The organism is Longimicrobium sp., from assembly GCF_036388275.1.
GTDB lineage: Bacteria > Gemmatimonadota > Gemmatimonadetes > Longimicrobiales > Longimicrobiaceae > Longimicrobium.
In genome coordinates this window covers 1-54,007 of the sequence record NZ_DASVSF010000098.1, presented here as the reverse complement: position 1 = coordinate 54,007, position 54,007 = coordinate 1, and the positions used below count along the sequence as shown (strand labels likewise).

58 protein-coding genes (1 of these 58 cut by a window edge) are annotated in these 54,007 nt (G+C 69.7%); 34 read left to right on the top strand and 24 right to left on the bottom strand.

What is annotated here, in order from left to right; all coding sequences use genetic code 11:
• From VF632_RS20585 to VF632_RS20555, 8 genes are all read left to right on the top strand, one after another.
• A protein-coding gene (locus tag VF632_RS20585; protein WP_331024798.1) for a putative toxin-antitoxin system toxin component, PIN family crosses the window boundary here: on the top strand, positions 1-271 show its 3' portion. It extends 170 nt beyond the left edge of the window; the window shows 271 of its 441 coding nt (coding positions 171-441); its start codon lies off the left edge, out of view; it ends in the stop codon at positions 269-271.
• Positions 268-558, top strand: a complete 291-nt coding sequence (locus tag VF632_RS28305) for a type II toxin-antitoxin system Phd/YefM family antitoxin (RefSeq protein WP_414682908.1) — start codon at positions 268-270, stop codon at positions 556-558. Before VF632_RS20585 ends, VF632_RS28305 begins: the two co-directional genes overlap by 4 nt.
• Before the next feature lie 71 nt (positions 559-629).
• The gene (locus VF632_RS20580; RefSeq protein WP_331024797.1) at positions 630-2,078 is read left to right on the top strand and encodes an RNB domain-containing ribonuclease; all 1,449 of its coding nucleotides are present in this window, start codon (positions 630-632) and stop codon (positions 2,076-2,078) included.
• A 598-nt stretch (positions 2,079-2,676) separates the two neighbouring features.
• On the top strand, positions 2,677-4,761 hold the full coding sequence (locus tag VF632_RS20575) for an alpha-1,4-glucan--maltose-1-phosphate maltosyltransferase (RefSeq protein ID WP_331024796.1): 2,085 nt from the start codon (positions 2,677-2,679) through the stop codon (positions 4,759-4,761).
• Between the two features lie 420 nt (positions 4,762-5,181).
• Positions 5,182-5,838, top strand: a complete 657-nt coding sequence (locus VF632_RS20570; RefSeq protein ID WP_331024795.1) for a hypothetical protein — start codon at positions 5,182-5,184, stop codon at positions 5,836-5,838.
• A gap of 121 nt (positions 5,839-5,959) precedes the next feature.
• Positions 5,960-6,148: a hypothetical protein gene (locus VF632_RS20565; RefSeq protein WP_331024794.1), complete on the top strand. Its 189-nt coding sequence runs from the start codon at positions 5,960-5,962 to the stop codon at positions 6,146-6,148.
• Positions 6,149-6,345: 197 nt separating this feature from the next.
• Positions 6,346-8,016 (top strand): electron-transfer flavoprotein:ubiquinone oxidoreductase, encoded by a 1,671-nt coding sequence (locus tag VF632_RS20560; RefSeq protein ID WP_331024793.1) that lies wholly within the window; start codon positions 6,346-6,348, stop codon positions 8,014-8,016.
• A 222-nt stretch (positions 8,017-8,238) separates the two neighbouring features.
• A complete protein-coding gene (locus VF632_RS20555) occupies positions 8,239-8,880 on the top strand; it encodes a class I SAM-dependent methyltransferase (RefSeq protein ID WP_331024792.1) in 642 nt (213 codons plus the stop codon).
• A gap of 19 nt (positions 8,881-8,899) precedes the next feature.
• Here the strand turns inward: VF632_RS20555 and VF632_RS20550 are convergent, their stop codons facing one another.
• The 3 genes from VF632_RS20550 to VF632_RS20540 form a co-directional block, all read right to left on the bottom strand.
• Positions 8,900-9,097: a hypothetical protein gene (locus VF632_RS20550; protein WP_331024791.1), complete on the bottom strand. Its 198-nt coding sequence runs from the start codon at positions 9,095-9,097 to the stop codon at positions 8,900-8,902.
• Between the two features lie 127 nt (positions 9,098-9,224).
• On the bottom strand, positions 9,225-9,437 hold the full coding sequence (locus tag VF632_RS20545; RefSeq protein WP_331024790.1) for a hypothetical protein: 213 nt from the start codon (positions 9,435-9,437) through the stop codon (positions 9,225-9,227).
• A complete protein-coding gene (locus VF632_RS20540; RefSeq protein ID WP_331024789.1) occupies positions 9,430-9,915 on the bottom strand; it encodes a type II toxin-antitoxin system VapC family toxin in 486 nt (161 codons plus the stop codon). The genes VF632_RS20545 and VF632_RS20540 overlap by 8 nt, the downstream gene beginning before the upstream one ends.
• 234 nt (positions 9,916-10,149) lie before the next feature.
• Here VF632_RS20540 and VF632_RS20535 point away from each other — a divergent pair, with 234 nt between their 5' ends.
• A complete protein-coding gene (locus tag VF632_RS20535) occupies positions 10,150-11,595 on the top strand; it encodes a DEAD/DEAH box helicase (protein WP_331024788.1) in 1,446 nt (481 codons plus the stop codon).
• Between the two features lie 143 nt (positions 11,596-11,738).
• Here VF632_RS20535 and VF632_RS20530 read toward each other — a convergent pair whose 3' ends face one another.
• A complete protein-coding gene (locus tag VF632_RS20530) occupies positions 11,739-12,737 on the bottom strand; it encodes a rod shape-determining protein (RefSeq protein WP_331024787.1) in 999 nt (332 codons plus the stop codon).
• Positions 12,738-12,937: 200 nt separating this feature from the next.
• On the opposite strand from VF632_RS20530, the gene VF632_RS20525 reads away from it, so the two are divergent.
• From VF632_RS20525 to VF632_RS20480, 10 genes are all read left to right on the top strand, one after another.
• Positions 12,938-13,969: an MBL fold metallo-hydrolase gene (locus VF632_RS20525; protein WP_331024786.1), complete on the top strand. Its 1,032-nt coding sequence runs from the start codon at positions 12,938-12,940 to the stop codon at positions 13,967-13,969.
• 121 nt (positions 13,970-14,090) lie between these two features.
• Positions 14,091-15,455: an allantoinase AllB gene (allB, locus tag VF632_RS20520; protein ID WP_331024785.1), complete on the top strand. Its 1,365-nt coding sequence runs from the start codon at positions 14,091-14,093 to the stop codon at positions 15,453-15,455.
• A complete protein-coding gene (gene alc / locus VF632_RS20515) occupies positions 15,452-16,453 on the top strand; it encodes an allantoicase (RefSeq protein ID WP_331024784.1) in 1,002 nt (333 codons plus the stop codon). The genes allB and alc overlap by 4 nt, the downstream gene beginning before the upstream one ends.
• Positions 16,450-16,959 carry a 2-oxo-4-hydroxy-4-carboxy-5-ureidoimidazoline decarboxylase gene (uraD, locus tag VF632_RS20510; protein ID WP_331024783.1) on the top strand — a complete coding sequence of 170 codons (510 nt, stop codon included), beginning with the start codon at positions 16,450-16,452 and terminating at the stop codon, positions 16,957-16,959. Before alc ends, uraD begins: the two co-directional genes overlap by 4 nt.
• A 37-nt stretch (positions 16,960-16,996) precedes the next feature.
• Entirely contained in the window at positions 16,997-17,425 is a 429-nt protein-coding gene (locus tag VF632_RS20505) for a hypothetical protein (RefSeq protein WP_331024782.1), read from the top strand.
• Positions 17,422-17,751 carry a hydroxyisourate hydrolase gene (gene uraH, locus VF632_RS20500; protein WP_331024781.1) on the top strand — a complete coding sequence of 110 codons (330 nt, stop codon included), beginning with the start codon at positions 17,422-17,424 and terminating at the stop codon, positions 17,749-17,751. The genes VF632_RS20505 and uraH overlap by 4 nt, the downstream gene beginning before the upstream one ends.
• Positions 17,752-17,764: 13 nt before the next feature.
• Positions 17,765-18,961: a urate hydroxylase PuuD gene (locus VF632_RS20495; protein ID WP_331024780.1), complete on the top strand. Its 1,197-nt coding sequence runs from the start codon at positions 17,765-17,767 to the stop codon at positions 18,959-18,961.
• A gap of 50 nt (positions 18,962-19,011) precedes the next feature.
• Positions 19,012-19,518 carry a hypothetical protein gene (locus tag VF632_RS20490; protein WP_331024779.1) on the top strand — a complete coding sequence of 169 codons (507 nt, stop codon included), beginning with the start codon at positions 19,012-19,014 and terminating at the stop codon, positions 19,516-19,518.
• A gap of 2 nt (positions 19,519-19,520) precedes the next feature.
• On the top strand, positions 19,521-20,366 hold the full coding sequence (locus VF632_RS20485; protein WP_331024778.1) for a hypothetical protein: 846 nt from the start codon (positions 19,521-19,523) through the stop codon (positions 20,364-20,366).
• Positions 20,366-20,950: a GNAT family N-acetyltransferase gene (locus VF632_RS20480; RefSeq protein ID WP_331024777.1), complete on the top strand. Its 585-nt coding sequence runs from the start codon at positions 20,366-20,368 to the stop codon at positions 20,948-20,950. The genes VF632_RS20485 and VF632_RS20480 overlap by 1 nt, the downstream gene beginning before the upstream one ends.
• 73 nt (positions 20,951-21,023) lie before the next feature.
• On the opposite strand, the gene VF632_RS20475 is transcribed toward VF632_RS20480, so the two are convergent.
• Positions 21,024-22,349 carry a DUF6986 family protein gene (locus VF632_RS20475; protein WP_331024776.1) on the bottom strand — a complete coding sequence of 442 codons (1,326 nt, stop codon included), beginning with the start codon at positions 22,347-22,349 and terminating at the stop codon, positions 21,024-21,026.
• 32 nt (positions 22,350-22,381) lie between these two features.
• Positions 22,382-22,951 (bottom strand): nucleoside deaminase, encoded by a 570-nt coding sequence (locus tag VF632_RS20470; RefSeq protein ID WP_331024775.1) that lies wholly within the window; start codon positions 22,949-22,951, stop codon positions 22,382-22,384.
• Positions 22,952-23,314: 363 nt separating this feature from the next.
• On the opposite strand from VF632_RS20470, the gene VF632_RS20465 reads away from it, so the two are divergent.
• The 4 genes from VF632_RS20465 to VF632_RS20450 all read left to right on the top strand — a co-directional run bounded on the left by VF632_RS20465 (position 23,315) and on the right by VF632_RS20450 (position 27,169).
• Positions 23,315-25,390, top strand: coding sequence for a xanthine dehydrogenase family protein molybdopterin-binding subunit (locus VF632_RS20465; RefSeq protein WP_331024774.1), 2,076 nt, complete (start codon positions 23,315-23,317; stop codon positions 25,388-25,390).
• Positions 25,375-25,797 (top strand): (2Fe-2S)-binding protein, encoded by a 423-nt coding sequence (locus VF632_RS20460; protein ID WP_331024773.1) that lies wholly within the window; start codon positions 25,375-25,377, stop codon positions 25,795-25,797. Before VF632_RS20465 ends, VF632_RS20460 begins: the two co-directional genes overlap by 16 nt.
• Positions 25,794-26,615 carry an FAD binding domain-containing protein gene (locus tag VF632_RS20455; RefSeq protein ID WP_331024772.1) on the top strand — a complete coding sequence of 274 codons (822 nt, stop codon included), beginning with the start codon at positions 25,794-25,796 and terminating at the stop codon, positions 26,613-26,615. The genes VF632_RS20460 and VF632_RS20455 overlap by 4 nt, the downstream gene beginning before the upstream one ends.
• A gap of 77 nt (positions 26,616-26,692) precedes the next feature.
• The gene (locus VF632_RS20450) at positions 26,693-27,169 is read left to right on the top strand and encodes a hypothetical protein (RefSeq protein ID WP_331024771.1); all 477 of its coding nucleotides are present in this window, start codon (positions 26,693-26,695) and stop codon (positions 27,167-27,169) included.
• Between the two features lie 156 nt (positions 27,170-27,325).
• Here VF632_RS20450 and VF632_RS20445 read toward each other — a convergent pair whose 3' ends face one another.
• From VF632_RS20445 to VF632_RS20420, 6 genes are all read right to left on the bottom strand, one after another.
• Positions 27,326-27,934 carry a hypothetical protein gene (locus VF632_RS20445; RefSeq protein ID WP_331024770.1) on the bottom strand — a complete coding sequence of 203 codons (609 nt, stop codon included), beginning with the start codon at positions 27,932-27,934 and terminating at the stop codon, positions 27,326-27,328.
• 62 nt (positions 27,935-27,996) lie between these two features.
• On the bottom strand, positions 27,997-28,773 hold the full coding sequence (locus VF632_RS20440; RefSeq protein WP_331024769.1) for a hypothetical protein: 777 nt from the start codon (positions 28,771-28,773) through the stop codon (positions 27,997-27,999).
• The gene (locus VF632_RS20435; protein ID WP_331024768.1) at positions 28,774-29,925 is read right to left on the bottom strand and encodes a L,D-transpeptidase; all 1,152 of its coding nucleotides are present in this window, start codon (positions 29,923-29,925) and stop codon (positions 28,774-28,776) included. It abuts the gene before it with no gap.
• Positions 29,926-30,218: 293 nt separating this feature from the next.
• Complete coding sequence (locus tag VF632_RS20430) at positions 30,219-30,842, bottom strand: LemA family protein (RefSeq protein WP_331024767.1); 624 nt, start codon at positions 30,840-30,842, stop codon at positions 30,219-30,221.
• 40 nt (positions 30,843-30,882) lie between these two features.
• Positions 30,883-31,641: a nucleotidyltransferase domain-containing protein gene (locus tag VF632_RS20425; protein ID WP_331024766.1), complete on the bottom strand. Its 759-nt coding sequence runs from the start codon at positions 31,639-31,641 to the stop codon at positions 30,883-30,885.
• Entirely contained in the window at positions 31,638-32,531 is an 894-nt protein-coding gene (locus VF632_RS20420) for a TPM domain-containing protein (protein ID WP_331024765.1), read from the bottom strand. Before VF632_RS20420 ends, VF632_RS20425 begins: the two co-directional genes overlap by 4 nt.
• An 18-nt stretch (positions 32,532-32,549) precedes the next feature.
• Between VF632_RS20420 and VF632_RS20415 the strand changes: the two genes are divergently transcribed.
• From VF632_RS20415 to VF632_RS20400, 4 genes are all read left to right on the top strand, one after another.
• On the top strand, positions 32,550-33,140 hold the full coding sequence (locus tag VF632_RS20415; protein WP_331024764.1) for a hypothetical protein: 591 nt from the start codon (positions 32,550-32,552) through the stop codon (positions 33,138-33,140).
• A gap of 768 nt (positions 33,141-33,908) precedes the next feature.
• Positions 33,909-35,354, top strand: a complete 1,446-nt coding sequence (locus VF632_RS20410) for a trypsin-like peptidase domain-containing protein (RefSeq protein ID WP_331024763.1) — start codon at positions 33,909-33,911, stop codon at positions 35,352-35,354.
• Positions 35,355-35,635: 281 nt separating this feature from the next.
• Positions 35,636-36,982 carry a DUF2254 domain-containing protein gene (locus VF632_RS20405; RefSeq protein ID WP_331024762.1) on the top strand — a complete coding sequence of 449 codons (1,347 nt, stop codon included), beginning with the start codon at positions 35,636-35,638 and terminating at the stop codon, positions 36,980-36,982.
• 77 nt (positions 36,983-37,059) lie between these two features.
• A complete protein-coding gene (locus VF632_RS20400) occupies positions 37,060-37,440 on the top strand; it encodes a hypothetical protein (protein WP_331024761.1) in 381 nt (126 codons plus the stop codon).
• A gap of 119 nt (positions 37,441-37,559) precedes the next feature.
• On the opposite strand, the gene VF632_RS20395 is transcribed toward VF632_RS20400, so the two are convergent.
• The 4 genes from VF632_RS20395 to VF632_RS20380 all read right to left on the bottom strand — a co-directional run bounded on the left by VF632_RS20395 (position 37,560) and on the right by VF632_RS20380 (position 40,032).
• Positions 37,560-38,324, bottom strand: a complete 765-nt coding sequence (locus VF632_RS20395; RefSeq protein ID WP_331024760.1) for a hypothetical protein — start codon at positions 38,322-38,324, stop codon at positions 37,560-37,562.
• 22 nt (positions 38,325-38,346) lie between these two features.
• Positions 38,347-38,715: a hypothetical protein gene (locus tag VF632_RS20390; RefSeq protein ID WP_331024759.1), complete on the bottom strand. Its 369-nt coding sequence runs from the start codon at positions 38,713-38,715 to the stop codon at positions 38,347-38,349.
• Positions 38,716-38,833: 118 nt separating this feature from the next.
• The gene (locus VF632_RS20385) at positions 38,834-39,598 is read right to left on the bottom strand and encodes a hypothetical protein (RefSeq protein ID WP_331024758.1); all 765 of its coding nucleotides are present in this window, start codon (positions 39,596-39,598) and stop codon (positions 38,834-38,836) included.
• Entirely contained in the window at positions 39,595-40,032 is a 438-nt protein-coding gene (locus VF632_RS20380) for a hypothetical protein (protein ID WP_331024757.1), read from the bottom strand. The genes VF632_RS20385 and VF632_RS20380 overlap by 4 nt, the downstream gene beginning before the upstream one ends.
• 211 nt (positions 40,033-40,243) lie before the next feature.
• Between VF632_RS20380 and VF632_RS20375 the strand changes: the two genes are divergently transcribed.
• From VF632_RS20375 to VF632_RS20365, 3 genes are all read left to right on the top strand, one after another.
• The gene (locus tag VF632_RS20375; protein WP_331024756.1) at positions 40,244-41,815 is read left to right on the top strand and encodes a bifunctional UDP-sugar hydrolase/5'-nucleotidase; all 1,572 of its coding nucleotides are present in this window, start codon (positions 40,244-40,246) and stop codon (positions 41,813-41,815) included.
• A 134-nt stretch (positions 41,816-41,949) separates the two neighbouring features.
• Positions 41,950-42,210 carry a hypothetical protein gene (locus VF632_RS20370; RefSeq protein WP_331024755.1) on the top strand — a complete coding sequence of 87 codons (261 nt, stop codon included), beginning with the start codon at positions 41,950-41,952 and terminating at the stop codon, positions 42,208-42,210.
• A gap of 141 nt (positions 42,211-42,351) precedes the next feature.
• A complete protein-coding gene (locus VF632_RS20365; RefSeq protein ID WP_331024754.1) occupies positions 42,352-42,687 on the top strand; it encodes a hypothetical protein in 336 nt (111 codons plus the stop codon).
• On the opposite strand, the gene VF632_RS20360 is transcribed toward VF632_RS20365, so the two are convergent.
• Positions 42,684-43,451 (bottom strand): NRDE family protein, encoded by a 768-nt coding sequence (locus VF632_RS20360; RefSeq protein WP_331024753.1) that lies wholly within the window; start codon positions 43,449-43,451, stop codon positions 42,684-42,686. The two genes, VF632_RS20365 and VF632_RS20360, sit on opposite strands and share 4 nt — an antisense overlap.
• A 111-nt stretch (positions 43,452-43,562) precedes the next feature.
• Here VF632_RS20360 and VF632_RS20355 point away from each other — a divergent pair, with 111 nt between their 5' ends.
• Together VF632_RS20355 and VF632_RS20350 are read left to right on the top strand one after the other, a co-directional pair.
• Positions 43,563-44,363, top strand: a complete 801-nt coding sequence (locus tag VF632_RS20355; RefSeq protein ID WP_349264024.1) for an alpha/beta hydrolase — start codon at positions 43,563-43,565, stop codon at positions 44,361-44,363.
• Entirely contained in the window at positions 44,363-45,247 is an 885-nt protein-coding gene (locus VF632_RS20350) for a metallophosphoesterase family protein (protein ID WP_331024751.1), read from the top strand. Before VF632_RS20355 ends, VF632_RS20350 begins: the two co-directional genes overlap by 1 nt.
• A gap of 28 nt (positions 45,248-45,275) precedes the next feature.
• Here VF632_RS20350 and VF632_RS20345 read toward each other — a convergent pair whose 3' ends face one another.
• Positions 45,276-45,677 carry a type II toxin-antitoxin system VapC family toxin gene (locus VF632_RS20345; RefSeq protein WP_331024750.1) on the bottom strand — a complete coding sequence of 134 codons (402 nt, stop codon included), beginning with the start codon at positions 45,675-45,677 and terminating at the stop codon, positions 45,276-45,278.
• Positions 45,674-45,916, bottom strand: a complete 243-nt coding sequence (locus tag VF632_RS20340; RefSeq protein ID WP_331024749.1) for a FitA-like ribbon-helix-helix domain-containing protein — start codon at positions 45,914-45,916, stop codon at positions 45,674-45,676. The genes VF632_RS20345 and VF632_RS20340 overlap by 4 nt, the downstream gene beginning before the upstream one ends.
• Positions 45,917-46,120: 204 nt before the next feature.
• Here VF632_RS20340 and VF632_RS20335 point away from each other — a divergent pair, with 204 nt between their 5' ends.
• Positions 46,121-46,729, top strand: a complete 609-nt coding sequence (locus VF632_RS20335; protein WP_331024748.1) for a hypothetical protein — start codon at positions 46,121-46,123, stop codon at positions 46,727-46,729.
• Between the two features lie 84 nt (positions 46,730-46,813).
• On the opposite strand, the gene VF632_RS20330 is transcribed toward VF632_RS20335, so the two are convergent.
• The 5 genes from VF632_RS20330 to VF632_RS20310 all read right to left on the bottom strand — a co-directional run bounded on the left by VF632_RS20330 (position 46,814) and on the right by VF632_RS20310 (position 52,638).
• On the bottom strand, positions 46,814-47,893 hold the full coding sequence (locus VF632_RS20330) for an Ig-like domain-containing protein (RefSeq protein WP_331024747.1): 1,080 nt from the start codon (positions 47,891-47,893) through the stop codon (positions 46,814-46,816).
• Between the two features lie 163 nt (positions 47,894-48,056).
• Positions 48,057-48,554, bottom strand: coding sequence for an outer membrane beta-barrel protein (locus tag VF632_RS20325; protein ID WP_331024746.1), 498 nt, complete (start codon positions 48,552-48,554; stop codon positions 48,057-48,059).
• 164 nt (positions 48,555-48,718) lie between these two features.
• Positions 48,719-50,176 (bottom strand): M20/M25/M40 family metallo-hydrolase, encoded by a 1,458-nt coding sequence (locus VF632_RS20320; RefSeq protein WP_331024745.1) that lies wholly within the window; start codon positions 50,174-50,176, stop codon positions 48,719-48,721.
• A 31-nt stretch (positions 50,177-50,207) separates the two neighbouring features.
• Entirely contained in the window at positions 50,208-52,187 is a 1,980-nt protein-coding gene (locus VF632_RS20315; protein WP_331024744.1) for a S9 family peptidase, read from the bottom strand.
• A gap of 19 nt (positions 52,188-52,206) precedes the next feature.
• Positions 52,207-52,638, bottom strand: coding sequence for a hypothetical protein (locus VF632_RS20310; RefSeq protein ID WP_331024743.1), 432 nt, complete (start codon positions 52,636-52,638; stop codon positions 52,207-52,209).
• A gap of 121 nt (positions 52,639-52,759) precedes the next feature.
• On the opposite strand from VF632_RS20310, the gene VF632_RS20305 reads away from it, so the two are divergent.
• The gene (locus VF632_RS20305) at positions 52,760-53,527 is read left to right on the top strand and encodes an alpha/beta hydrolase family protein (RefSeq protein ID WP_331024742.1); all 768 of its coding nucleotides are present in this window, start codon (positions 52,760-52,762) and stop codon (positions 53,525-53,527) included.
• Positions 53,528-54,007: the final 480 nt, after the last annotated feature.

The following is a 54,007-nucleotide window of genomic DNA, read 5'->3' as shown; positions in this document are numbered from 1 at the left end:
GAAGTACGACTGCAAGCTGAGGGTTTCCATCCTCCTCGCCGAACTCTCCGAGGAGGCCGGCAGGGTGCCCGGGACTGCTCCGGTGGACGTCTACGTCCGCGATCCCAAGGACTACATCATCCTCTCCGCCGTCGCCGATGCTGCCGCGGACGTACTCGTATCGAGCGATCAGGACCTGCTGACCCTGGGTGACTATCGCAGCGCGTTGATCCTGACGCCGCGGCAGTTCCTGTCGTGGCTGGACGAAACGGAACCGGAGAGCGAGAGATGAAAACGGAACGCATGCAAGTACCAGAAGCGCGAGAGCAGTTTGGGAGGGTGGTAGCCCGTGTTCGCGACAACCGCGTTCCGGTGGTGCTGGAAGAAGGCGGGCGAGAGGCCGGGGCCATCATTCCAATGTCCATGTACCGCACGTGGGCCGAACTCGAATGCAGGTGGGAAGGGTTCGCCCGTGCGGGCGCGCGGATGCCCGGCTGTACCGAAGAGGAGTTGGAGGACATCATCCACGCAGCGATGCTTGACGCTCGGGGCACTCGGCGGGGCCCCGGGCGTGCGTGAGCGCCAGGTGCCCGCAGCCTTCGGACCGTTGCTTGCGCGTAGGCGGTCCGAACCGTGGACTGGAGACGACAATGGCGGGTGGCGACGGGTTGGTGGAGCAAGCGCTGAACGCGGCTCGTGAAAAGTTCGGGGTGCGCCCGGAGTTTCCGCGGGAGGTGACGGAGGCCGCAGCCGAGGCTGCCAGGCGAGTCGTGTCCCCCGGCAACGGCCGCGAGGACCAACGCGACCTGCCGCTGGTGACCATCGACCCGCCGGGCAGCCGCGACCTGGACCAGGCTGTCGGGATCAGAGCGGAGCCGGACGGCGGATTCCGCCTGTGGTACGCCATCGCCGACGTCGGCTTCTTCGTGGACCGCGGCGGCCCCATCGAGGCCGAGGCGTTCAAGCGCGGCGTGACGTTCTACGCGCCCGACCACAAGGTGTCGCTGTATCCCCCCGCCATCAGCGAGAACGCGGGCAGCCTCCTTCCCGACGTGGACCGCCCCTGCATTCTCTTCGACTTTGCGCTCGACGACCGCGCGGAAGTCAGGGAGCTCACCGTCACCCCTGCGGTGGTCCGCAGCCGCGCGCAACTGACGTACGCGCAGGTGGTGGAGCACGTGTGCGAGGGCGGAACGGCGTTCCGCGGCAAGGAGTGGGTGGGAACGCTGGACGGCATGCGCCGGTTCGGCGAGCTGCGCGAGAAGATCGAGGCGGAGCGCGGCGGCGTGTCGCTTCCGCTGGTGTCGCAGCACGTAACGCAGATGGCAGCTAAAAACCTGGGGTACGCGCTGGAGTTCGAGCAGCCGATGCCCTCGGAAGAGTGGAACGAGCAGGTGTCGCTGCTGGTGGGGCACTGGGCCGCACGGCGGATGCTGGAAGCCGGCATCGGCATGCTGCGGACGATGCCCGCGCCCAATCCCGAGGCCCTCGCGGGCTTCCGCCAGGGCGCCCGCGCGCTGGGCTTCGCGTGGCCGGACGAAATGAGCTACCCGGAGTTCATCCGCTCGCTGGACGTGAAGCATCCCCGCATCACGCCATTGGTGTGGCAGGCGCGGCCGGTGATGCGCGGCGCGGATTACGTATCGTTCGACGGCGAGCCGCCCGAAAACCCGCTGCACCACGCGCTGGCGATGCCGTACGCCCACGCCACGGCGCCGCTCCGCCGCCTGGGCGACCGCTACGTGCTGGACCTCCTCGTCACCCTCGCCGCGGGAGGCCGTCCCAGCGCGGAAGAGGTGGACACGCTCAAGCGGCTGCCCGCCGTGATGAACGACGCCGATTCGCGCGCGGCCAAGCTGGAGCGCCGGGCCGTCGACGTTGCCGAAGCGTGGATGCTTCGCGACCGCATCGGCCAGTCGTTCGCGGCGACGGTGCTGGGCGTGCGTGGAGGCGACGTGGAGGTGCAGATCGAGGATTCCCCCATCCGCGCCGCCGCCGACAAGGGGAATGCGCGCTACGATCCCGGCCAGCCGCTGACCGTGATCCTGGAGAGCGTGTCGGTGCAGGACGGACGCGTTGAATTTCGCGTAGGCAGCTGAGGCGGCGCCGAAGGTGGCGTTTCGACGTGAGTCGGGTGCATCCGCGGCCGCCCCCATCCCAGCCCTTCCCCCGCAAACCCCGCGGGGGAAGGGAGCCAGTGCCGTGCGCCAGACCGGCCTCTTTGCGAGATAGCGAGGAAGCCTGCCGGAGGGCATTTCAGGTCTCCCCCTCCCCTGCGCAGCGGGGGACGGGGGCCGGGGGGAGGGGGCTCCCTGCGGCATGCACCGGCCGTCAGTCGAACCCGGATCGAAGTTCTCCCCTCTCCCGGCGCAGTTTGCCGGGGGAGGGGCCGGGGTTGGGGCCACCCGCGGCATGCGCCCGCAGGCAGCCCAAGCGATGTGAAGTTCCTCCGCGTCCGTGCAGCATCTCGGGTTTCCGTGCCGCTGCCGCGCCCGGGCTGAAAAGCATCCGCGGCTAGATCCCACGGCGCGCACGGGCGTGGCGTACGGGGCGGTCCGGTGCGCTCGCGCCTCTGGATGACAGAGGAGCGCTCTGCGACTGGCCTTACGCACTCCCGCACTCCCCTACCCCGCCCATGGCCCACCGCTTGCTGCCCGCGCGGCGAAACGAACGCCACCCGACCACCAAGAGAGACTGATGCCGGAGAGGATCGACGCCAGCCGCAGGGTCGTCATCGAAAACGTGTATCCCGAGCTGGACTGCGGTCGCTACGCCGTAAAGCGCGAGGTGGGCGACACCGTTTCGGTAGAGGCCGACATCTTCAAGGAAGGCCACGACGCCCTCTCCGCCGCCATCTGGTACCGCCCCGAGGACGACGAGACGTGGCAGGAGTCGCGGATGAAGTTCTGGGACAACGACCGCTGGCGCGGCTCGTTCTCCCCCGACCGCAACTGCCGCTGGTACTTCATCGTCGTCGCGTGGACCGACGTCTTCGGCACCTGGCAGAGCGACCTGCGCAAGAAGTACGACGCGGGCCAGGAGGTGCTGCTGGAGTTGTTCGAGGGCGCCCAGCTGATCGCCAGCGCCGCCGCCCCGCTGGCCCACGGCCCCGACCGCGCGCGGATGATGGAATACCTGGCCGAGGTGGTGGGCGACGAGAAGCTGGCGTCGGGCGGGCTGATCCCCACGTCGGCGTGGGACACGTTCCGCGACGACGTGGAATCGGGCTCGCACCTGACGGTGGCGGAACGGGTGGCGGCCGCGCTGGACCCCGGGCTGCTGGAACTGATGGAGCGCTACCCGCTGCGTGAAGACCTGACGCGGTACGAGCACGTTCTTCCCGTGCAGGTGGACCGCGTGGCCGCACGCTTCGCCGCCTGGTACGAGTTGTTCCCGCGCTCGATGAGCGACGACGAGAGCCGCCACGGCACCTTCGACGACGTGATCGCCAAGCTGCCGTACGTGCGCGACATGGGCTTCGACGTGCTGTACTTTCCGCCCATCCACCCCATCGGCTTCAAGTTCCGCAAGGGCAAGAACAACACGCTGAACCCGGGGCCAGACGAGCCGGGCGTGCCCTACGCGGTGGGATCGGACGCGGGCGGGCACAAGGAGGTGCACCCGGACCTGGGCACGCTCGAGGACTTCCGGCGACTGGTGGAGGCCGCGCGCGAGCACGGGCTGGAGATCGCCCTGGATTTCGCCATCCAGGTGTCGCCCGACCATCCGTACGCCAAGGAACACCCGGGCTGGTTCTACATCCGCCCGGACGGCACCATCATGTACGCCGAGAACCCGCCCAAGAAGTACCAGGACATCTATCCGCTGAACTTCTACGGCGAAGACTGGGAAGCGCAGTGGGCGGAGTGGCGCGACGTGATCCTGCACTGGGTGGAGCAGGGCGTGAACATCTTCCGCGTCGACAACCCGCACACCAAGCCCGTGCAGTTCTGGCAGTGGATGATCCGCGAGGTGCAGCAGCAGCACCCTCAGGTGATCTTCCTCTCGGAAGCGTTCACGCGGCCCAAGATGATGCGCGCGCTGGCCAAGGCGGGCTTCACGCAGGGCTACACGTACTTCACCTGGCGCAACTTCAAGGGCGAGCTCACGGAGTACTTCACGGAGCTCACGCAGGGCCCCATGAACGAGTACTTCCGGGGCAACCTGTTCCCCAACACGCCCGACATCAACCCCGAGTTCCTTCAGCGCGGCGGGCGGCCGGCGCACATGATCCGCGCGGTGCTGGCCACCACGCTGTCGTCGGTCTACGGCATCTACAGCGGCTTCGAATTGTGCGAGGCCACGCCGCTGGCGCCGGGCAAGGAAGAGTACCTGGACAGCGAAAAGTACCAGATCAAGGCGTGGGACTGGGACCGCCCGGGCAACATCCGCGCGCTGATCACGCGGCTGAACGAGATCCGCCGGCAGAACCGCGCGCTGCACGAGTACGACAACCTGCGCTTCTACCCGGCGGACAACGACAACGTGCTGTTCTACGGCAAGATGACGCCGGACCGCACGTCGATGGTGTTCGTGGCCGTGAACCTGGACCCGTTCGCCGCGCACGAGACCATGCTCCACTTTCCGCTCCCCGACATGGGCATCGGCTGGCACGACCCGTGGGAGGTGGAGGAGCTGCTCACCGGCCAGCGCTTCTTCTGGCACGGCGGCTCGCAGTGGCTGCGCCTGGAGCCCGATGCCCCCGCGCGCATCTTCCGCATCCGCGCGTGGCGGAGTTCGGAGCACGGGTTCGACTACTTCATGGAGCCGACGATCGTGTGACGAGTTTCTCGGTGGCGATGATGAGCGAGGCCCCGGGCGCGGATGCGTCCGGGGCCTCGTCGTGAAGGTCGAGGCCGCCCCCTGCACGGCGGCTGGCGCAATGGTAACGTTCGTCCAGATCCTTGTGCGGCGAGGGCCATAAGTATACATTGTGAACAGCCGTCCTCACAGCTAAGGAGAAGCCATGCCGAAGCCCCAGCGCAAGCCGCGCCTTCGCACCATTCAGCCGCCACACCCGAGCGACAAGTTCACCCTCGAGGAGGCGATCGAGGCGTGGCGCCGCGCGGACGAACAGCTGGCGCGTGCCCGAGCCGCAGCCGAGTCCCATGGCGTCACGGAGTCCACCGCCAGCCCTCAGCCACCCGATTCTGGCGAGGGGACTGGGACGCCTCACCCGACACCAATCGTGAGGGTGAGCGGATGACGCGGACGTACGACAACAGCGTCTTCATCAACTGCCCCTTCGACTCCGCGTACCGGCCTCTTCTGGAGGCCGTTGCTTTTGCGGCGTACGACTGCGGCTTCTTTCCGCGCACTTCGCTGGAGGTGGACGACAGCAGCCAAGTGAGGATCGAGAAGATCACGAACATCATTCGGGAGTGCCGTCTGGCAGTTCACGACATCTCGCGGACGGAACTCGATGCGTCGACACAGCTCCCGCGGTTCAACATGCCGCTGGAATTGGGCATCTTCCTCGGCGCGAAGGCATTCGGCGGGAAGGTGCACCGGCGCAAGGCAGCCATCGTGCTGGATACGGAGCCGTACCGATACCAGAAGTTCATCTCGGACATCGCCGGGCAGGACATCCGATCGCATGCAAGCCAGACTGCGGAAGTGATCGGGCAGGTGCGGGATTTCCTTGCGACGCACCGCGAGCCGGAGGTCATCCTCCCCGGCGGCAACAAGATCGTCGAGCGATTCGGGCAGTTCCAGGAAGCCATGCATCTCACCTGCTCGAACCTGCACCTGGACGTTGAGCGCCTGACGTTCCATGACCTGAGCATCCTGATCGTCGCTTGGCTGAACAGCCATCCGCTGACAGCCCCGCCGCCGCTGCGGGCGGGAATCGCCGCCTAAGCCGTCCGCTAACCCTCGCTCCCGCAGTCACTTGCAAACACCGCGGCCCGGTCCCTGCATAGGAAGCGGAAACACGAGTGACGACAACCCGGACTGGATGACGGAAATGCGGAAATATCGATTGATCCCGACCCTCGCGCTGATGGCCGCGATGTCGGTGCTGGCTTGCGGGGAAAGTGGCGGCGGAACGAAGGCGCAGGGCGGCGACGCCGACAACCAGGCGGCCGGCTACGCGCCCGAGCAGGAGCAGGGGACGGCGGTGAACGACACCTCGCCCCATCGCCCCGCCACGCCCAGCCAGCAGCCCTGACCCGGACGGCGGCGGCCCCGGCCTCGTTGGGGCGGCTCGCGCCTTCGTCCTGATGCATCCACCCCCTGGCACGTGCTTCGTGCCAGGGGGTGGCGAGCGTCTGGTGGTGATGCGCCCCGGCCTTTGCGGCGGGGGAGCGCAGCCCGTATAATCCGGCGCGACCTAACGTTAGTTCACCTCCATTTGCCCAAAGAACCATGGCCGACGCCGCACGCGGGACCGTTCTCCCCGTCCGCCACCAGCCGCCGCTGCCGCGCGAGCGGCTGATCGTTTCCGACGCCCCCGACGCCGAGGCGATCGAGATGGACGTCGTCATCGTCGGCGGCGGGCCGGCCGGGCTGGCGTGCGCCATCGAGCTGGCGCGGCTGGTTCAAAAGGACGGCGAAGCCGGCGGCAGCCTGGGGGAGACGCAGATCGCCGTTCTCGACAAGGGCTCGGCGCTGGGTGAGCACAACCTCTCGGGCGCGGTCATCAACCCGCGCGCCTTCCGTGAGCTCTTTCCCGACCTCAAGGACGAGGACTTTCCCTTCCGCGACGCGGTGAGCAACGAGGCGGTGTACCTGCTTACGGAAGCGGGGCAGTTCCGCATCCCCACGCCGCCCCCCATGCACAACCAGGGGAACTACACGGCCTCCATCTCCGAGGTCTGCCGCTGGCTGGGCGAGCAGGCCGAGGGGCTGGGCGTCAACATGCTCCCCGGCTTTCCGGTGGACTCGCTGCTGGTGGAGGGCGGGGCCGTCCGCGGGGTGCGCACCACGCCGGCGGGCCTCAAGCGCGACGGCACCCCCGGCCCCGGCGCCGAGCCCCCGACGGACGTCACGGCGCGCGTCACCGTGCTGGCCGAGGGCACGCGCGGGCCGCTGGGCCAGGCCTGGCGCGAGTGGCAGGGCGTGGCGTCCGAGAACCCGCAGATCTTTGCGCTGGGCGTAAAGGAGCTGTGGGAAACCAAGGTCCCGCTGGACCGCATCGTCCACACGCTGGGGTGGCCGCTGCCGCGCGACGCGTTCGGCGGCAGCTTCATGTACCCGCTGGAGCCCAACCTGGTGGCCATCGGACTGGTGGTGGGGCTGGACTACCGGCAGACCACGCTGGACGTGCACGAAATGCTGCAGCGGATGAAGCTTCACCCGTTCTTCCGGAAGTACCTGGAGGGCGGCGAGATGGTGGAGTGGGGCGCCAAGACCATCCCCGAGGGCGGCTTCTTCGGCCTGCCGGGGCGGCTGCACGGCGATGGGCTGGTGATGGTGGGCGACACGGCGGGCTTCGTTGACGTGCCCTCGCTGAAGGGCATCCACTACGCCATGCAGACCGGCATGTTCGCCGCGCGCGCCATCTTCGAGGGGCTGAAGAAGGGCGACACGTCGTCATCGTCCCTGGCGGCGTACGACACGATGGTGCACGGCAGCTACGTGCGGGACGACCTGTACAAGAGCCGCAACCAGCGGCTGGCGTTCAAGGACGGCTTCTTCGTGGGCGGGGCCAAGGCGGCGCTGATGACGGTGACCGGCGGGCGGTTCCCGGGCGGCAAGATCAGCATGCACTCCGATGCCGAGGCGCCGCGCGAGGTGACGCCCGAGCAGCCGTTCACCCCCGACGGCAAGCTGACGTTCAGCAAGGTCGACGCGGTGTTCAAGGCGGGCAACCAGACCCGCGACGACATCCCCTCGCACCTGATCGTGGGCCAGGACATCAGCCCCGAGGTGGCGCAGCTGTACGTGCACCTGTGCCCCGCCGGCGTGTACGAGCTGAACGGCGACAAGCTGGTGGTGAACGCCCCCAACTGCATCGACTGCAAGGCCACCGACGTCATCGGCCCGCGCTGGACGCCGCGCGAGGGCGGGAGCGGCCCGGCGTACAAGAAGATGTGATCGTGGCGCCCGGGCGGTAGATTCAAAAGCAGGCCGGAGATCTCGCGAAGAGACTCCGGCCTGCATCGTTCTGCAGAGTTCGGTGGAATCGAAACCCCGCAGCAGGGACGCGTCACCCACTCATTACCGCGACACCACAAGCCAGTCCGCGAAGGCGGACTTTTCGTGTGGTCGTTGCAGCGACTTCAGTCGCCCGTGCAGAGCCGCAGACAAAACCTTTCCATGCCCGACTCTCTTCCCAGCTCTCTCCGCCGCGAGTACGACCGCGCCGCCGCGGAGTACGACCGCCGGTGGGCGCGCTACAATCGCGCGAGCCTGGCGTTGCTGCGCCCGTGGATCGAAGGACGGAAGCTCGGGAAGGTGCTGGACGTCGGATGTGGGACGGGGAACCTGGCGCACGCTCTCGCCGAGTGGGGGGCGTCGGTGGATCCGTACGTGGGGGTAGACCTGTCGCCCGGGATGCTGAGGAAGGCGGCGCCGAAGCTCGGGGCGGGCGGATGGCCCGGCGCCGCCGTCGCGGGAAGCGCGCTCGCCCTGCCGATCGCGACGGCGTCGTTCGACACCGCCCTGTGCGCGTCGAACCTGCACTACTGGCCCAATGCAGGTGCTGGCTTCGCTGAAATTCGGCGAGTGCTCAGGCCAGGCGGCCGCCTGTTGCTGGTAGACTGGGATCGCGCGCCGCTCCGGATGCGCGCCTTTGACCTGTGGATGCGCCGGGCTCTCCGCGTCGAGTACCAGCGCATGTACTCACGCCAGGAGATCCGCGTGCTACTGCACGACACCGGCTTCCGCGCGGCTCACGAAGCACGCGGCGCGGCGGGGATGATGTGGCGCCTCGCGGCGTTCGAGGCAGAGGCCGTGTAGAAGCACGCCCGAACGCGATTCATGCAGCCGATCTGCCAGGTCCGCTCGGCTTCTCAATCGCATCGGGCTCCCGCAGCCTGTCACCAAACTGCTTCTGGTATTCCATATAGTGCGCCGTGATCTTCGCCGGATCATCTCCGAACCGTGCCGAGAGCCGGCGCCGAACGGCGCGCACTTCCTCTATGGCGTCATCCAATTCTGTCCATTCCTCGCTCATCCGCTCCTCCTCTGCATCGGAGACGTCCCGAGCCGGACGAGAGCGCGAAAGATCGCAGATCCTCGCCCGAGCCGAACCCGCGATTCCGCACTCGGCGGGCTATGATCCCGCCCGTGCGCACCGACGGTCACGCCGCCGACTTCCCGGCATCGGCCGGCTTCTGTGCCGCCAAGGCCTGCTGTTCGGGGGTCAGAATCAGCCGATCCGCAAATTGCTTCTCGTACCCGCTCAGGTACGCCCCAAGCTTCACGGGATCGTTGTCGAACTCTGCCCATAGCTGGCGGCGAATGGCGCGGACCTCCTCGAGCGCGTCGTCGAATTCCCTCCGCTCGTCAGACATCGTCCTCCCTCAGCATCAGGTGCTTCGGCGTTACAAGCTCAGGCACGTGCACTGTAAGCATCGTATTGATTCGTCGAATGTGCAAGGCCTTCCTCGGATTGGCCAAGTGCCGTAAATCCCAAGTCACCATGAAGTCGCACCCGTGGTATGATGCCGCCGCGAGATGATATGCGTCATCAGGGGGATTGGCCGGCATGAGCCTGTGCCGGATGTAGAACGACACGATCGCGGGTACGGGCGGATCGACGGACAGCAGGGGAAGTTCCTTCAGGAGTGACTTCCGTCGCGCCACCCGATCCCCAGTACCCCGGTCCAGTTCGGCGAGCACCTTGCTGCTCGTCACCAGTTCGTACTTGTCTGCCGCATCTGCCCACCATGCACGTGTCCAGGCCTGCCGCTCTACCATCTCAGGCGAGGTTCTGGTTTCGTAGTAGACGTTGGGAATCGTCGTTTCGATGTAGACGCGCGGCTTCGGCATGGCGCGAAGCTAACCGCGTCCAGATTACCTTCGGAAGATCGAGCGTGAAAGCGGCCACGTGGGTAGCGCGGTGTCCACCTGTGGCGCAAAACGGGCAGTATCGGCCAGCCCGCGACCTTTTTGGCGGAGTTGGGGTATGAAGCATTCGTAACGGACGGCGGGACTCTTCCCGAGCCCCGCCGTCTTCTTTGCCGTCCGGCACCATCAGGCGGCCTGACCGGATCCACGGAACGCATGTCCTTCGACAATCTCGGCCTTCACGCGACCCTTCTCCGCGCCGTCTCGGAGCTGGGCTACACTCGCGCCACACCCATCCAGGAACAGTCCATCCCATCCGCCCTGCAGGGGCGCGACGTGCTGGCCTGCGCCATGACGGGAAGCGGCAAGACGGCCGCGTTTGCTCTTCCGGTGATCCAGCGATTGATGGACGGCCCGCGCCGCAAGACCCGCGCGCTGGTGCTGAGCCCCACGCGCGAGCTGGCGGCGCAGATCCACGAGCAGTTCGTCGCCCTGGGCAAGCACACGGGCATCCGCGCGGCCGCAGTGTTCGGCGGCGTGGGGATGAAGCCGCAGGAGCAGGCCTTTCGCGACGGCGTCGAGGTGATCGTCGCCACCCCGGGGCGCCTGCTGGACCACCTTCAGTACCCCTACGCCCGGCTGGACGGCGTGGAGATCCTGGTGCTGGACGAGGCCGACCGCATGCTGGACATGGGGTTCCTTCCCGACATCCGCCGCGTCCTGAAGCACGTGCCCACGCAGCGGCAGACGCTGTTCTTCAGCGCCACCATGCCGCCGCCCATCCACGCGCTTTCGCGTGACATGCTCAAGCAGCCCGCCACGGTGGACCTGCAGCGCAAGGCGGCGCCGGCCACGGGCATCAAGCAGGCCGTGTACCCCGTCTCGCAGGAGATGAAGGCGCACCTGTTCCTGGAGCTGCTGAAGCGTGGCGAGGTGGGCAGCGTCATCGTGTTCTGCCGCACCAAGCACCGCTCCAACCGGCTGTCGGACTTCCTGGACAAGCACGGCGTGCCCAACGCCCGCATCCACGGAAACCGCAGCCAGACGGCGCGCACCGACGCGCTGGCGGGCTTCAAGCAGGGCCGCTACCGCGTGCTGGTGGCCACCGACATCGTGGCCCGCGGCATCGACGTCGAGGCGCTGGAGCACGTGGTGAACTTCGACGTGCCGCACGTGCCCGAAGACTACGTGCACCGCGTGGGCCGCACCGCCCGCGCCGACGCCACGGGCGACGCGTACACCTTCGTCTCGCCCGAGGAGGAGAGCGACCTGCGCGACATCGAGCGCGCCATCGGCAAGCAGCTGCCGCGCTTTACGGTCGAGGGCTTCGACTACCGCGCCAAGCCCGCTGAGCGCTTCGAGGTGCCCATCGCCGAGCGCATCGCCGAAATCCGCAAGCGCAAGTCCGAGGAGCGTGCCCGCGCCAAGGAAAAGGCCGACCGCAAGGCGCAACGCGAAACGCAGGAAGCGTCGCGCGGGCCGGCCAGGAGCCCCGCCCGTCCCTCCGGCGACCGTGCCCCCCGCTCCGAGGGCGGACGCCCGTCGCAGCCGTCTCGCGGCGGAATGGCCGGCGTGGGCGGAGGCGGCAGCCGTCCCCAGGGCGGCCGCTCGCAAAGCGGACGCGGCGGCGGCCCGGGCCGCGGCGCACCTCGCCAGGGCTGAACCTAGTGCGTTAGTGCGGAATTTTTAACTGCATTTCACGCAGAGGACGCAGAGAAGACAGAGAGGACGCAGAGAAAAGATGGTTTTTTCTCTGCGTCCTCTCTTTTACCTCTGCGACCTCTGCGTGAAACGTCTTTACGATCCTACGGCTGCAGCACACCCTGGTACAGCTCCAGGTCCTCCAGCACGCGGGCGGCGCCGCGGACCACGCAGGTAAGGGGCTGCTCGTCCAGGTGGATGGGCAGCCCCGTCTCGCGCTGCAGCAGCCGGCCCAGGCCGCGCAGCTGCGCGCCGCCGCCCGTCATCACAATCCCCGCGTCGATGATGTCGGACGACAGCTCCGGGGGCGTGCTTTCCAGCGCCCGGCGAACCGCGGCCACGATGGCGGCAACGGGCTCCTGGATGCACTCGCGGATTTCCACCGAGTTCACCCGGACGGACTTGGGGATGCCGTTCACCAGGTCGCGCCCGGTGACGTCCATCTCCCGCTCCTCGTCCAGCGCGAACGCCGAGCCGATCTGGATCTTCACGCCCTCGGCCGTGGCCTCGCCGATCAGCAGGTTCCGGCTCTTGCGCACGTAGCCCATGATGGCCTCGTCCATCTCGTTGCCGGCCACGCGGATGGACGCGTCGGCGACGATGCCGGAGAGGGCGATCACGCCGATTTCGCTGGTGCCGCCGCCCACGTTCACCACCATCGACCCGCGCGGCGACGTCACCGGCAGCCCCACCCCGATGGCCGCCGCCATGGGCTCGGAAATCAGGTTCACCTGGCGCGCGCCCGCCGCCAGCACCGCGGCCCGCACGGCGCGCTTTTCCATCTCGGTGATGCCCGAGGGTACGCCGATCACCACGCGCGGCTTCACCCGGAAGAACCCGCGCGGCAGCACGCGCTCCAGGAAGTGGCGCAGCATCAGGTCGGCCATGTTCACGTCGGCGATCACGCCGTCGCGCATGGGCCGCACGGCCACGATGCCCTCCGGCGTGCGCCCCAGCATGCGCTTGGCTTCGAGCCCGATGGCGCGCACCTTTCGGGTGTCGCGGTCCACCGCCACCACCGAAGGCTCGTTCACCACCAGCCCCACGCCCTTCACCTCGATCAGCGTGTTCGCCGTTCCAAGGTCGATCGCGATGTCCGCCACTGCTGCTCCCCTGTGCGTCCCCGAACCGGGCGCGGCTCCCGCGCGGCCCCCTCCTCCATACAATGTACCACGCCGGGAACGCCGGGGCGATAAGCTGCACCCGCATCAGTGCACATCCGGCGCAATCGGGCGTGCGGCTTGCAACGAAGGTGGCGCCCTGGGACCGAGGGTGGACGGATTCTCACGCGGGAGAGGGTGCGATGGCGGCGACGATAGAGCGGGTTTCAGGCAAGGAGCTGGAAAAGACGGAGTACCCGTCGTCGGGCAGGGCGCGCGAGGTGACGCCCGACCTGGCGTACCTGCGCACCGCGATCGTCAACGTCTTCCTCGCCGGCCCGCGCGGCGCGGGCGACCGCGGGTGGACGCTGGTGGATACCGGCATCTACGGCTCGGCATCCGCCATCGCCGCCGCGGCGGCGGAGCGCTTCGGGCCCGACGCCCGCCCCCGGGCCATCATCCTTACGCACGGCCACTTCGACCACGTGGGCGCCGTTCGCGAGCTGGCGGAACGCTGGGACTGCGTCGTCTATGCGCACCCGCTGGAGATGCCCTACCTGACGGGCGACTCCCCGTACCCGCCGCCCGACCCGACGGTGGGCGGCGGTGCCATGGCCGCCATGTCGTTCCTGTATCCGCGCAAGCCCATCGACCTGGGCGGGCGGGTCCGGACGCTGCCGGCGGACGGCTCCGTGCCCGGGATGCCCGGCTGGCGGTGGATCCACACGCCGGGGCACACCGCCGGCCACGTCGCCCTCTTCCGCGACGCCGACCGCACCCTGATCGCCGGCGACGCGTTCGTCACCACCCGCCAGGAGGCGCTGACGTACGTGATGGAGCAGACGCCCGAGGTGAACGGGCCGCCGATGTACTACACGCCCGACTGGCCGCGCGCGGAGCATTCCGTGCGCCTGCTTGCGGCGCTGGAGCCGGAGCTCGCCGCGACGGGGCACGGCATTCCGCTGGGCGGGGCGCAGCTTCGCGACGAGCTGCGCACCTTGGCCGCCGACTTCCGCAACCGCGCGGTGCCCGTGAAGGGCCGCTACGTGAACGAGCCGGCGGTGACGGACGAGCGCGGCCTGGTGTCGGTGCCGCCCCGGGCCATCGACGCGGACAAGATGATGATCGCCGCGGGCGTGGCGTTCGGCCTAGGCATCCTGCTGGCCCGTGCCGCCCGCTCGCGCCGCACCCGCCACGCGGAGTACGACGGGTACGAGGAGCCGGTCATCCTGTAGCGCGTCGGCAGATGTGACGATGCCCGCCTGCTCGGCCGAGCAGGCGGGCATCTCGCATTCGTTCCCCGGGCCGCTATCTTCAGCCCCTCGCTCGTCGTATCCCCATCCCTTCCGCCACCCGATGCATCCTCCCGCCGACCTGGTCATCCGTTCGCGCCGCGTGGTCCTGCCCGATGGTATGCGCCCCGCGGCCGTCGGCGTCTCCGCCGGCCTCATCGCGTCCGTCGACGGGTACGACGCTGCGCAGGGTGGAACGGTGGTGGACGTGGGGGATGCCATCGTCATGCCCGGGCTGGTGGACACGCACGTCCACGTGAACGAGCCGGGCCGGACGGAGTGGGAGGGATGGGAGACCGCCACGCGCGCCGCGGCGGCGGGCGGAGTGACGACGCTGATCGAGATGCCGCTGAACAGCATCCCGGCGACCACCACGGTTTCCGCGCTGACTGCAAAGGTGGGCGAGGCGTGGGGTAAGTGCAGCGTGGACGTGGGATTCTGGGGCGGCGTGGTGCCCGGCAACGCGGCGGACCTTCCCGCGCTGTGGGAGGCGGGCGTCTTCGGCTTCAAGTGCTTTCTCGCCCCCTCCGGCGTGGACGAGTTCCAGCACGTCGGCGAGGCGGACCTTCGGCTCGCCATGCCGGTGCTGGCGGAGCTGGGAGCGCCGCTGCTGGTGCATGCGGAGCTTCCCGCGCCGCTGGAGCGCGCCGCGGCCTGCGCCGCCGGGATGAACCCGCGCAGCTACGCCGTCTACGCCCGCTCGCGCCCGCCCGAAGCGGAGGTGCAGGCGATCGAGCTGGTGATCCGGCTGTGCCGCGAGTTCGGCACGCGCGTCCACGTGGTGCACCTGGCCGCCGCCGACGCGCTGCCCCTGCTGCGCGAGGCCCGCGCGGAGGGGCTGCCGGTGACGGTCGAAACCTGTCCGCACTACCTGCACTTCGCGGACGACGACATCGCGGACGGCGCGACGGAGTTCAAATGCGCGCCGCCCATCCGCGGGCGGCGCAACCAGCAGGGGCTGTGGGATGCGCTCGCGGCCGGCGACATCGACCTGGTGGCCTCCGACCACTCCCCCTGCCCTCCGGAGATGAAGGGGCGCGAGGCGGGCGACTGGTTCGCGGCCTGGGGCGGCATCGCATCGCTGCAGTTGGGGCTTCCCGTGATGTGGAGCGCGATGAACGCGCGCGGAATGGGGCCCGAGCTCATCGCCCGGTGGATGAGCGAGGCGCCGGCGCGCCTGGCGGGGCTGCAGGCGCGCAAGGGCGCCATCGCCCCTGGCATGGACGCCGACCTGGTGGTGTGGGACCCGGATGGCCAGGTACGGGTGGTCCCGGAGATGCTTCACCATCGCCACAAGCTGACGCCCTATGCCGGCGGCCTCTTTTCCGGCGAGGTGCTGGCGACGTACGTTCGTGGAGCCCGGGTCTACCACCGTGGCCGTTTCGCCGCCGAACCCGCTGGACGCCTTCTCCTACGCGCCGACGCATGACCGATTTCCAGGACCTGCCCGATCTTGCCGCCGAGCGCCTGGGTGGCGCAGTGCTGCTGGCCAACGACGAGTTCTTCGCGCCCAAGGAGGGATTGCTGAAGGCCGGCGCCCCCGAGTGGCACGCGGGCGAGTACACCGAGCGCGGAAAGTGGATGGACGGCTGGGAAACGCGCCGCCACTCGGCCTCGTTCGACTGGTGCATCATCCGGCTGGGCGCGCCGGGAATCGTCCGCGGCGTGGTGGTAGACACCAGCTTCTTCACCGGCAACTACCCCGAGCACTGCTCCATCGAGGCCTGCTCCGTTCCCGGAACGCCATCGCCCGAGCAGCTGGCGAGCACGGCGGAGTGGACGGAGATCCTGCCCAAGACCGCCCTGCAGGGCGACGCGCGGAACGAGTTCCCGGTGGCCCACGAGGGCCGCGTTACGCACCTTCGCCTGAACATCTACCCCGACGGGGGCGTGGCCCGGCTGCGCGTTCACGGCGAGGCCATCCCCCAGTGGACGAAGTTCGCACGGCAGGGCGGAGAGGTAGACCTGGCGGCGCTGGAAAACGGCGGCTGGGTGATGTCGTGCAGCGACATGTTCTACGGCCACCGGCAGAACCTGATCCTACCCGGGCCGTCGCTGTTCATGGGCGATGGGTGGGAAACGCGCCGCCGTCGCGGGCCGGGGCACGACTGGAGCCTCGTTCGCCTGGCCCTGCCCAGCCCCATCCACCGTGTGGAGATCGACACCGACCACTACAAGGGCAACCCGCCGGAGCGCTGCTGGATGGAAGGCATCCACCTGCCCGGCGCCACCGCCGAGGAGCTGGCCGACTCGTCCGCGCCCTGGCTGGCGCTGCTGCCGGAAACCCGGCTCCAGCCGCACGCCCGCTTCCGCTTCGAGGACCTGGACCCCATCGGCCCCGTGACGCACGTGCGGCTGAACATCGCGCCCGACGGCGGCATCGCCCGGCTGCGGGTGTTCGGCAGGCTTTCCGACGCGCCCCGGTGACACACCTGACGCGCCTGAACGAGCTGTCTCCCGCCGAGGCCGAGCGCGAGCTGCTCACCTGCTGCGGCTCGCGCGAGTGGGCGCGCCGCGTGGCATCGTGCCGGCCCTACGCCGACGCCGCGGACCTCATGGAGAACGCGGACGGCGTGTGGCGCGCGCTGGACGAGGCGGACTGGCGCGAGGCGTTCCGCGCGCACCCCCGCATCGGCGAGAAGAAGGCGGATGCGGGGCAGACGGACCGCGAAAAGGCGTGGTCCGCCGGTGAGCAGGCGGGGATGGGCGACGCGGCGGCGCAGACGCAGCAGGCGCTGGCGGAGGGAAATCGCCGGTACGAGGAGCGGTTCGGCTACATCTACATCGTCTGCGCGACGGGCAAGTCGGCGGACGAGATGCTGGACCTGCTCACGGAGCGGCTGTCCAACGATCCCGCGGCGGAAATCCTCGTCGCAGCCGAGGAGCAGCGGAAGATCACCCGCATCCGCCTGGAAAAGCTGCTTGCGGACTAAATCGCGACTGAAGCTGCATCTTCGCAACGGCTGCACGATGGCGATCGTGGGCTTGGGCATGGGCCTGTTGGTGCTCGCGACCGACCTGGTTTCCAGCGATTTTTTCGGCTTCCGCCACCAGTCGGTGGTGCTTTGTCTGAAATGGATTGCCGGCAGCTTCGTCGGAGGACTCTTTTACACCGCGTTTCTCCCGGGCCGGGTTCGGAGCCAGCGACGGTGTTTCAGCCGCGTGAGAACGGCAACCGGAGCAGCGGCGGGAGCGGCTACGGTGGCCGTGTTCACCGTTGTTGAACTGATTCTCTCGCGCGATTTTTTCATTCCCCTCGAGGGCCTGCTGTTGATCATCGGGGTTGGTGCAGGCTTTGGCTGCCTTGCCGGGTTCATTGCGTCGCTCGTCGCCGGGTATCCGCGCGGACCAGCCCGCGGCACCACCAACTCCCACACGCCTGCCGGACACCACCGATGAGCGCGATCACCACGCACGTGCTGGATACCGCCCGCGGCCGCCCCGCAGCCGGCGTTCCCATCCGCCTGGAGTGCGGCTCCGAGGTGCTGGGCCGCGGCGAGACCGATGCGGACGGACGCCTGCGTACGCTGCTGCCCGCCGGGGCGGCGCTGGATGCCGGCGCGTACCGCCTGGTGTTCGACACCGGCGCCTGGTTCGCCGCGCAGGGGGTGGACGCGTTCTATCCCGAGGTCGCGGTGGACTTCACGGTCCAGGACGGAGGGCAGCACCATCACGTTCCGCTCCTCCTGAGCCCGTTCGGCTACTCCACGTACCGCGGCAGCTGACCGCATTCACGCCATGAGCCCGTCCGTGCGCGAACTGCTGGACATGGTGTTTCGCTGGATGCACCTGATCGCCGGGATCATGTGGATCGGCAACTCGCTGCTGTGGAACTGGCTCGACCGCAACTTGGAGCCCTCCAAGACCGGCAAGGAGGGGATCGCCGGCGAGATCTGGCTGCTGCACAGCGGCGCGTTCTACTTCATGGAAAAGGACCTGCGCGGCTGGGACCGCGACCGTCCGCTGCACTGGTTCAAGTGGCAGGCGTACACCACCTGGCTCACCGGCGCGGCGCTGCTGGTCGTGGTCTACTACGCCAGCGGCGGCGCGCTGCTGATCGACCCCGCCGTGCGCGACCTGTCGCCCGCGGCGGCGATCGGCATCGGCGCGGGGACCATCGTGGGGGGATGGCTGGGGTACGACCTGTTCCTGGGCAGGGCGGTTTCGCGGATGGGGAGGATGGGCGCCGTCGCGGGGCTGGCGCTGGTGCTGGCCGTGGCCTTCGGACTGACGCAGGTGTTCAGCGGGCGCGCGGCGTTCCTGCACGTGGGCGCGCTGCTGGGCACGCTGATGGCGGGCAACGTGTTCCGCGTGATCATGCCCTCGCAGCGCGTACTGGTGAGCGCGGTGGAGCGCGGCGAGCGGCCGGACCCGGAGCCCGCCAAGCGCGCCAAGGACCGGTCGATCCACAACAACTACATGACGTTTCCGGTGCTGGTGCTGATGCTCAGCAGCCATTTTCCCGCCCTGTACGGGCACCGGTGGAACTGGCTGGTGCTGGGCATCCTGGTGGTCACGGGGGCCACGGTGCGCCACATCCTGAACATCCGCTTCGGCTGGCCGCGGTGGAAGCCGGCACTCGCCGCCACCTTCGCCACCTCCCTCGGCCTCCTGGCCCTGCTGACCGCGCGCCCGGCGCAGAGCCGCGCATCCGCCGGTGCCGATGGGGGGCAGGTGACCTTCGCGCAGGCGAACGCCGTCATCCAGAAGCGCTGCGCCGTCTGCCACTCCGCCGACGCGGCGGACCGCACCTTCGGCGTGGCGCCGGCCGGCGTGGCGTTCGACACCCCCGAGCAGATCCGGTCGCGCATGGACCGCATCCGCGCCCGCGCGGTGGAGACGCAGACCATGCCGCCCGCCAACAAGACGCACACGACGGCCGAAGAACGCGCCCTCCTGGGCCGCTGGATCGCCCAGGGCGGCCGGATCGACTGATCGAAAGCCGCCCTGCTCACGTAGCCACACTGCAACCACGGTGAAAGGCCATGCGACGTAACCTGTACGCGGCGCTCGCCGCCGTCGTTCTCACCGCCTGCGGCAACCCGTCCGGCAGCAGCGGCAACCAGCAGGGATCTCTGCGGTTCGACTACACGGGAGCCGCCACCGGCAGCTACCTGGCCGAAGCGCCGGCGCAGGATACCGCCGGCACCGCCTCGTTCGCCCTTGCACGCACGCTGCCGCTCGGCCTGGAACTCGATTCACGTCCGAGCCCCGGTACGTCGGCGGTGGGCCGCGTGCAGCTGGTGATCGATCAGAAGGGTACTGGGCGGTTTCCGTTCGCGCTGATCTGCGACATGCTGTCTACCGCCCGCTGCGCCTCAGGGCGGGTGGAGCTTACCAACCCCGCTACCGGCACGCGAGCAACGTACTTGCTGATCGCCGGCGAGCTCGTCGTGACCTCTGCCGGCGGTGGCCGGGTCCGTGGCACGTTCAGTGGAACGGCACAACTGAGCGTCGCGCGAGAAATCCAGATCCAGAACGCGGCGCGCTGACCGTGACCGTGCGCCGCATCGGCTTCCGGACGCGGGTGGTCGACCTCGCCTCGGCAGACACCACGCTGGTCATCAGGATGGAGGCCGCGCCCGTGACGCTCGCGCCCGTCACGGCAAGGGCGCGCCGGCGGATCTGCCCGCATCGCGACGACCCAGGCGCCCGCGCAGCGTGGGAGCGCATGCGGAGCCGGTACTGGCAGGTAGGCGCGGACTCGCTACACATCTTTGGCTTGATGGAAACGCAGCGGGACACCGTTGCTCGCGCCGAGATCGGAAGGCCTGGCCCCACGAACATCGGCTGGATGCAAGGCTCCCTGCCGTGGGGGGCCGATCCGTTCTTGCCCAGACAGGGCTACGCATTCCGAAACGGCGCGTCCGTGGGTGATCGCACAACATTCTGGTGGTACATGCACCTGGATGCGGGCGACGCGCAGCACTTCACGCAGACGATGTTCGCCCGGATGCACACGCTGGCGTTCGTGCCGGGTGCGGCGGGCGAAACGGTGATCGGCTTCTGCCCGCGCGAGCGGCTGGGCGAAAAGGGGCAGATCGAGGGCATGCTGACGCTGCGCCCGGACAACACGCTGGCGCGCGCCCAATGGGTTTTCCGCACCCGCGAGCCGGTGGAAGACGCCGGCGGCGAGGCCAGCTATCTCCCGCCCGATCCCCAGTTCCACTCCATCCTGCTCGCCGAAACCACGCTCTTCTGGCGGAAGATTCCGCGCGGCGAGTACTACGTCGAGCACGAGCGGTACAGCGGCTATCGATTCCTGGATGGCACCTTCACGCCGCGCGCCGTCGCCGACACGGCACAGCGTCAGCACACGCCTGTGCGCAGGCGTCCGTGATGGATGTTGAGATTACCGAGGAGTCGACTGCCAGCCTCCGAGACTACGCCAGCGTCCCCATCGCCTTCGAGGTCGCCTCGGCGTTCGAGGTGCACCGCGATGGCGAGCGCTTCGTGCTCACAGAGGTGGCTGTTCCTTCCCCGTACATCAAGGACTACGACGCGCTCCACAGTGAGCATCCGTCCGAATGGGCGAGGCGATTCGACGTGTCCAGGTGGGGCGTGCTCGCAGCGAGAGCAGGCGGCAGGCGCGTGGGCGGAGCGGTGATCGCGTTCGACACGCCCGGCGTCGACATGCTGGAAGGGCGGCGCGACCTGGCCGTGCTCTGGGACATTCGCGTTGCCCCGAAAGCGCGCAGCAACGGCGTGGGCGCGGCGCTCTTCCGCGCCGCCGAGGCGTGGGCGCGGGCGAGGGGGTGCCGCCAGATCAAGGTGGAGACGCAGAACGTGAACGTGCCCGCATGCAGGTTCTACGCGCGACAGGGCTGCGTTCTCACCACGGTCGACCCCTCCGCCTATCCCGGGCTCCCCGGCGAAATCCAGCTGCTCTGGTACAAGAATCTCGGACTGGCGACGAACGCCTGAGTAGAGATTTTCTAACGGCGAAAGCCCCGCGGGAGCTTGCTCCGGCGGGGCTTCTTCTTGTTGGGATGCGCGATCAGCGGTGGCCGATGATGTGGTGGAACGATCGGCTGGCGAGGTCGTCGGCGGAGAGCCCGGTGTGCTCCCTGACCTCCGCCTCGTCGAAGGCGCCGCAGGCGATGCCGCGGAGGAAGTAGTTGAGCAGGCCCTGCCCCGCGTGCGGATCGTCGAAACTGTCGCCGGCCTGCGCGGCTTTCGCCAGGAACCCGCGCAGGCGCGCCGCGGCGGCGTCGCGCCCGGCCAGGAAGAAGGCGAACACGGCGGCGTAGCGCGTGGGCAGCTGCGCGGGGTGAAGGTCCCACCCCTGGTAGAAGCCGTGCACCAGCGAGTGCTGCACGTCTTCGAAGTGCATCCGCCAGGCGCGGTGCACGGCGTCGCGGTTCTCGCGCGCCTGCCCCGGCGTGAGCGCGCCGCCCTCGTGCGGGGGGACGGGGAGCACGGCGGTGGATCCATCCGAAAGCCAGATCCCCGTGCCGGCGAACGCCACCTGCATGGCGTGGCGCGCAAAATCGCACGCCTTGTGGCGCATTCCCTGGTACGCGGCGGTGATCCCCACGCCCGACGTGTAGTCGTAGGTGCCGAAGTGCGCCCCGGTCAGCCGTCCGCGCGCGGCGGCCAGGAAGCCGGGAAGCGGACTTCGGCCGTCCGCGCCGATGACGGCCTGCGGCACCTCCACCATCAACTCGAACTTCAGCGCTCCCTCGGCCAGCCCCAGGCGCGGCTCCAGCAGGTCCAGCACGTCGCTGAAGAAGGCCGCCTGCTCGGGGATGGTCACCTTGGGCACCGTCAGCACGAAGCCGGCGGGGAGCCGCCCTCCGCTCGCCTGCAGCAGCGTCGTCATAAACAGGTCCAGCGTGCGGATGGCGCGGCCGCGCAGCTCCTCGTTCAGCGGCTTCAGGCGCAGGCCGACGTACGCGGGAAGCATCCCGGCATCCATCCCGCGCGCCATCTCGCGTGCCGTCGTGACGGCGGTCTCATCCTCCTCGGCGTCGGGGCGGCTGCCGTAGCCGTCCTCGAAATCCAGGCGGAAGTCCTCCACCGGCTCGCGCGTCAGCTTGTCGACCACGCGCGCGTACAGCGCCTCCGCAAGATCGTCCGCGGGCAGCCCCAGCGCGCCCGCGAACTCGGCCGCGGTGGGCGCGTAGTCCTCTAGCGCACGCAGCGCGAGCTGCCCATGCTCCACCGCGCTGTCATGGCGAAAGAACTGGGCACCCGCATAGACGGTGTGCACCGGCTGGCGGGCGCTGGTCTCGCCCGGGTAGCGCGCGGCGAACTCCAGGTTGGCGGGGCGCAGCCGGGCCGCGGCAGCGTCCAGGTCGACGGAATCCAGGGAGCCGTTCACTCCCGCACTAACGCACTCAAGCACTGGCGCCGTCATCCGTTGTAGATGATGCCCTGGCTCGTCCGGTAGAGCTCGAGCACTGCGTTGGCCTCTTCGCGCAGCACGCCGTGGATGATCTCGATGCCGCGCGCCTCCAGGTACTCGTGCGATTCGGGAAAGACGGGGCCCTCCTCGAAGTTCAGCCGCCTGGCGTCGTCGCGATGGGCGCCGCAGAGCACGCGGCGCACGCCGCTCCACAGCGTGGCGCCCAGGCACATGGCGCACGGCTCGCACGAGGTCACCAGCTCGTAGACGGGTCCATCGTCGGAGCGCAGGGTGAACGACCCCAGCCGCGCCTGCGCCATCATGAACGCCACCATCTCACCATGGAGCGTGCAGTTGTTCAGCCGCACCACGCTGTTCATCCCCACGGCCACCAGCGCGCCCGTGTCCCGCTCGAAGATCGCCGCGCCGAAAGGCCCGCCCGTCTGCCGCACGACGTTCTCGCGCGAAACCTCGATGGCGAGCCGCATCTTATCTTCGTCCGACGTGTAGCGGCGGTTCCAGTCGATCAGGGACTCTACCCAGTCGGGGTAGCCAATCTGGATGGGCGGGATGGTCATTCCGGGGGCGTCGGAAAAGTGGAAGAGCAGTCGATGGTGTCATCCGTACCATAGCCGATGCGGGGGGTCAGGACAAGAAAAAGGAAGGCCTCACACGGAGGGCACGGAGGACACAGAGGAACTGCAACAGGAGAAACAATCATTGGATCGGGGTAATTCTCGCGCTGATCCCTTCCCAGTTCCTGTCGTTCCTCCATCTTTTTCCCTCCGTGTCCTCCGTGCCCTCCGTGTGAGACCACAGTTCGCAGTTGCGCGCGCACGGAAAACGCGTATTCGTTCCAGATGCACCTCCACTCATCCCCACCGCAGCAGCAGGCCCGCATGACCCCAGCCGTCGGCCGGAGCGTATCGCGCAAGGATGGAATGGCCAAGACCCTGGGCACGGCCAAGTACATCGACGACCTGAGCTTTCCGGGAATGCTGTACGGCCGGACCATCCGGGCCACCATCCCCAAGGGACGGGTGCGCGCCATCCACCTGGACTTCGACCCGGCCGGGTTCACCATCGTCGACTATCGCGACATCCCCGGCCCGCAGTGCAACTTCGTCGCGCTGATCGAGGCCGACCAGCCGTTCCTGGTGTCGGACGAAATCAACCACGTGGCGGAGCCCATCCTGCTGCTGGCGCACGAGGACCGCGACAAGCTTCTCGCGGCCGAAGTGCGCATCGAGTACGTCGAGGCCGAGCCCGTGCTGGACCCCGAGCAGTCGCCCACCGTCTTCAAGCACCTGCGCATCCGCAAGGGCGACACCGAGGCTGCGATGGCGACGGCGGACGTGATCGTCGAAGGCACCTACCGCACCGGCCACCAGGAGCACGTCTACATCGAGACCAACGGCGTGATCGCCGTCCCCGAGAACAACGGGATCACGGTCTACGGCTCCATGCAGTGCCCGTACTACGTGCACAAGGCGCTCAAGGCCCTGCTGGTGCTCCCCGACGAGCGCGTGCGCGTGGTGCAGACCGAGACGGGTGGGGGGTTCGGCGGCAAGGAAGAGTACCCCAACATCCTGGCGGGGCACGCCTCGCTGCTGGCCCGGAAGGCCGGCCGGCCGGTGAAGATGGTGTACGACCGCGTGGAAGACATGATCGCCACCACCAAGCGGCACCCATCCATCATCCGCCATCGCACGGGGGTGATGAAGGACGGTCGGCTGGTGGCCATGGAGATCGACGTGCTGATGGACGGCGGCGCGTACGTCACCCTGAGCCCCGTCGTCCTGTCGCGCGGATGCATCCACGCCGCCGGGCCGTACCGCTGCGACCACACGACCATCGTGGGGCGCGCGGTGATGACCAACACGCCGCCGAACGGCGCCTTCCGCGGCTTCGGCGCGCCGCAGACGCAGTTCGCCACCGAAGTGCACATGGACCGCATCGCCGAGACGCTGGGGATGGACCCGGCGGCGCTCCGCGAGCTGAATGCGCTGCGCCCCGGCGACACCAGCGCCACGGGCCAGGTGATGGGCGAGGACTGCAGCGCCGTGGAGGCCCTGCGCGCCGGGGTGGAACGGTCCGACTACCACCGCAAGCGCGCCGAGTACGCCGGGTCGAACCGCGGCATCGGGCTGTCGCTGTTCTTCCACGGCTCGGGCTTCACCGGCAGCGGCGAAATCTACCTGGCGTCGAAAGCCACGCTCGAGGCGACGGAGACGGGCGCCCGCATCCGCGTCGCCAGCGTGGAGATGGGCCAGGGCACGCGGACGATGCACGCGCAGATCGTTGCCGACGCGCTGGGGATTCCGTACGAGAACGTAGAGATCGTGCAGCCCGACACTCACCAGGTGCCCGACAGCGGGCCCACGGTGGCGTCGCGCACCTGCATGGTCGTCGGCAAGATCCTGCAGCGCTGCGCCGAGGAGATGCGCGAGCGGCTGGGCGAGTTGACGCCGGGCGAGTACCTGCGTGAGCACGGGCCGCTATCCATCACCCGCCAGTTCGAGAAGCCCGAGGAAATTTCCTGGGACGACACCGAGTACACGGGCGACGCCTATGCCGCGTACGGCTGGGGATGCGACGTGGCCGAGGTGGAGCTGGACCCCGTCACCTACGAGGTAAAGCCGCTGCACCTGACCATCGTGCACGAGATCGGCAAGGCCATCCACCCGTCCATGGTGGTCGGGCAGATCGAGGGCGGGTCTGCGCAGGGCGTGGGCTGGGCGCTCAACGAGAACGTGGTGATGAAGAACGGCGGCATGGCCAATCCCACACTGACCAATTACACCATCCCCACCACCCTCGACGCGCCGCGGATGGACGTGATCGTCCTGGAAAATCCGAGTGGATACGGCCCGTTCGGCGCCAAGGGCGTGGGCGAGATGCCCATCGACGGGCCCGCGCCGGCGGTCGTCAACGCCATCCGCCACCTGGGACTGGACGTGCGCTCCATCCCCGCGATCCCCGAAACCATCATGGAGGTGGCATGCGCTTCACGCTGAACGGCGCCGAGACGGAGGTCGACGCGCATCCCATGAAGCGCCTGCTGGACGTGCTGCGCGAGGAGTGCGGGCTGACGGGCACCAAGGAGGGGTGCGGCGAGGGCGAGTGCGGCGCCTGCACGGTGCTGGTGGACGGGCTCCCCGTCGTCGCCTGCCTCGTCCCCTTCGCCCAGGCGGCGGACGCGGAGGTGACGACCATCGAGGGGCTGGGCGGCACGCACCCCTACCAGCGCGCCTTCGCCGAGTTCAGCGGTGCGCAGTGCGGCATCTGCACGCCGGGGATGATCCTGGCCGCCATCGCCCTGGGCCCGGACCCGTCGCTGGACGACATCCGCACCGGCCTGGCGGGAAATCTCTGCCGATGCACCGGCTACGAAGCCATCTACCGGGCCATCCAGAACGCATGAAGACGGCGACCACCACGCTGGACCTGCGTCCAGCCCGCACGCTCGACGAGGCGCTCCGCATCCTTGCCGAGGACGGGCCGCGGGTGCCCCTCGCGGGGTGCACCGACGTGTTCGTTAACCTGCACTTCGGCACCACGAGCGATCGCCGGTTCATCAACATCTGGGGGCTGGACGAGCTGCGCGGAATCAGTGCGGACGGTGGCGTGCTGCGGCTGGGCGCGCTGACCACGTACACGGAGATGATCCGCTCCGACGTGGTCCGCGAGTGGCTTCCCGCGATGGTGGCGGCGTCGCGCGAGGTAGGCGGCGTGCAGATCCAGAACCGGGGCACGATCGCGGGGAACATCGCCAACGGCTCCCCGGCCGCCGACAGCCTTCCCGTCCTCGCCGTGGCGGATGCCGTCGTCGTCCTGCGCAGCGCGGCAGGCGAGCGTCGCGTCCCCGTCAACGAGCTCTACACGGGCTATCGCGCGACCGTCGTCCGCCCCGACGAGCTGATCGTGGCGGTCGAAGTGCCGCGGGTGGAGGGGACGCAGTGGTTCCGGAAGGTGGGGACGCGGGCGGCCCAGGCCATCAGCAAGGTGGTGATGGGGGCCGTGCGCGGGCCGGAGCCACGCATCGCCTTCGGCAGCGTGGCGGCGACGGTGGTGAGGGTGCCGGCGACGGAGCGGTGCCTGGCGGCGGGCGGGTCCATCGACGAGGCGCAGCAGGTGCTGGAGGGCGAGATCACGCCCATCGACGACGTCCGCTCCACCGCCGCGTACCGGCTTCGCGTCGCGAGCAATTTGCTGCGCCAGTGGTGGGGCGAGACGCAGTGAGTGTCACTTTCCGCCGGGGAAAGACGTTCATGGATCGTGTGTACGACGCAGATGAACACTTCTCCACCTGACCGGCCATGAAGAACACATCCTCTCTGATCCTGATCTCCGCCCTGCTCGCCGGCGCCGCGTGCAACCGGCTGGACAACTTCTTCCCCGAGCCCGAGGCGGGGCGCCACGTGGGCATCGTGGAATGGTCCGCCAGCAACGTGCAGACCTTCGCCGATCCGGCGCTGGGCGTGATCACCGCGCCGGATTCGGTCACCGCCGGCGAGCCCTTCCAGGTGACGATCACCACCACCGGACCCAACGGGTGCTGGCGGGCGGACGGGGCGGAAAAGGCGGTGCAGGGCAACCTGGCTACGATCACCCCGTTCGACCGCGTGGAGGGCGAGGTCTGCACCCAGGCGCTCGTCAGCCTTCCCCGCTCCGTCGAGGTACGCTTCGACGTCCGCGGCGAGGCCACCATCCGCGCGTACGGACGCCGGGTGCTGGACGGCAACCTGAACGCCGCGACGGAACGTACGGTCGAAAAGCGGATCATCGTCCGCTGATCCCCGGCCCCTCGACTCCGTCCGGTAACAGCAGTTTCACGCAGAGGTCGCAGAGGCAAAAGAGAGGACGCAGAGGCTTGGGTCAGCCCTCTGCGTCCTCTCCGTCTTCTCTGCGTCCTCTGCGTGATGCTCTTTCGGTTTTCTCGATCGAACGGATCAGCGCGGACCCGAACGGGGCTCGCCTCCGGGGGTCCCGGTAGGACCTTCCCCGGGTCCACCGCGCTCGACCGACCGCTCGCGGCGCATGTTGCCGCCGTCGGGCGCGTTCATGCGGGCAGACATGCGGCCCAGCAGCACGCGTCCGGCGCGCACGTCGTGGCCCACGTCGATCAGCAGCAGCGTCAGGTCGCCCGCGCCCCACAGCATGGCCGAGAGCACGCCGCCCTGGATGACCTCGGCCAGCAGGTTCAGCGCCAGTTCCGGCCAGGCGGGCGCCTCCGACGAAGCCTCGAACATCAGCCCGGCCACCACCTCGGCGATGATGGCCACCAGCACGATCATCGCCACGATCTTGAACAGCCGCGCGATGTACTGCAGGCCGATGTACGGCTCGGTGTCTTCGGCGCGGATGGCGCCCGGGTCCCGCCGCAGCCCCGTGGGATCGGTGGGCTTCACCGCCGGACGCGACACCATGTCGTCGTCGCTCGGCACATGCCCGCCCGTCAGGAAGTGCCCGTCGTTCGGTCCCCCCGCCGGAGATCCGCCCCCCGCCCCGTGCCCCGTGGGTCCGCCGCCGATGGGCCCGCCCGCCTCGTCGTCTCGCATTCGTCCCTCTCCCCGTGTGGTCTTCGTCAGCCCGCGTATCGATCAGAACCCCTGGTGCCACATCAACGTCGCCGCTCGGCGACGAACAGCTGGGCCTCGCCGAAGCCTGCCCGCCGCGCCGCGTCGGCGGCCCACTCCAGCCGGGCCACCTGCTTCTCGGTGTGCCCGTCGCTTCCCAGCGAGAAGCGCACCCCCGCCTGCGCCGCCTTGCGCAGCAGCCGGTCGTGCGGCAGACGGTAGCGGTTGCTGATCTCCAGCGCCACCCCGCTTTCCGCCAGCGCCTCTACGTAGCGGTCTTCCCGCTCGTCCGTCCACCACACCCCCACCTCCGATTCCAGCTCGTACAGCGCCGGCGGCGTGAGCGTGCTGTGCGCCGCGATGTGGATGGGCATGGTGCGCACCATCCGGCACAGCTCGCTCACCATCACGTCCATCAACTCCTGCGGCTGCCGGTTCCACGGCTCGGGCAGGGTCTGCCACCAGGGCGAGCCCATCCCCCCGCCCGGAAGCGGAAAGCCGTGGTTGCTGCCGATGCGGTAGTCGAAGCGGTCCAGCAGCTCCTGGGGAAGCTCCTGGATGAAGTCGTCGCACCAGCAGAACTCGCCCGAGCGGAACACGGGCACGTCTTCGAGCGCGTCCTGGTAGCGCCGCAGCGCCGCCTCGGTCGCCACGAACCGGTCCGTGTTGCGCCGCGAGATGTGGTCGGCGATGCCGATCTGCACGCCGCGCTCCCGCGCCAGCTCCACAACGCGCTCCAGCGGCAGGTCGCCGTCGGAAAACGTGGTGTGCGAATGGAGGTCCTGCGTGCCGATCAGCGAATGGCCCATGTCCCCCGGCATTCAGCTCCCCCGCGCCGTGCGCGTGCGATAGCGGGCGCGGTACGCCTGCTCGGCCCCCTGGATGGCCAGCCACCCGGCCTGCCCCTCGGGCCCCAGCCGCTCGCGCGGCACCCGCTTCGTGGGCCACGGCGTGGTCACCTCGTCCAGCGAGCCGTGCCACATCTCCATCGTCGCCTCCACGATGGCCTCCGCCGCGCGGTCGCGCTCCTCGGCGCCGATGCGGTTGAGGCTTACCGTCACCCGCAGCGACCCGCGCGAGAACGCGTCCGCCAGAAACGTGGCGTACTCCTCGCGCCGCGCCTCGTTTCGCGGGGCCCCGGCGCGCGACAGCAGCCCGCGCAGCGCCACGGCGTCCTCCGCCAGGCCGCGGCCCAGCAGCGTGTGCGCCGTGAACGCCCAGGAAGAGGCCGTGTCCGACGATGCCGCCAGCTCGCGGTCCAGCCGCGTCAGCAGGTTGGCGGTCGACACCCGGGCCAGCGGGTTGGCGGCGGGACGGGTGCGGCGCGCGGCGCGGGTGAACGCCGCCACGCTGTCGGGCTGCTCGCCCAGCACCGGCGCCGTCCCCACGATCACCACCGGCGTGCCCACCTGCACGTTGTGGTACAGGCGCAACGCGTTGGCGTTGCTCAGGCGGATGCAGCCGTGCGACACCCGGCGGCCCAACAGCTCGGGCTTGTCGGTGCCGTGGATGGCCAGCTCGTTGCCCAGGTACACCGCCGCGGCGCCCAGCCCGCCCTCCTGCCGCCGCTCGGGCGAATCCAGGGGCGGCACCGGGCGCTTGTTCTCGACGAACCACCAGTCCGGGATGAACCAGGTGGGGTTCTGCTCCTTGAACTGCACGTACATGGTGCCGCTGGGGGTGTCGAACTGGTACTCGCGGCTCCCCGTCGTCAGCCGGAACCCCGTGCCCGTGCCCACGGGCGCCTTCCACAGCACCCGCTCGCCGTCCATGAAGCGCAGCTCGTTGACGTCCACGTCGACGACGACGTACTTCAGGTCGCGCCGAACCGGCGGCTGGTCGGGCGGGGGCGCGGCGACGCGCGGGTCTTCGGGCGCCGGGCGCTCCGCCCGCGGCACGCCGAACACCGAGCAGCCGGCCAGCAGCACCGTCGCGAGCGGAACCGCCACGCGCGACAGGATGGAAAAGCTCATGCCTCTATCGCCTGATCGTTCTCTGCACATGCTTTGGCCCCCATGCGGCGGGCGCAATCGGGCCGGCAGGTTGCAACCCCTGCGCCAGCGCGACACCGCGGCGCGGAGGTGTCTGCGCGCGAAGACCACGCGTGCAGTCCGCGAAGGCGGACTTCGGGCCGTGGTTGCCGCGAATTCATTCGCCCCAGTGCCGGGGCTTCGGCGAGCTCACGAGGTACCACCCAGCCGGCGCTGAATGCACGAGGAGCCAGCGGAGGCGATCCCCCGCTGGCTCCCCGCGATCCCGTCCTCCGCTACTTGCCGGCGCCGAAATCCACCGTGGGCGTCTGGTCGGCGTTGGCGGGGGCCGTGTAGGGCTCCTTGCGCTGCGCGCCGCTCATCCGCGCGGTGATCACCGTGGGAAACTTGCGGATGTACGTGTTGTACGTCTGCACCGACTGGTTGTAGTCGCGCCGGGCGACGGCGATCTGGTTCTCGCTCTCGGCCAGCTGGTCCTGCAGCGCCTGGAAGTTCTGCGTGGCGCGCAGCTGCGGGTACGCCTCGACCGCGATGTTCAGGTACGTGCCGATGCTGCGGGTGACCGCCGCGTCGGCCGCCTCGATCTGCTTCACGTTGCCCCCCTGCACGGCCTGGGAAAGCTGCTGGCGCGACTGCGACAGCTGCTGCTCGGTGGCGGCCACGCGCTGCTGCCCCGCGCGCGCCGCGGCCACGTCGCTGAAGGTGCCCCGCTCGAACTCGGCGGCGCCCTTTACGGTGGCCACCAGGTTGGGGATCAGCTGGTTGCGGTTCTGCAGCGCCACGCCGATGTCGGCCTTGGCGCGCTCGGTGGATTCGTCCAGCTCCTGGATGCGGTTGTACCCGCAGCCGCCCAGCGACAGGGCAAGGCCCAGCACCATCGCCGTCTTCATCACCCTCATGACTATCCTCCGGAAAGCGGGGTCGGTTCTCGATGTTTCGTCAGGCACGGGCGCCATCGCCGTGCACCAGCCGGTCCACGTGGTTCACCACGCGCGACACGGCGTCCAGGTATCCCACCACCAGCGGTGAGTCGGCCTCGGCGCGCAGCTTTCCGCCGCTCGTCCGGGCCCGGTGGATCTCCAGCAGCGGCCCCGGGCTGAAGCCCACCTGGTCCGCCACCCGCTGCACCACCGTTTCCGCGTCGCGCACGCCGGGCTCGCCGCTCAGCCGCAGCACCGTGCGGAAGAGCACCAGAAAGGTGCTGAACGACCGCATCACCACATCGGCCAGCTCGTTCGGGTCGGCCGCCAGGAGCAGGTAGCGTTCCCGGAGCTGGATCTGCTTGCCCTTCAGCTCGCGCTCGCACTGCAGGCGCAGGTCTTCGGGGCGGATGGTGATGCCTTCGAAGGGGTCCGCGCCCGAGAGCCGGATGTTGGCGTCCTGGATGTCGGCCAGCTCGATGGCCCACACGTCGGCCGACCGGCGCCACTCGTCCACCGACATCACCAGCGGCGGCGGGTTGCGCTCCGCCACCCACGCCCGCGCCGCCTGCGACGCGCGCCGCAGCGTGGCCGGCGACACGTCGCGCAGCAGCACCAGCACGTTCAGATCCGACACGCCGGGGCGGTACTCGCCCCGCGCCGCCGAGCCGTACAGCACCGCCGACACCAGGTCGGCCTCGAAAATCGCCTCCAGCTGCCACGCCAGCTCCTGAGCGCGCCGCAGCTCCGGCGGCATCTCTCCCACGTTCCTCGTCACCAGTCTCCTCCCGCGCCGCCGCCCCCGAATCCACCCCCACCGCCGAATCCACCGAATCCTCCGCCACCACCCCCACCGAAGCCGCCACCGCCGCCCCATCCGCCGCCGCCCATGGGAAAGGGGATGATGACCGGCATCCCGAAGCCGCCCCTGCGCCGCCGGCCGCCCCCTCCGCCCCCGCGGCTGGCGAGGATGAAGAAGACGATGATGATCATGACGATGAAGAAGCCGCCCCCTCCCCCGCCCTGCCGCCGCCCGGTCTGGCGCTCCTGGGGCTGCGGCGCGGGCGGAGCGCCGCCCGTCAGCTGGAAATTGAACGCCTCGGCGTACTCCTGCGCCACCCCGCGCACGGCGAGGAGGATCCCCTCGCCCACGTTGCCGGCCTGCAGCTGGGGCACCATCAGGTCGCGCCCGATGCGTCCCGCCTCGGCCGCGGTGATGAAGGTGTTGGTGCCCAGCCCCGTCTCCACCCGCCACTTGCGGTCCTGGATGGATACGAGCACCACGGCCCCGGTGTTTCGGGCGCGGTCGCCGGGCTCGCCCTTGGCGCCGATGCGCCACTCGCGGCCGATCTGCAGCCCCACCTCGGCGGCCGTGCGGCCCTGCAGCGAGGGGAGGGTGACGACCACGATCTCCCCGCCGGAGCGGGCGCGCACCTCGTCGATGACGGCGGCGATGCGCTCCTCGTCCTGCGCCGGGATGGCGTTGGCGAAGTCGTTGACGTAGCCCACCGGACGGGGCAGCTGCAGCTGCGCGGCGGCGGGCCCGCACACCAGGGCCAGCGCCCATGCGAGCAGCAGCGTAACGATCCGGCGCGGCGCTTGCGCACGCTGGCGTTGCCGGACACGCAGGCGGGGCCTACGTTCCAGCGCGTTCCTGAGCCGTCCCATTCCTCCCGGAGCCCGTGGATGAAACGTGCGCTGCTGTTTCTGGCCGTCTGCGTGACGGCCGCCGGATGCAGCGATTCGAAGGTGGTCGTCCGCGCGGCGCTCGCCGAAGGCGGCGAGCCGATCGTGGACATGCCCGTTTACCTGCTGCCGTACGACCGCAAGGCCCTGATGGATTCACTGGCCCGCGCGTCCGACGAGCCGGAGCCCACCATCCCGGCAGACCTCGTACAGCAACTTGAGCGCCTGAACGCCGCGCCGGTGGTTCCGGGCGACTCGGCGTCGAGCGCAAACGTGGCGCTGCGGACGGTGCTGCGGGCCCGGATCGACAGCATCCGCGCCGCGCGGACCCAGTGGAGGCAGCGCGTGTTCGCGCCGTTCGACAGCGTGGCGCGCATGAAGGAAAGCGAGCTGGCCGAGACCGCCGCCTCCGATACGACGGACGCGCGGGGGCACGCCGCCATCCCGGCCGACGAGGGGCGGTTCTGGATCTACGCCACCTACGTGCTTCCGGAGACCACGCTGGAGTGGAACCTGCCCGTTTCGGTGCGCGGCGACAGCGTGGTGGTGCCCCTGACGCGCAAGAACGCCAAGGAGCAGCAGTTCTTCTGAGGGGGCGCCCCTCCCCCGGCCCCTCCCCGCACGGTACTGCCGTGCGGAGAGGGGGGAACCACGCGCGCCTCCCCTTGGCCCACACGCCCACACCCTGTCATCCTGAGTCTTTCCCCGTCCTCCGGCCGACCCTGAGGGATGAAAAGGGCTCGCGGGCGCCGTTTATGATTTGGACGAACTGGACTTTTTCTATTCAGGCCCAAGCCCACCGCACCGGCCCGCAAATCGTCCTTCGCGGGCCGAAGGATCTAGCCTGGGGCACGAACCAGCCCGGGCGCGGCAGCGGTCACAGACCCCTGGGACTCGGACCGGCTGAGGGGCGGCACGGGCGAATGAATTCGCTGCAACAAATACACGAAGTCCGCCTGCGCGGACTGGCTTGCTTCGGTGTGGGGGAGATCCGGGTGGCGCGTCCGGGTCTCGCACCAGGCGACGGTGTGCGGATGGGCCGGTGCACGACCGGAAGTGTGTGGCGGATCCCTCAGTCGCTGCCGATTGCGGTGCGTGGGAAGGCTCGCCGGGGCCGCTCCATCGGGATGACACCCGTGGGGCGGGGGCGGGTCCCGTGTACGTGCAGGTGAAGCCCCGAGCGGTCGCGACAGCGGCCCGAAGCGGGGCTTTCCGCTGTTCCAGCCGCGGGTTCACCCGCGCCTGGATCCCGGACTTGGCTCGGCACATCCGGCGGCGGCGCGAACCTCGCCGGCCTGCGTGGGTACATCGTCGCGCCAACGCGTGGAGCCCTCCGAATCTCCCTATCTACCTGACCGAATGTCTCGCAAGTCGCTGATCCCGGCACTCCTGATCCTGCCGCTCGCCGCCGCGTGCGGGGGAGGCGCCAGCGCCAACGAGCCGGTGGCCCGGGAAGACGGCTTGGCCGTGCTGCGCGAGCCGCCCCCGGCCCGCCCGGTGGAGGCGGCCCGGCTCGGAAGTGCCGTGCAGGAGGCTCGGCGCACCGCCATCGTGGCCGCGGCCGAGCGCGTGGCGCCGGCGGTGGTGAGCGTGAACGTGCTGCGGCGCGAGCGCGTGGTGCCGCGCAGCATGTGGGAAGAGATGATGATTCCGCCCGGCGCCGAGCGGGAGGTGGCGGGCTTGGGCTCGGGGTTCATCATCACCCCCGAGGGTCTGGTGATCACCAACGAGCACGTGGTGCGCGCCGCCTCCGAGGTGATGGTGACGCTTCCCGATGGCCGCGAATTCGACGCCGACGTGGTGGGCGCCGACGAGGTGAACGACCTGGCGCTGCTGCGCATCCGGGGCGGGCGCGGGCTGCCCGTGGCGCCGCTGGGCAACAGCGACGGGCTGATGATCGGCGAGTGGGTTATCGCCATCGGCAACCCGTTCGGATTCCTGCTCAGCAACCCGGAACCCTCCGTCAGCGCGGGGGTGGTCAGCGCGGTGGGGCGCAACATCGGGGGTGCCGGCGGGCAGCGCAGCGTGTCGCTGGACCTCATCCAGACCGACGCCTCCATCAACCCCGGCAACTCGGGCGGGGCTCTGGTGAACGCGCTGGGCGAGGTGGTGGGCGTGAACTCGTCGATCCTTTCCAGCACCGGCGGCAGCGAGGGACTGGGCTTCGCCATCCCCATCAACCGCGCGCGCCGGATTGCGCTGGACCTGGCGGACGACGGCCGCTACCGCCGCGCCTGGATCGGCGCCGACGTCGAGGCCGTGCGCGCCGAGGGGCCGCGCCGCCTGGCCGAGGTGCGCATTTCCCAGGTGGTCGCGGGCTCGCCCGCCGAGCGCGCCGGGCTGCGGCGGGGGATGCGCGTGGTGTCCATCGGCGCCAAGCGCATCCGCACGCCGCTGGACTGGCAGGCGGGGCTGCTGAACGCGGCGTACGGCGAGCCGCTGGAGGTGCGGGTGATGGAAGGTGGACGCGAGCGCACGATCCGCGTGCAGCCGGGAGACCTGCCGTCGATGGGCGCGGAGCGCATCCAGGCGCTGCGCGACTTCCAGCTGGTGACGCTCACTCCGGCCATCCGCGCCGAGCGCGGCCTGCAGAGCGAGCAGGGCGCGCTGATCGTGGGCCTGTCCGACGCGGCGCGGCAGCTGGGGCTGAGGGAGGGCGACCTGATCCTGCAGATCAACCGCGTGCGCGTTTCCACCGCCGAAGAGGCCGCGCGCATGCTGGGGCAGCTGACGGGGACCGGCGTGGTGATGTACGTGGAGCGCGAAGGCCGGCTGGCCGCCACCCAGTTCATGCTGGGGAGCTGAGGGACGGGCTGGTCCATGGCTGTCGCCGCAGCCGCCCCCCATCCCAGTCCTTCCGCCGCGAACTGCCATCGGGGATGACAGGCGCGTTGCGGATGGTGCCGGCGCATGCCCCGGGGTGGCCCCTCCCCCGGCCCCTCCCCGCATGCTGCGCATGCGGAGAGGGGAGAATTCGCTCGCCCGCTCCCACTCCGGTCCGCACTCCCGCACTCAGCGCACTTTCCTGTGTTGCTGCCGGAACCGAGCTTGCGTTGAAACGGCGCGAACCCTGACCCGCCGACGCCGTGAAGCTCAAGCTGCTGCACCTGATCGAAACGCTGCGCTCCACCTACTGGTTCATCCCCACGATCATGGCCGTGCTCGCGGGGGTGGGAGCCGTGCTGCTGGTGCAGGTGGACCGCTTTCTTTCCGCCCGGTTCGTCGACCAGCTCGGGTGGATCTATTCCGGCGGGCCAGAGGGCGCGCGGGCCATGCTCAGCGTCGTCGCGGGCTCGGTGATCGGAACGGCGGGGGTGACGTTCTCCATCACCATCGCCGCGCTATCGCTCGCCAGCACGCAGCTCGGGCCGCGCATCCTGTACAACTTCATGCGCGATACGGGCAACCAGTTCGTGCTGGGCACCTTCATCGCCACGTTCGTCTTTTGCGTGCTCGTGCTGCGCACCATCCGCGGCGCGGACGAGTCCGGGCGCTTCGTCCCGGCCATCTCCATCACCCTGGGGCTGGCGCTGGGGCTGCTGAGCATGGGCGTGCTGATCTACTTCATCCACCACGTGGCCGTTTCCATCCAGGCACCCAACGTGGTGGCGGTGATCGGGCGCGACCTGGCCGACGAGGTGGAGCGCGAGTTCGCGCCGGAGAACGGCATTCCGCCCGAGAAGCGCACGCCCGGGTTGCCCGACGAGTTCGACCGCGACGCGGCCGTGGTGGAAAGCACCGCCGACGGCTACGTGCAGGCGCTGGACGAGAACGCGCTGGTGGAGATCGCCCGGCGGGCCGACCTGCTGCTGGTGATCGAGCGGCGGCCGGGCAAGTTCGTGCCCGAGGGGATGCCGCTGGTGCGCGCGTGGCCCGCGGAGCGCATGAACCTGGGGTGGGAAAGCGACATCCGCAGCCGCTTCGTGCTGGGATGGCAGCGGACGTCGGAGCAGGACGTGGAGTTTGCCGCCGACCAGCTGAGCGAGGTGGCCATCCGCGCGCTGTCGCCGGCCATCAACGACCCGTTCACCGCCATGGGGTGCCTGGACTGGCTGGGCGCCGCCCTGTGCCGCGCCGCCCATGGGCGCACCCCCGACCCCGTGCGCGTCGACGACGAGGGCCGCGTGCGGGTGGTCTACCGTCACCCGATCACCTTCTCCGGCTTGGCCGACGCGGCCTTCGTGCAGATCCGCCAGTTCGGCGCCCGCAGCCCGTCGGTGATGCTTCGCATGCTGGAGGTGATCACCACCGTCATCCGCAGCACCCGCGGTGACCGCGACGAGATCCAGGTCCTGCTGGAGCACGCGGAAACCATCCGCCGGGCGGCGCTGGACAACGCCGAAGAGCCGCGCGACCGCCACGACATCGAGGAGCGCTACCAGACCCTTCTGCGGGCCGCCGGGGTGATGCTCGGCGAGGTCGCGCAAGCGTGACGTTCCGCCCGCCGCGCCGCCCAGGCCCGACCGTTGCAACGCGCCGGGCCCTTTCACGAAACCAGCGGAGAAAGCGGATGGCGTACGGATTGATCCAGTTCACCGAGGCGGGGCGGCGGGTGGCGGCCCTGGTGAGAACCGAGCACGGCCAGCCCACCGGCGCCGACGGGGTGATGGACCGGCTGGCGGCGTTCATCGAGGAAACCTCGCCCACGCTGATCCGGCAGGGGTCGCCGGGGGCGTTGTACATGGCCGAGCTGTTCACCGCCCGCGAGGTGCAGGCCGGGCGCGCCATCCGGGTGGTCGGCGGGCAGGGCGAGCTGGGCATCGGGCCCGACGAGGTGGCGGCGCTGCAGGGTCCCGGCTACCTGTACGACTTCATCGTGGGCCCCGAGGGCGACCGCAGCCCACCCATGGTGCACGTGACCCCCGTCCACGACTCGCCGCGGGTGGAGTAAGCCCCGGCGCCTACCGGCAACGATTGCCGGCCTTCGATGCAGCCCATCGTGTCACGGCGGCAGACCCGAAAGAAATCAGGCCCGGTGAACCGGGCCTGATCGAATATTCCAAGGAAGCGCTACCCGAACGAGGGGCGGGGCTTCGGCCTCGTCTGGAGCAGCCCCGGCACCGGCTGGCGGTGCTCCGCGTGCCGGTACCGCTGGTACGCGAACCACGCCATCATCCCCGCGAAGAGAAGGCGGCAGAACTCGATCGACCAGAAGGGGGGCGTCCACCCTCCCGGCGTATCGGCCCAGGCCAGGGCGGCCAGGAAGATCACGCCGAATATCGACCGGAAGCCATGGGTCGCCAGGGCGAACCACAGCAGGCGGTCGACCGTCTCGCGCAGCATCAGCACGAACAGCAGAGCCGCCAGCACGATGAACCCGCCCGCGTCGAGGATGGCTGTCGCGGTGTAGTGGCGGCCCGCCTGCAGCGATCCCTCGAAATATCCATACGTCCCCCCCAATCCCAGCGTGGCCGCGGCAACCCCGTACGCCACCATGCGCTGCCGGGGCGTCAGCTGCCGTGAGTAGCTGATCCAGAAGAGCGCGCCGTACAGCACGAACGTCAGGAAGGTGCGGCTGTGGTTGAACACGGGGGCGAAGCGCAGGTAACCAGCGTACACCGGCGCCTCGCTTCCCGCCATGAACGCGGCGATTCCCCAGCCCCCCTGTACCAGCTTATCAATACCGTACACGGCGAAGAACAGCCCGGCCGCGTACCAGCTCTCGGCGTGCCCGGCGGGAGCCGACGCTCCCATCCGCCGCGCCGCCAGCAGCGCGTACACGCTGAAGCACAGCAGGAACAGCGTGACGCCCGTCTGGAGGGTGAGAGTGATCACCGTAGTACCGCGAGGTCAGGGGTCAGCCGGTCGGGTCTACGCAGTGCGGTGGGCAGGTGTGCGCGTCGTTCTCTACCGTGAACGTTTCGCTGTACTCGCCGGACTCGCCGGGCACGCGGTCTTCGTGGTACAGGCGGATCTGAAGGGTGGCGATGTTGTGGTTGGGGTCGTCGATGGTGATGGTGATGTCGCGCCTGTTGTTCTTGCCCTTCAGCTTGATCGTGTGCTTCTTGGGATGCCCTTTTCCCCTGCAGTCCACGGGCTTGCTCCTGTCCTGCCGGTACAGCGTTTCGGCCGTGCCTCCGACGGGCTCGATGACGCACGAGCTGGCGAACGCGGGATGAAAGCTGACGTCGTAGCTGTCGGTAGAAACGGTCTTGTGGTCTTCCATTTTGTGCCTCCGGAAACGGATTTTACGGCGGGGAGGGAACTGCAGACGATCTACAAAGTGCACTTCAACAGGCGGCCGGGCAAGTGCATCCGCCTTCATCCGCCACCGTGCGGACGCCTCAGCTTTCCGCGGGGCGGCGGAGGGCGTGCAGCCGTTCGAAGAGCGCGGGAACGTGCCGATTCTCGATGGCGCGGCGCAGGCGGATCTGGGCCAGCAGCGAAGCGATCATGGCTACCGCGACGTTGATCCAGCAGAAGATCAGGGCGGCATCCAGGGCGCGGGCGCTTTCCAGCAGCGCCAGGCTGGCCATCAGGCTTACCACCAGGGTTTCCTTTACGGCATGCGCGGCCACAGCCAACCATAGCAGCAGGTCCATCCCGTCGTTCATCACGCCCACCAGCAGGGCGAGCAGCGACGCCAGAACGGCGGCCGTGGCAAGCACCGCCAGGGCCGTCATCTGGGCGTGGTTGTCGATGGTGCCGTACAGGGCCGCCGCCGTCGTTCCTCCCACCACGGTTCCGCCGATCACCCACAGCGCGCCGAGAGACACCTGACGCACCCGCTCCGGGCGCGCGGCGAGCAGGGCGACGAGCATCAGGCCGTACGCCGCCATGCCCGCCTCCCGCCCGATGTTTCCGGCGGGGCTCCACTCGAGGTACGTGCGGTAGAACGGCGAGTCGGGGCCCGCATGGAGGGCCGCCGTGGCCGCCAGCGTCTGCACGCCCCCGAACACGCCGACGAACACGAAGGAGGCGCCCGTCACCAGCCAGCCCGCTTCGAGCTTGCGCCAGCGGGCAGCGCCCAGGTGACGCCACGCCTGCAGCGACCGGATGCCGAACAGCAGCGTAAGCGCGGCGTTCACCAGCTGGAGCGTGGCGGTCATCCGCCGGGCAGTATTGCGCAATTCGGTGGGCAGAGGACGACCACGTCCCTGATGATCACCGTTTCTTCCTCACCACCCTCGGCGAGCGCCACGGGGGTTCCCTTGGGCTTCAGCCGGATCTCGATGCTGGCGATCTCGTGCAGGGGATCGTTGATCACCAGGCCGAAGTCGCGCGCGTTGGGGCCGCCGCGGAACTCGAACTCGCTGCTGGCCCACGGCAGCACGGCGCCCGCGGGAAGTACGAACGGTCCGGCCTGCGTGTACAGGTCGACGGCCGTTCCTTCCCGCTGCACCGTCACGTTCCGGACGAACCCCGGATAGAAGGCCGACGTGTACCCGTCTACCGACACCTCCACGCGCGACGGCGAGGGGGGATATACCTGGACGTAGTCGGAGTTGTTCTGGCCGGTGCTGCCGCCGTCGGTTTCGCTCATCAACGCCTCCAAAGGATTGTCACTCCAAGCCTGCACTCTTCCTTCATGATGGTCGCAGGGGCTGCCATTGCGCAAGGACTTTCTCTTCGGGCTTCGGGCCGCCGCGCGGGAAGTGCCCATGCTCCCGCCTACCATGCGCCACCGGGCGTACCGATTGCATCGCCAGACGGCAAACGAACCCGGCCGTGCTTCCCGACACCGCTCGCTTCCGATGATGATCTCGTTTCCCCGCGCGACGGCCCGTGCCGCATGGCTGGCCCTGGCCGCCGCCGCGTGCTCGCCCGCGCCTCCCGCCACCGCGCCCGCGCCCGAAGCGGCCAAGCGGGTGCGGATCGTCCACACCAACGACTTTCACGGCCGGCTGCTGCCCCAGGCGGTGTCGCAGCGCGCCGCGGGCGGGTCGGCGGTGCTGGCGGCGCACTTCGACAGCGCCGCCGCGCGCTTCGCCGGGCCCACGGTGATCCTTTCCGCGGGCGACGACATGCAGGGCACGGCCATCAGCAACCTCAGCTGGGGGCGCGCCACCATCGACGCGCACAACGCGGCGGGATACGACGCGGCGGCCATCGGCAACCACGAGTTCGACTGGGGGCAGGACACCCTGGCGGCCCGGGTACGCGACAGTCGCTTTCCCTGGCTGGCCGCCAACCTGTTCGTCGCCGGCACGCGCCGGCACCCGGCCTGGGTGCGGCCATGGGTGATGGTGGAGCGCGACGGCGTGCGTACGGCCATCATCGGCGTAGCGCTGCAGACCACCCCCGAGATCGTGCTGGCGGGGCGCACGGCGGGGCTGGAGTTCGGCCCCGAGGCGCCGGCCGTGGACGCGGCCGCGCGGGAGGCGCGCGCCGCCGGGGCGGACTTCGTGGTGGTGACCGCCCACCTGGGCGCCGCCTGCGAAAGCGCCGGCAGCGAGCCGGAGGAATCGTCGGCCGGGTGCTCGGGCGAGGCGCTGGAGATGGCGCGCGCGCTGACGGAGCCGGTAGACCTGGTGGTGGGCGGCCACTCCCACCGCCGCGTGCTGACGATGGCGGGTTCGGTTCCGTTCGCGGAGGCTGCGTCCTACTCCACCGCCTACAGCGTCACCGACCTGGAGCGCCGCGGGGGACGGACAGCCGTCACCCATCGCTCCATCCGGGTGCCCTGGGCGGACCAGGTAACGCCCGACACGCAGGTGGCGCGCATCGTCGCCGCGTGGGAGGCGCGGGTGAAGCCGGTGACCGAGCGCACCGTCGCCACTTCCGCGGTCGCGTTCGCGGGGCGTGGACGGGGCGAGTATCCGCTTGGCAACCTGCTGGCCGACGCGCACCGGGTGCAGACCGGGGCCGACGCCAGCCTGGTGAACAACGGATCCATCCGCCGCGACCTTCCGGCCGGCCCCATCAGCTGGGGAACGGTGTTCGAGCTGCAGCCCTTTCAGAACGCCCTGGTCACCCTGCGCGTCTCGGGCGCGCAGCTGAAGTCCGCGCTGGAGAACGCCGTGCTGGGCGCGGCGCCCGACGCGCACATCTCGGGGATGGGGGTGACGTGGGACCCCGCCGCGCCCGCCGGTCGCCGCGTTCGCGAGGTCCGGCTGTCGGACGGGCGCGTGGTGGCGGATGCCGACACCGTCACCCTGGCGGTGACGGAGTTCCTGGCCGGCGGCGGCGACCGCTTCACCTCGCTCATGGAGGCGCCGCGGACCGCCACGTCGTGGATCGACCTGGACGCGCTGATCGCCTACCTGCAGTCGCTGCCGCAGCCGATCGCGGCCCCCGCGGTGGGGCGGTGGAGAACGGTCCCGTAGCAACGATGCGCTTCGGTGCAGGTGCATCGCATCGAACAAAGCCGCCGAATTGCCTCCGTTCCGGTTCCGGCACTGGGCTTGCGCCTGTCGGGCCGTTTCGAGGTGAACGACCGGATTCGAGGGGGGAGGAAGCGATGGCGTGCCCTACCGTAACGCTGACGGGAATCACGGCCGAGGTGTGGGTGTGCTGCCGGCGAGAGGCACGGCGGCTGGGGGTGAACTTTCCCGACGAGGACAGCGGCACGGCCTACCACCCCGACGCCGACGCGGGCTACGTGTGGAACCGGGACGACGGCAGCCTGCAGGTGACGTTCACGCGCATTCCGTCGTACATCCGCTGCGAGATGATCGAGGCGCGGCTTCGCGAGGGCGCGCGTCTCTGCGGCGCGCGATAGCTCGTTCCTTTACGGGCATGGCAGAAGGGCGGCTCCCGCACGGGTGCCGCCCTTCGCCGTCCACCCGACGAAACTCGTTGGCCGGCATCCACGTACACGCCCCATCGGTTCACGTTTCCGGAACGGGAAAGGCCTTCATCGATGACCGCGCTAAGCCCCGAAATCGGCCGCTGCCCCAACTGCCGCGCCTCCATCCGCCAGGATCATCCGTATCAATGGTGCAGCGAATGCGGCCAGCCGCTGCCCGTGGATCTCCGCCCGGCGGTTCGCTCGGCGCCCGCCGCGGCGCCCTCCGCGGACCCCCTCGTGCCACGGGTGATGGCTCGCCACTTCCGAAGCTCGTACAAGTCGTGGGACGAGATGTTCGGCGAGGCCGCGGCGTTCGCCACCCAGGTAGGACGCGGCCGGCTGATTACGATCGGGCACTCGGCGGACCAGGGCGAAGGCGTGGTGACGGTGTGGTACTGGTCTGCCTAGCCGTCGATGCGGAAACGGAAGCGCGCTTCGCCCGAGCCGTCGGGCGTGGCGGTGCGCTCCACGAACGTCACCTCGCCGTCACTGCCGATGGTGAGCACGGTGGACGCGCGGGTGCCGTAGACGTCGGAGGCGATGAAGGGCGCCGACAGCAGGCGCTCGCGATCGGCGCCCACGCCGGTGTCGGGAAGGTGGTCATCCGCGGCGATCACGCGGTCGCCCAGCATCTCCCACAGCCCGCTCTCCCAGCCGTCCGCCTCCGGGGACGAGAGGGCGGACCGCATGGCGGCCTTGGCGCGCTGCACCTTGGGCCACGGCGTGTCGAGGAGCGCGTTGCTCAGGCCGTACACGCCGGGGTGCAGGCGGTGGACGCCCTCCGCGCGGTTGGAAACGTAGAACACGCCGTCTCCATCACCAACCAGCAGGTTGAAGCCGTTGTACGCCGCCCCGCGCGCCGCCACCTCCTCCGCGTACGCCTGGGCCTCCATCGTCCCGCGCAGGAAGCCGGCGACCAGGGCGCCGCGCGACGGGGGGTCGGGACGGGGCGGCGCCGTCTCGCGGTAGTTGGTGATGGCGGCGAAGCGGCCGGCGCGGGTGACGCCCATCCAGGTGCCGCCCTCCTGCAGGTCGCGCCCGGCGAGGACCTCGGGCACGTCGCTCCACCACGCCGCGGGGGCGGTGGGGCGGGCGTAGAACTCGTCGCGGTTGGCGGCTACCACCAGCCGGTGGCGCGGGTGCCGGTCGAGGGCCAGGACGATCAGGCACATGGGGTGCTGTAGGTCGGGTCCCCCCGCGCGAACGCAACGGGGAGATCGGAGTATCAGAGGCGCCTCCCACGGGCAGGCGCCGTCCGCAAACTTGCCACGCAGGGCCCAGCGATGCTGCACTACCGCAAGCACATGCTTTCACCCGACCACGAGTGGGTGGTGTTCGTGCACGGTGCCGGGGGCAGCTCGTCCATCTGGTACCGCCAGGTGCGGGAGTTCCGCAAGAACTTCAACGTGCTGCTGGTGGACCTGCGCGGCCATGGCGATTCGCAGCCGCCCATGCTCAAGGCGTTCGAGGGGGAATACACCTTCAACGACCTGGTGGGCGAGATCGTCGAGGTGCTGGACGACGCCGGGATCCAGCAGGCGCACTTCGTGGGCATCTCGCTGGGGTGCATCCTCATCCGCATCCTGGGCGAAATGGCGCCGGAGCGGGTGAAGAGCATGATCATGGGCGGCGCCATCATCCGCCTGAACCTTCGCTCGCGCGTGCTGGTGGGGCTGGGCAACGCCTTCAAGCGGGTGATCCCCTTCATGTGGCTGTACCGGCTGTTCGCCTGGGTGATCATGCCGCGGCGGCGCCATCGCGAAAGCCGCTCGCTCTTCGTCAGCCAGGCCAAGAAGCTGTGCCAGAAGGAGTTCATCCGCTGGTTCCGGCTGACGTATGGCGTAAACCCGCTGCTGCGCCTGTTCGAGGACAGGGAGCTGCCCATTCCCACGCTGTACCTGATGGGCGACGAGGACTACATGTTCCTGCCGCCGGTGCAGCGGATGGTGCAGCGGCAGACCCGGTTCACGCGGCTGGAGATCATCCCCGAGTCCGGGCACGTGGTGAACGTGGACCGCCCCGAGCTGTTCAACGAGCTGTCCATCGGCTTCATCCGCCAGGCGGCGCTTTTGCCGGCCGCTTGATGGTCCCGCTCACATCGTCTCGGTTCTCCTGCGCCGCGGCCCTGATTGCCGCGGCGTTGCTGCTGGCGGGCTGTGGGCGCGGCGGCGACGGCCGGGACGACACGTCGCTGGCGGCGGCGGGGGACATCGCGGGGTGCTTCTGGCGGGGCGACGAGGCGACGGCGCGGCTGCTGGACCGCATGGGCGGCGTGGTGGCGCCCCTGGGCGACGTGGTATACCCGCATGGGACGGACGCGGAGTTCCGGCGCTGCTACGGTCCCACCTGGGGCCGGCACCTGGACCGCACGCGGCCGGCCGTGGGCAACCACGAGTACAAGACGAAGGATGCGGCGGGATATTTCCGCTACTTCGGCGCGCGGGCGGGCCAGGCGGGAAAGGGATGGTACAGCTACCAGCACGACGGCTGGCACGTGGTGGTGCTGAACAGCGAGGAGCCGTTGGAGCCCGGTTCGGAGCAGGTGCGCTGGCTGGAGGCGGACCTGAAGGCGCACCCCTCGCGCTGCACGCTGGCGTACTTCCACCACCCGCGGTTCAGCTCGGGGCGGCACGGCGGCAAGGCGCGCGTGGCCGACGCGTTCCGGGTGATGTACGACCACGGCGTGGACGTGGTGCTGAGCGGCCACGACCACCACTACGAGCGCTTCGCCCCGCAGGACCCGGACGGGCGCGAGGACCGCGAGCGCGGCATCCGCCAGTTCGTCGTCGGAACCGGCGGTGCCCCCTCCTACCGGCTGCGCAACAAGCCCGTGCAAAACAGCGAGGCCCTTTCCAACAACGTCCGCGGCGTGCTGCGCCTGGTTTTTTACGAGGACGGGTACGAGTGGGAGTTCGTTCCCATCCCCGGCCGCCGCTTCGAGGACCGCGGCCGCGGCGACTGCCACTGACGCTGCCTGCGACGCAGCTTCGCCGTTCCTACGTTACGAAATTCGCCATGGACACCGCGACCGAGGGGAATGATTGCAGCACCCGCTTGTCCGAAGTGACCAGGACAACCCCCAGATCCTGGGCAAGGTGCACGAATTCGCAATCATAGGCGCTACGGCCGGTCTGCTCGGCCAGGCGGAGTACCGGAGCCGACTCTACCTGGTACTCGCTCCCCTCGAGGAGTGTCTCGGCTTCTTGCATGTACTGCACGGCATCCCGAAGTGAAAGGTGCTTCTGGCGCACGTACAACGCGAGGACGTTGCGGAACTCGCTACGCCAGAGCAGGGGCGCCGTCCAGGCCGGGTCCCGCAGGAGTACCGCTTCGGCTTCGGCGGTCCGATCACCCCGAATCAGAAGATACGCAATCAGGTTGGAATCGGCGACGATCATGGCCGCCCCTCGCGGCGGCTTCGCTCCAGCAGTTCGTCGGTGAGCGGAGGAAGGTTCGTGCGATCCTGGATCCGGCGAACGCGGGCGAGGAATGCCTCGGGGTCCATGGCCAGGCTGCCAACAGACCGCTCCAGGCGATGGAGCACTTCGCTGTTCAGGCTGCGGCGATGCTCGTCCGCGCTCTCGCGCAACCGATTCAGAAGGTCATCCGGAATGGACTTTATCGTCAGGCTCGGCATCTTTCCTCGTGTGGTTGCATTTTGGAACCAAAACGAAATGTAGTGGCTCTCGGGTGAGACTGCAATCGATGTTTTCGGCACCCGCACGCAGGCGGCGACAGCCGGGATCTTCCTGGCTGAGCGAAGACCCGGCTGAAACCGCCCGCCCCGCTCCACCGTACATCGCGCTTGTTCGGCCTACAACTACGCTCCTCGACTGCTGACATGCTGACTCCGCTGAATCGTCCCAGGCTTTCTGCGCCGCGCCCCCATCCCCTGGCGCAGATCGGGCCGCGGGCGTGGATGGCCGTTGGCGGGATCGCCGCGGTGGGCGCGGCGATCGGGGCAGGCATGGGCCTGGGATGGCACCAGTCCGGGTTCTTCCTGTGGCTTGTCGTCGCCCTCGTGCTGACGTCCGCGGTCCGCGTGGGGTGGCGGATGGTGCGCGGGGGCCGCGCGGCCGGGCACGTCCGGCGCCGCACCCGCTCGATGGTGCAGCAGCTGGGCGGCGGCGCGTACGGCGTCATCGGGCTAGCGACCTGGCTGTTCCTGGAAGCGCAGACCCTCGCCGGCGACGTGGGGAAGGCCACGGGGGTGATGGACTTCATCGAACAGAAGTCCTTTTCGTGGCTGATCGGGTTCAGCGTGGATTCGGTGCTGAACGCGGTGTGGGCGGGGATCTGGCCGGTCTACTGGTTCAAGGACCATCCGCTGGTGATGGGGCTGGTGTTCGCGCTGGCGTGGGGCGGCTCAGGGCTGGCGAGCCGCTGGGCAACCTGGCCGGCTGCCGAACCGGAGCTGGATACTCTGCATCAGGCGAACCCGGCGGCGTAGTCTCCTTCTTCCGGACGCAGGAAGCCCCGGCGGCGCGGGTGCGCCACCGGGGCTCGGGCGAGTAGAGCCGGTGCGGCCCGCGGATCAGTTCGTGACGGTGATCTCGTGCACAAGGCCGGCGGCCTGCAGCTGCTCGGAGCGATACTGCCGGAGGTTGCGCGTCATGTCGAGCACCTCCAGCGTGATCGTCCACTTGCCCGCCGCGGCGTTGGCGGGCACGGGGATGGAGCACTTGAACGTGCCCGTCGCCACCCCTTCGCCTTCCAGCGGCCCACCGCCGCACCCCCATCCCACGCCGGTGCCCGGCGGGCTGATCCCGACGGAACCCCTCCACATCCCTGATGCAGCGTCCGTGGTGGTAAAGGTGAATTCCACGACCTTTGCGCCCGTCGCGAGGTTCACGGTCGCCGGCTGCACCGAAAGCGCGGTAGCCACGGGCGGCGTGACGTCCTCGTTCGGGCTCTGCACCTTCAGGACGGGGTTCATCCCGGTGGCGGCCAGTTGCGCGTCGGAATAGATGGTCCTGGTTCCCGCGCTGTCGGTCGCTCCAAGGCTCTTCACCCTCCAATCGCCGCCCACGGAACTCCGGGGAAGCTGGATGGCACACTTCCACGTGCCTGCCCGCGACGTGCCCATGGCCGGCACCGGCCCCGTGGAGCAGGCCTGCCACTGGTGGTTGAAGGCACCGGGGCGCACCGACTCCAGCTGCAGACTGATCGACGCCATACCCCCCTCCGCCTGGGCGGTGATCGCGAACTCCACCGGAGCGTCCGCCGTCCCGACGTTCGCCTCGCCGGGCGAGATCGTGAGGCCCGTCACCACCGGGGGCCGGCGCCGCACCGTGACCGGCACCGTCACGCTCTGCCCGCCCGCGGCGGCGGCGATCGTGGCCGTGCCCCAGCCCTGCGCGGTCAGGAGGCCTGCGCTGCTGACCGAGACGATGCCGGGCGCCGAACTGGACCACGTCACCGCATGGCCGCCGTTCATGTTGCCGGCCCCGTCCCTCGGAATGGCGGCCATGCGCAGCGTGTCGCCAAGCATGAGCACGGGCTCAGCGGGAGCGATGGAAATCGAGGCTACCGGCTGGATCGTGGCGGGAGAATCGCAGGCCGAAAGCAGCGCGAACAGGACCGGGACGGCAAGGTGCCAGCGTGAACGGTTCATCGGGTGCGGCCGGGGCTGATGGACGGGGGGGCGTGGAGCGGCGGTGCGAGGGATCGTGAACTATACCCGGCGTGGCCCGAAAGGCCAAGGGGCGCGAACGAGAGCGGGACGGCGCCGCCGCCGTCCCGCTCTCATCGTGCCGATCTCCAGCCGGTGCCGCGGCTCAGAAGCGGAAGCGCGCGCCCAGGCCCAGGGAGATGTAGTTGAAGTCGTCGATGGTGCGGTAGCGCACCTCGGGGGTCACCGAAAGGTTGTAGCTGACCGCGTAGTCCGCGCCCAGGCCGGCCTCCAGCCCCGTTTCGTCCTCGTGGAAGAGGGCGCCCAGCATGGCGTACGGGTTGGCGACCCCGCCGCCGGTGCCCAGCCCCACGCGCCCGCCCAGTTCGAATCCCTCCAGCTCCACCTCCTCGTCTCCCAGGACGGTGTCGTCGTCGTAGTCGAAGCTGAACTGCGAGTAGCCCCCGTAGAGGGCGAAGGTGGGCGCCAGGTCCAGCGAGGCGCGCACGCCGAAGCCCACGCCGGTGTCCACCAAGTCGGCGGCGTCGCCGGTGGGGATCCCCGCATCCAGGCGAAGCTCCACGCTCACGGGAAGCTGCGCCGCCGCGGGAGCGGCCACGGCCAGGAACGAGGCCGCGAGCAGAAGTGACACTGTCTTTTTCATGTCCTGCCGATCCGGTGATAGGTGATTGCGGTGCCGCCGGGCAGTCGGCGCACCCGCATGGAACCACGGAATGCGTCCCGAGGTTCCCTCGCTGTATCGTTTAGATGCGCGAAGGCCCGCCAGGGTTGTGACGGGCCTTGCGCGTTTCGTCCCTCGCGTCGAGCTCAGCTGGCCACCCGCTGCAGCACGCGGTACAGGTACTCCGTGGCCCAGCCCAGCGCACCGACGGGAACGCGCTCGTTGTCGCCGTGCATCCTCAGCTCGTCCTCGATGGGCATGGGCATCGGCAGTATCCCGTAGGTGGGAATGCCGATGGCCCGCAGCGCCGCGCCGTCCGTGGCGCCGGTGGACATGAAGGGGAGCACCGTGGCCCCGGGCGCCATCGTCCGCGCCGACTGCTCCATCGCCTGGAAGAGTTCGGTGGATACGGGCGACGGGGGCGGCGCCTGCGCGGGGTCGCCGTCCAGCGCAAAGGTCACGCTCGGCTCACCGCCGGCCTGGTTCATCATCCGCACCACCTCGGTGATGTCTTCGCCGGGAAGGATGCGCACGTTGAACGTGGCCCGCCCCTCCGAGGGGATCACGTTCGTGCGGAATCCCCCGTTCAGCAGGGTCAGCGAGGTGCCGGTGCGCAGGACGGCGTTGTGCAGCGGGTCGCGCGAAAGGACGGCCGCGGCACGGTCGATCTGCTCGCGCGAGGCGCCTTCGGACGAGATGTCCTGCATCGCCCGCTTGACCTCCGCGTTCTGCTCGATGGTGGCCAGGCGCTGAAAGTACAGCCGCGTGGTCTCGATCAGCCGCACGGGGGCGCGCCACTCGTGCACGCGGGTGACGGCGCGGGCCAGCGCGGCAAGGGCGTTGCCGGCGAGCGGAACGCTGCCGTGTCCGCTGGGCCCGGTAGCACGCGCCACCACGTTGTACGCCACCTTCTCGGTCGTCTGGATGTTGACGGTGCGGATCTGCCCGTCCATCACCCGGATTCGCCCGCCCTCGTTCAGCGCGAACTCGGCGTCGCCGATCAGCGCGCGGTGGTTCTCGATCACCCAGTCCACGCCCACCGGCGGCCCGCCCTCCTCGCCCGCCGTGCCGAAGAAGATGATGTCGCGGTCCAGCCGGTCGCGCTGCGCGGCGAGTTGGACGAAGGCCGTCAGCGTGGCGGCCAGCATTCCCTTGTCGTCGATGGCGCCGCGTCCGTACAGGTAGCCGTCGCGGAAGGTGGGCTCGAACGGGTCCGTCTCCCACTTGCTGGTGTCGGCGCCCACCACGTCCATGTGGCCCATCACCAGCACCGGCTTCTGGCGCGCGTTCCGGGCGCGGAGGCGCGCGACGAAGTTGGCGCGCGTGCTGTCCGTCGGAACGCGGAGCACGTGCGTCTCCACCCCCGGAACACGGCTGAGCACCGAATCGAAGTACAGCGCCGTCGCCAACTCGTTGCCGGGCGGGTTCTGCGTGTTGATGCGGATGAGGTTCTGCAGGTGCGCCAGCGTGGAGGCCTGCGCCTGCGCGCGGCTGAGCCCCGCGGGCGCGGCGGCGCGCACCGCGTACGTGGGGTCCTGCGCGGCTGCGGCACCCGTCGCGAGGACGACGGCCGCGAGGGCGAACGCCAGATTGCGAATGATCATTCGGTTACTTTCTTCAGCTCGGGAACTTCGACTACTGCGTGCAGGCTGGAGCCTGGTGCTCCAGCACGCGATCCAGGAAGCGCGCGATTCGCTGGTACGCCGTCACGCGGTTGGCCAGCTTGGCGATGCCGTGGCCCTCGTCGGGAAATCGCAGGTACTCCACGTCGCCGCCGCGCTGGCGCACGGCGCGGACGATCTGGTCCGCCTCGGCGACGGGGACACGCGGGTCGTTGGCGCCGTGCACCACCATCAGCGGGCTGCGGATGCGGTCGGCGTAGCTCAGCGGCGAGATCTGGCGGAAGAACTCGCGGTCCGCCGCGTCGTCGATGTTGCCGTACTCGATGCGGTCGCTGTTCTTGAGGGACGGAGACGCGTCCTCGAGCCCGCTGATCCAGTTGGCCACGCCCACAAAGGGCACGCCGGCGCGAAAGAACTCCGGGAGCTGCGCCACGGCGGCGTAGGTCATGTATCCGCCGTAGCTTCCGCCCATGGCCGCCACGCGGTTCCCATCCACCCCCGGAAGCGCGCGCAGCCACTCCACGGCGGCCTGCATGTCGCGCACGGCGTTGGGGCGCAGGCGCTTGTTGTCCAGTTGCGTGAACCGCTGTCCATAGCCGGTGGAGCCGCGGAAGTTCAGGTCGAGCACCGCGTAGCCGCGCGCCAGCAGGTACTGCTTGACGGGATCGAATCCCGGCCTCGCCTGCGAGGTGGGGCCGCCATGCAGCATCATCACCACCGGCGGACGCGCGCCGGCCGCGGCGGGGGGCGAGTACAGCAGCCCGTGGATGGTTTCGCCGTCGAAGCTGGGGAACTGCACCGGCCGCGGGGTGACGAAGCCGGTAGGGTCCAGCCCGGCCAGCGTGCTTTCGGTCGCGCGGGACAGCGTCTGCGCCGCCGCGTCGTACACCCACACGTCGCCGGGCGTCCCCGGCCCCGAAACGCCGATGGCAAGCCGCGGCGCGGCCTGCGCCCATTCCAGCGAGCCGACCACGCCGCCCGGAAGGTTGGCGACGCCCAGGTCGCGCTGGCCCGGCAGGTCGCGGATCACCAGGCGCGAGAATCCGCCCTCGTTGATCGTGTACGCCAGGAACTTTCCGTCAGGCGAGAGGGCCACCTGCTCCACGTCCCAGCGAGGCTGCTGCATCCAGTGCAGCTGGCGGTCGGGGAGGTGGTAGTGCGCCAGCCCGGCGAAGTCGCGCTCGTGGTTGGTGGCCACGAAGAAGCCCTGGCCGTCCGGCGTCCACTGGATGGAGCGGTAGCTGGACATCTGCGCCGGGGCGAACAGCGTGTCGAGCTTCTGCGTGCGCAGATCCAGCAGCATCAGGTCGTTGTCGGCCTCGCCGCGCCCCTGGCTGAGCACCATCGCCTCACCGTCGGGGCGCCACGCCTCTACCTGCAGGTTGCCGGCGCCCCGCAGCACCATGCGCGCGGGGCCCGCCGGGCGGCCGTCGGCGGCCAGGTCCAGCAGGTACAGGTCGAAGTCGCGGCCGTTGCGCTCGGTGGATACGTAGGCGATGCGGCTTCCGCGCGGAGACCACCCCGCGAAGTCGCGGAAATGCTCGTCCGACGGGGTCAGCTCGCGTTCCCTAGTGCCGTCGGGGGAAAGCAGAAAGAACTGCGTCCGCTCGTTGCCGCCGCGGTCCGTGCCGTAGGCGATCCACCGTCCGTCGGGGCTCCACCGGGCGAACTGCACGCGGTTGGCGCCGAAGGTGATCTGCCGCGCCGCCGCCGGGCCTTCGCCCCGCACCGGCGCCACCCACAGCTGCGGCATGCCGGTAGTGGAGGTCAGGTACAGCAGCTCGCGGCCGTCCGGCGAAAGCTGCGCGCCCGAGGCGCTGCGGACGTTCAGGTAGCGCGCGACGCCTTGGCAGTCGGCGCCGGCCAGCGTGAGCGCCGCCGGCTCCAGCTGCGGCACGTCCACGGGGGCGGGCGTGGGAAGGGTGTCCTGGGCGGCGCCCGGCGCGGCGGCGGCGAGCGCCCCGGCCAGCAGCAGGCGGATGGATCCGTTCATCTCGATGACGGTGATGAGGTCAGTCGGAGCGGGTCTGGCGGACCAGGCGGATCTGCGCGCCCTCGAATCCGGACCCGCGCAGGACGACGTTCATGGTGTCGGCCTGCGCCTGGCGGGTTTCCATCCTCACCGGGTGGTATCCCTCGCCGTCCAGCCGCAGCACGTACTCGGGATAGTCCCACTGCCCCTCTATCGACACGTCCGTGCGGGTGGAGACGACGGTGTCGGTAAAGACGTCGGACGTGCGCACGGTCAGGCCGCGCAGCTCGCCGCTGCCGGTCACCCGGTTCTCGTCGTCGTGGTCGAAGCTCAACGACAGCTCGTACGGAAAGCTGCGCCCCACCCACGTGCCGTCCAGGCGAAAGACGCCGGCGCGCAGCGGGTCGTCTCCGCAGGCGGCGGCGAGCGCGGCCAGCGGCAGCAGGGCGAAGTAGCGAAGGCGGAAGCGCATGGCGTTCGGGCGCGCGGGGTTGCATCTCGTTGATGAAGCACAGAATAGCCGGATACCCGACGGGGCGGCAATCGGGTCCGCTGGGGGCGTGGCGGCAGCGAACTTGCCCCGCGCGCCGGGCATGTTGAAACGGCAGATCCACCAGACCACGCATTCCGACAAGCCGGTGCCCGCGGGGCGGCGCATCGTGCTGGACTTCCGCGCGGGGGGCGAGGCCATCCCGGGCATTCTGCTGCTGCCGCGCGACCCCGTCCCGGCGCCGGGGGTGGTGCTGCTGCACGGCTACTCGTCGCGGAAGGAGCACATGGCCGAGGGCGTTGGCGGCTCGCTGATGCGGCACGGCATCGCAAGCCTGGCCATCGACCTTCCGCTCCACGGCACCCGCGGCGATCCACTGCAGGCCCAAGCCGCGCGCAATCCGCTGGCGCTGGTGGGGCTGTGGCGGCAGGCGCTGAAGGAGGCGAAGCTGGCGCTGCGCTACCTGTCCGCCCGGCCGGAGGTGAACTCGGGGTGCCTGGGCATCGCGGGCTACTCGCTGGGCTCGTTCCTGGCGGTGCTGACCGCGGCCGACGAGCCGTCGGTGCGCGCGGTAGTCCTGGCGGCGGGGGGCGACCTTCCGGCGGGCACGCCGCTGGCCGCGATCGCGCGCACGGTGGCGGACCCGCTGCGGGCGGTGCGCAAGCTGGACGGCCGCCCGCTGCTGATGGTGAACGGCACCGCCGACCGCACGGTGCGCCCCGACCAGGCGGAGCGGCTGTTCGCCGCCGCGCAGGAGCCCAAGGAGCTCAAGTGGTGGAACGCGGGGCACATCCTGCCGCCCCCGGCCATCGACTATGCGGCGGAGTGGCTGCGGGAGAAGATGCGGGGAGGCGAGGGGGAGCGGACGTAACGGGTGGGGCGTTTCGAAATGCGCCGGCGCATGCCGAAGGCGCCCCCCATCCCCAGCCCTTCCCCCGCAAACCGCGCGGGGGAAGGGAGCCAGTGCCGTGCGTTACACCGGCCTTTCCGCACAATCTGTCATCCTGAGCCCCAAGCGCACCGTGCCAGCCCGCACAACATCCCTCGCGGGGCGAAGGATCTAGCCTCGGGCACTTCCAAGCCGGGGCGCGGCAGCGGTCACCGCAGCGTGGGCCTCGGTTTCGTCTCGGTTTGCGGACGGCGGGGCGTTTCGAATGGCGCCGGCGCATTCCCCGGCTGCCCTCTCCCCCGGCCCCTCTCCCGCAAGCGGGCTACCCATTACCCACATCTTTGTATCGGGCCAGGGCCGCACGAAACCAAGGTGGCAGCAGGGGTTTAGCCCTCATCTGCGTCTACGCAGGAGATGGAGTAGCGCGCATTCCGGTGCGTAGAAGCCACACACTCCTGCGTC

What these genes read in the sequence shown, in the direction of transcription:
- VF632_RS28305 (WP_414682908.1), top strand. Translation starts at nt 268, where the DNA reads ATGAAAACGGAACGCATGCAAGTACCAGAAGCGCGAGAGCAGTTTGGG.
- VF632_RS20340 (WP_331024749.1), bottom strand. Translation starts at nt 45,916, where the DNA reads ATGCCGAGCCTGACGATAAAGTCCATTCCGGATGACCTTCTGAATCGG.
- VF632_RS20330 (WP_331024747.1), bottom strand. Translation starts at nt 47,893, where the DNA reads ATGAACCGTTCACGCTGGCACCTTGCCGTCCCGGTCCTGTTCGCGCTG.
- VF632_RS20470 (WP_331024775.1), bottom strand. Translation starts at nt 22,951, where the DNA reads ATGACCATCCCGCCCATCCAGATTGGCTACCCCGACTGGGTAGAGTCC.
- alc (WP_331024784.1), top strand. Translation starts at nt 15,452, where the DNA reads ATGACCGATTTCCAGGACCTGCCCGATCTTGCCGCCGAGCGCCTGGGT.
- VF632_RS20560 (WP_331024793.1), top strand. Translation starts at nt 6,346, where the DNA reads ATGGCCGACGCCGCACGCGGGACCGTTCTCCCCGTCCGCCACCAGCCG.
- VF632_RS20370 (WP_331024755.1), top strand. Translation starts at nt 41,950, where the DNA reads ATGGCGTGCCCTACCGTAACGCTGACGGGAATCACGGCCGAGGTGTGG.
- VF632_RS20365 (WP_331024754.1), top strand. Translation starts at nt 42,352, where the DNA reads ATGACCGCGCTAAGCCCCGAAATCGGCCGCTGCCCCAACTGCCGCGCC.
- VF632_RS20495 (WP_331024780.1), top strand. Translation starts at nt 17,765, where the DNA reads ATGAGCCCGTCCGTGCGCGAACTGCTGGACATGGTGTTTCGCTGGATG.
- VF632_RS20575 (WP_331024796.1), top strand. Translation starts at nt 2,677, where the DNA reads ATGCCGGAGAGGATCGACGCCAGCCGCAGGGTCGTCATCGAAAACGTG.
- VF632_RS20390 (WP_331024759.1), bottom strand. Translation starts at nt 38,715, where the DNA reads ATGGAAGACCACAAGACCGTTTCTACCGACAGCTACGACGTCAGCTTT.
- VF632_RS20305 (WP_331024742.1), top strand. Translation starts at nt 52,760, where the DNA reads ATGTTGAAACGGCAGATCCACCAGACCACGCATTCCGACAAGCCGGTG.
- VF632_RS20420 (WP_331024765.1), bottom strand. Translation starts at nt 32,531, where the DNA reads ATGGGACGGCTCAGGAACGCGCTGGAACGTAGGCCCCGCCTGCGTGTC.
- VF632_RS20435 (WP_331024768.1), bottom strand. Translation starts at nt 29,925, where the DNA reads ATGAGCTTTTCCATCCTGTCGCGCGTGGCGGTTCCGCTCGCGACGGTG.
- VF632_RS20545 (WP_331024790.1), bottom strand. Translation starts at nt 9,437, where the DNA reads ATGTCTGACGAGCGGAGGGAATTCGACGACGCGCTCGAGGAGGTCCGC.
- VF632_RS20550 (WP_331024791.1), bottom strand. Translation starts at nt 9,097, where the DNA reads ATGAGCGAGGAATGGACAGAATTGGATGACGCCATAGAGGAAGTGCGC.
- VF632_RS20430 (WP_331024767.1), bottom strand. Translation starts at nt 30,842, where the DNA reads ATGAGGGTGATGAAGACGGCGATGGTGCTGGGCCTTGCCCTGTCGCTG.
- VF632_RS20360 (WP_331024753.1), bottom strand. Translation starts at nt 43,451, where the DNA reads ATGTGCCTGATCGTCCTGGCCCTCGACCGGCACCCGCGCCACCGGCTG.
- VF632_RS20455 (WP_331024772.1), top strand. Translation starts at nt 25,794, where the DNA reads ATGAAGACGGCGACCACCACGCTGGACCTGCGTCCAGCCCGCACGCTC.
- VF632_RS20310 (WP_331024743.1), bottom strand. Translation starts at nt 52,638, where the DNA reads ATGCGCTTCCGCCTTCGCTACTTCGCCCTGCTGCCGCTGGCCGCGCTC.
- VF632_RS20555 (WP_331024792.1), top strand. Translation starts at nt 8,239, where the DNA reads ATGCCCGACTCTCTTCCCAGCTCTCTCCGCCGCGAGTACGACCGCGCC.
- VF632_RS20480 (WP_331024777.1), top strand. Translation starts at nt 20,366, where the DNA reads ATGGATGTTGAGATTACCGAGGAGTCGACTGCCAGCCTCCGAGACTAC.
- VF632_RS20445 (WP_331024770.1), bottom strand. Translation starts at nt 27,934, where the DNA reads ATGCGAGACGACGAGGCGGGCGGGCCCATCGGCGGCGGACCCACGGGG.
- VF632_RS20490 (WP_331024779.1), top strand. Translation starts at nt 19,012, where the DNA reads ATGCGACGTAACCTGTACGCGGCGCTCGCCGCCGTCGTTCTCACCGCC.
- VF632_RS20380 (WP_331024757.1), bottom strand. Translation starts at nt 40,032, where the DNA reads ATGAGCGAAACCGACGGCGGCAGCACCGGCCAGAACAACTCCGACTAC.
- VF632_RS20320 (WP_331024745.1), bottom strand. Translation starts at nt 50,176, where the DNA reads ATGATCATTCGCAATCTGGCGTTCGCCCTCGCGGCCGTCGTCCTCGCG.
- VF632_RS20375 (WP_331024756.1), top strand. Translation starts at nt 40,244, where the DNA reads ATGATGATCTCGTTTCCCCGCGCGACGGCCCGTGCCGCATGGCTGGCC.
- VF632_RS20535 (WP_331024788.1), top strand. Translation starts at nt 10,150, where the DNA reads ATGTCCTTCGACAATCTCGGCCTTCACGCGACCCTTCTCCGCGCCGTC.
- allB (WP_331024785.1), top strand. Translation starts at nt 14,091, where the DNA reads ATGCATCCTCCCGCCGACCTGGTCATCCGTTCGCGCCGCGTGGTCCTG.
- VF632_RS20350 (WP_331024751.1), top strand. Translation starts at nt 44,363, where the DNA reads ATGGTCCCGCTCACATCGTCTCGGTTCTCCTGCGCCGCGGCCCTGATT.
- VF632_RS20410 (WP_331024763.1), top strand. Translation starts at nt 33,909, where the DNA reads ATGTCTCGCAAGTCGCTGATCCCGGCACTCCTGATCCTGCCGCTCGCC.
- VF632_RS20440 (WP_331024769.1), bottom strand. Translation starts at nt 28,773, where the DNA reads ATGCCGGGGGACATGGGCCATTCGCTGATCGGCACGCAGGACCTCCAT.
- VF632_RS20460 (WP_331024773.1), top strand. Translation starts at nt 25,375, where the DNA reads ATGCGCTTCACGCTGAACGGCGCCGAGACGGAGGTCGACGCGCATCCC.
- VF632_RS20570 (WP_331024795.1), top strand. Translation starts at nt 5,182, where the DNA reads ATGACGCGGACGTACGACAACAGCGTCTTCATCAACTGCCCCTTCGAC.
- VF632_RS20325 (WP_331024746.1), bottom strand. Translation starts at nt 48,554, where the DNA reads ATGAAAAAGACAGTGTCACTTCTGCTCGCGGCCTCGTTCCTGGCCGTG.
- VF632_RS20580 (WP_331024797.1), top strand. Translation starts at nt 630, where the DNA reads ATGGCGGGTGGCGACGGGTTGGTGGAGCAAGCGCTGAACGCGGCTCGT.
- VF632_RS20335 (WP_331024748.1), top strand. Translation starts at nt 46,121, where the DNA reads ATGCTGACTCCGCTGAATCGTCCCAGGCTTTCTGCGCCGCGCCCCCAT.
- VF632_RS20385 (WP_331024758.1), bottom strand. Translation starts at nt 39,598, where the DNA reads ATGACCGCCACGCTCCAGCTGGTGAACGCCGCGCTTACGCTGCTGTTC.
- VF632_RS20355 (WP_349264024.1), top strand. Translation starts at nt 43,563, where the DNA reads ATGCTGCACTACCGCAAGCACATGCTTTCACCCGACCACGAGTGGGTG.
- VF632_RS20345 (WP_331024750.1), bottom strand. Translation starts at nt 45,677, where the DNA reads ATGATCGTCGCCGATTCCAACCTGATTGCGTATCTTCTGATTCGGGGT.
- VF632_RS20505 (WP_331024782.1), top strand. Translation starts at nt 16,997, where the DNA reads ATGGCGATCGTGGGCTTGGGCATGGGCCTGTTGGTGCTCGCGACCGAC.
- VF632_RS20465 (WP_331024774.1), top strand. Translation starts at nt 23,315, where the DNA reads ATGGCCAAGACCCTGGGCACGGCCAAGTACATCGACGACCTGAGCTTT.
- VF632_RS20400 (WP_331024761.1), top strand. Translation starts at nt 37,060, where the DNA reads ATGGCGTACGGATTGATCCAGTTCACCGAGGCGGGGCGGCGGGTGGCG.
- VF632_RS20540 (WP_331024789.1), bottom strand. Translation starts at nt 9,915, where the DNA reads ATGCCGAAGCCGCGCGTCTACATCGAAACGACGATTCCCAACGTCTAC.
- VF632_RS20415 (WP_331024764.1), top strand. Translation starts at nt 32,550, where the DNA reads ATGAAACGTGCGCTGCTGTTTCTGGCCGTCTGCGTGACGGCCGCCGGA.
- uraH (WP_331024781.1), top strand. Translation starts at nt 17,422, where the DNA reads ATGAGCGCGATCACCACGCACGTGCTGGATACCGCCCGCGGCCGCCCC.
- VF632_RS20315 (WP_331024744.1), bottom strand. Translation starts at nt 52,187, where the DNA reads ATGAACGGATCCATCCGCCTGCTGCTGGCCGGGGCGCTCGCCGCCGCC.
- VF632_RS20525 (WP_331024786.1), top strand. Translation starts at nt 12,938, where the DNA reads ATGGCGGCGACGATAGAGCGGGTTTCAGGCAAGGAGCTGGAAAAGACG.
- VF632_RS20450 (WP_331024771.1), top strand. Translation starts at nt 26,693, where the DNA reads ATGAAGAACACATCCTCTCTGATCCTGATCTCCGCCCTGCTCGCCGGC.